Here is a 56,834-nt window from a genome sequence, read left to right on the forward strand (position 1 = left end):
CGTTGCGCGAAGCACAAATCATCATCGAAAGCTGGAGGAAACACTACAACACCAAGCGACCACACAGTGCATTGGGCTACCGCCCACCAGCGCCCGAAGCCATCATCCCGATGGACCAAAGGCCGATTATACAATAACTTTCAATATGGACCACTAAAGTGGGGCTGCTCAGCGACATCAGGCGACAATCCTTAAAAATGACGCCTGACATAACCCTGCAAATGGCGACACGACAGACACCCCCCTTTAGGCGTGTCGTCTTGTCGTCCGCTGGATGTGAGGAAAGTTTATGCTGTCTGGCTGAACGAATATTATTTGCGCATGAGGCCAGACTGTAACTCTTTAGCTTTAGGATGCGAGAAGAATTGACCGCACTACCTTCATTCAGCAAATTGAATCAGACCGTTGAAACCACGTCACCAAACCGTTGGCACACATAGTATTTCGTTGTTCTAGGGTTGATCCTTGCATGTTCATCGAGCTAGGTGCCGCACTGTAAAACAATGCAAGAACCCAATCTCCATTTATACCCATGTCGTAAGAATAAGTTCGAATTAAGTTGTAGAGATCGTCACTCAGTGGGATTGCACCTGAGCTGGTATAGATTTGATGAAAACCAAACTCTCCAAAAGGCCGCATAACACTTCTTCTAACGCCGCCCATAAAAACTAACGGGCAGGCTGATAAGCAAGCCCCAGTTAATTGAGTTTGTAATCCACGAGACCTAATTTCTAGGCCAGATAATATTGCATCTCTTACCGAACCACCTGCACTTCCAATCGCAACAGTTTGGATCTCGGGATGTGCATTTAAGGTTGAGACTAACTGTTCATAAAACCCCTCAACAACATCACCATAAACCCAAAGATATGATCTTTCGACTTCCATGGAGACAACACCACTGCCCCGCGCATCATACACTTGTAGCGGAATACCATGATTACCAATGCATTCTAGGTTCCAGATACTCGCTTGCTGAGAAATACTCATGTCTAGATGCTGCCGCGCAATGCGTAACCAAACACCCAGTTCTCGTGCGGCACCGCCCAACTCAGACAACGATGCTTCCAAGGTAACGGGCTGATTTTCTAAGTGTATCACCAAGGTATTAAAGCCGAGGATTTTGCCGATAATTGCGCACTGCATCTGGCCTGCATTACATTCTGGGCATTGATATCCGAGGTAACTCAATGGAGAAGAACCGCTGTTGGGGTATCTTGGATCTGTTTCACGGAGCAATTCATCAATACGAGCTGAATACTGTTCTAACGTATTTTCTGCATCATTAATTTCAGATCTCAAATCAAAAGCTACTTGTGCTTCGGCCAAGTTGCAGATCAACATTGCGCTTACGAATATTAAATACCTAGCTAAGCGTATCTGTTTGGAAATTAGCTTAATCACGCCAATGCTCCCACCCAAGGACAACTCTTAGCCACATCCTTGAGTTATACTCGCCCTGTTCGAGCAGAAGGTCAGCCATCTCAGTTAGTTCTTCGTCGGAACACGCATTGACGTTGGCGCAGACGCTGTATTCCTCAGCCATACTTGCGAGGATCATTGTGCCATCGTCATACAGCTTCGAGACAGTGAAGAGGCAGGCAGCGATAATGGCTATGAGGGCTAGGAGGGGCTTCATAGCGGGCGTGTGCAATGCCACAGTAGGTTTTCAAATGTCAGTTGACCGGCTGCGTCAAACTTCACTGATGCTCCTCCCATCAAGCCATTATTACGATTAAGCAATGCGATTGATTGGGTGCTTGCTCCCGAGTTAAAAGCACGCATGATTTGAAATCCAATGTAATCATCGTTCCAAATCGTAATATCTAGCCCATCACGAGTAGTGTTTTGTCCATCTACGATCAAAGTTTGATTTGTAGTGTCAATAAGCACAGATAGGTAATTTGAACCGTCTTCTGTGCTACAATTCACCGTGTAAGTTTCGCCCCTCACCGGCGAAGCAGTTGCGGTGGCTATCAGTGCGGCCGTCAGTAAGTGTTTCATACCAGTCATCCTCGCTTGTAACCTGCCGCCAAATTATAGTCAGTCTCACACGTATCGCCCGAACAGCACTCAAAGATGTTTGACTTGCATGTCACACACTGCTCATGCCCATGCACTACTACCGTATGAAGGGGTGTCTGGCATCTAGGGCATCGCTGTTTGTGCGGATTGGCTGGGTGTAGCAAGTTGTTCATCGTTTCATCGGCCCCCTATCTTGCCAATAAGTGGAGGCCAATCACACTCGTAGCCCTTAGTTCCCCCCACTTTACCGAAAAGGTCAATTAGATTGTAAACGCCTGAGTTTTTCATTTTCCAAGCTTGTACCGGTTCACTTTCTTTATCAAAAAACTGAACATCCACGAGTTCAAGCCAAGAGGGCCTGTTTTGTGTGCCTGTGAAACTGTCAAAGACCATCATATCAGACTCATCACCGATATTGGGGCCGACATATCCAAACGAAACCAGCTGTTCGATTATGTTGTCCATGTCCCCACCTGACATGGCGCCGAATGCCATTAACTCGCCGTCAAAATTACAGCCTTTATGTTCAAAGAGGTATTTCCAACCGTCAACACTAATGGGCTGGTCTACGTATGGTCGAAGTATAAGTGAGATAAAGGGTAGGCTCACTATGGCCATTACTCTTACCTTTTAAGTTTCTCTAACCAGCGCCAACGAAGCTCGTTGAGCTAGTTATTAGTGTGACGCACCATTTGGTGGGCCACAAGAGTAGTGTGGCGGTAAGCGCTATGGCTACGAGGCGCTTCATTGCGTGGCTCCTGTTTCATCGTAGCTTGGGCGCACACGGTTGCTTGATCAAGGACGCAATATAAGCGTGGTTAAGGCACAAAGGTTCACACGTGTATTCTGGACACCCAGCATCCCACCCTGCCACGGCCACACCTCCGCACACAAACGATAGCAACGCACGCGCGGGCGGGAGCAAACACGCAGCCACACGCGTAGGACGGTGGCGCGCGCTAATCGTAACATTATGTCTAAGTTCGGCGCATGATTTGCCAGATCAGTCTAATTTAAGAAATTTTTGGCCTGCACGTATCGCCATTTACTTGTGAAAGCGTCATGCACTGTGGGGACGAATATGGGGACAGAGTCCCCACATCAGCCTCTAAGCTCATGTAAAGATTGAGCATTAAGGAGAAAATTGGCGGAGAGACAGGGATTCGAACCCTGGGTGGGCTTGCACCCACAACGGTTTTCGAGACCGCCCCGTTCGACCACTCCGGCACCTCTCCGCGCTTGGTGGGTCGTCGTGGAGGCGGGACATAACGGCAGATTTCAAGCCTTGCAAGGGGGCGGATCGGGAATGGGTGAAAATTCATCTCTCACGGATTTTCGCGGCACCCGCAGCCCGCGCTTTGGGCGGGCTCCCGCTCACATCTTCATGATCATCCGCAAGGCATGGTGGATATTGCGCAAGCGCTCCCCCATATTACCCTCCAAGAGCAACCAAATCTCGAGCAGACGGAGAGATCATGCAGCGCCAAACCGTTTTTGCCACAGGGCTTATCCTTGCCATAGCCGCCACGCCCGCTTCTGCCCAAGACGCCTCGCAGCCCGCAAGCTTTGCCACCAGCGCGCCGCAAACCTATGAATTGCTGCAATCCATCGGTCTTTATGATGTGCTCGAGATCATGTCGGTTGAGGGCATCGGCAATGCCGATGACATGGAAAACGATATGTTTCCGGGGCAGGGCGGGCCCGCTTGGTCGGGGATGGTGGCCAATATCTATGCCCAAGACCGCCTGATCACCGATTTCGAGGCCGCATGGGACCCCGAGATATTTGACGCTGAAGAATTGGACAGCCTGATCGCCTATTTTACCTCTGAGACGGGTGTGAAGCTGATTGAGGGGGAATTGCTGGCCCGCCGCGCCTTTATGGAAGACGGCGTGGAAGAGGCCGCCAATGACATCTACACGCAGCGCCTCGCCGAAGAGCATCCGCGCCTCGAGCAATTGGATGCCTTTATCTCGGCCAATGGTCTGATTGATCTCAATGTGGCGGGCGCGTTGAATTCCAATTTCGCCTTTTACCGCGGGTTGACCGATGGCGGCGCCTTTGAGGTGGAGCTGCCCGAGGAATTGATGCTGGCCGAGGTCTGGGGGCAGGAGCCTGAAATCCGCGCCAATTCCACGCTCTGGCTCTATTCCTACCAATTGCTGGCCTATGACGGGGTCAGCGATGAAGACCTGCAAACCTATATCGATCTCTCGCGCACGGATGCAGGGCGCAAATTGAACCGCGCACTTTTTGCGGCCTTTGATGTGGTGTTCGAGGATGTCAGCTATGATCTGGGGCGCGCGGCCTCTGTTTTCATGACGGGTGATGACATCTAAAGGGCGGCCACAACAGCCCCGAGATCGCTTGACAGCACGCCCCTTTATAGGCATATGCAGCCTCATCGCCGTGTGAGGAGACTCGCGCGGCGTGATTTATTGACCAAATGTCCCGAGAGGGGCACGCAGTCCGAGGCGCGGGGAAACCCGCATGAACACCGGAAAAGCCGGGGCCAAAGGGCGCGGGAGAAAAAGGAAAAGGCCCATGTTTGCGGTCCTCAAGACCGGTGGCAAGCAATACAAAGTGCAGTCTGGTGACGTTCTGCGCGTTGAGAAGCTGGCAGCCGAGGCAGGTGAAACTGTCCAATTCAACGAAATTCTGATGGTCGGTGGCGACAAACCCGTTCTGGGTGCGCCTCTCGTGGCCGGTGCTGCTGTTCAGGCGACCGTGATCGAACAGATCAAAGGCGAAAAGCTTATCCACTTCGTCAAGCGTCGTCGTAAGCACTCGTCCAAGCGCAAAAAAGGCCATCGCCAGAAGCTGACGCTTCTGCGCATCACCGATATTCTGGCCTCGGGCGGCGATAAGTCCGGCGTAAAAGCTGCAATCGGCTCTGGCTCGGTCAGCGCATCGGCTGTTGAAGCCGCTGCACCTGCTGCCAAAAAGCCCGCCGCGAAAGCCGCGCCAAAAGCTGCTGCCAAGGCTGCACCGAAAGCTGCTGCAAAAGCCGAAGCTGCACCCGCAGCCGCTGCTGGCGCAGATGATCTCAAGAAATTGTCGGGCGTTGGCCCCGCACTTGAGAAGAAGCTGAACGCCGCTGGCGTCACCACCTTCGCTCAGATCGCGGCATGGGGTGAAGCTGAAATCGCCGAATTCGACGAGAAGCTGTCCTTCAAGGGCCGCATCGAGCGCGAAGGTTGGGTCGAACAAGCCAAGACTTTGGCTCAGTAAGGAGAGAGACACATGGCACATAAAAAAGCAGGTGGCTCATCACGCAACGGCCGCGACTCAGCTGGTCGCCGCCTTGGTGTTAAGAAGTTTGGCGGCGAAGCCGTAATCCCGGGCAATATCATTGCGCGCCAGCGTGGCACAAAATGGTTCCCTGGTGAGGGTGTAGGCATCGGCAAAGATCACACCATCTTTGCGACCTCCGAAGGCCACGTGAATTTCCGCAAGGGATTCAAAGGGCGCACCTTTATTTCGGTCCTGCCAAAAGCCGAAGCAGCCGAGTAACGCTGGACCAAACCAAAGTTTCAGGGGGGTCGGCGGAAACGCCGGCCCCTCTTTTTTTGTCTCGGCGCAAAAGGGCGGATGCAAAACCCCGTCGCCGCAAAGACAGAAAGTTAGGCCGTCATGTTAACGACATCGAAGCATGACAAAGCCGCGTAAGGAAAAGTACTGGTTCCAGGGAGGACCCGAGTTATGAAGCAAGAAACGATCGTTGCCCAAGCCACGATAGACACACCCCGCTTTGTGCTGCGCCCCTTGCGCGTCTCAGATGCAGGGCTGATGACGCTTTATGCCTCTGATCCCCGTGTGGCCAAGCAAACCACCAATATCCCGCATCCACTGCCACCCGGCTCGGTCGAGGCGCTGATTGCGCGCGCCATGTCCGCTGAACCCGCGGATCGCATCTGGGCCATCGACGCCACAGAGCAGGGCGGCTCGGAACTGCTTGGTGCCATCTCGCTGGTCCAGCTGGATCGCGAACAATCCGAGATCTCCTATTGGATCGCGCCCGCGATGTGGAATACGGGCCTCGCCTCCGAGGCGGTGCGCGCCTTGGTTGCGGCGAACCCGCTCTCCAACAAGACGATCTTTGCCAGCGTGTTTCAGGACAATCCCGGATCGGCGCGGGTTCTGACAAATGCAGGCTTTGAATATCTCGGCGATGCCGAGGCCTTCTCGGTCGCGCGAAATTCAAAAACTGCCACATGGACCTATTTGAAAAAGCTCAAGTAACAGGCTAAGGCGTCAGGCAGAGCGCAAGCGCGGCTCTCCCTGACCCGTGCTTACGCGACGATCAATAGGAAACTGGGCGAGCCGCAGGCGGCCTTCAAGGCGTGCTGCGCAAAGGGTGATCACATGAAATTTCTCGATCTCGCCAAGGTCTATATCCGCTCAGGCGGCGGTGGCTCGGGCTGCGTCAGCTTCCGGCGTGAAAAATACATCGAATATGGCGGCCCCGATGGCGGCGATGGCGGGCGCGGCGGCTATGTCTGGGCCGAAGCGGTGGACGGCCTGAACACGCTGATCGATTTCCGCTACCAGCAGCATTTCTTCGCCCGCAGCGGCCAACCCGGCATGGGCAGGCAGCGCACAGGCAAGGATGGCGATGATATCGTGCTGCGCGTGCCTGTGGGCACCGAAATCCTCGAGGAGGATCAGGAAACCGTCATCGCCGATATCACCGAGATCGGCCAGCGGGTCCTTCTGGCCAAGGGCGGCAATGGCGGCTTTGGCAATCTCCATTTCAAATCCTCCACCAATCAGGCTCCGCGCCGCGCCAATTCCGGCCAAGAGGGGGTAGAGCGCACGATCTGGCTGCGCCTCAAGCTGATTGCGGATGTGGGGCTTTTGGGCATGCCCAATGCGGGCAAATCCACCTTCCTTGCGGCCACCTCCAATGCGCGGCCCAAAATCGCGGATTATCCCTTCACCACCTTGCATCCCAATCTGGGCGTTGTGGGGGTGGATGGCGTGGAATTCGTGGTCGCCGATATCCCGGGCCTGATCGAGGGCGCGCATGAGGGCAGGGGGCTTGGCGACCAATTCCTCGGCCATGTGGAGCGCTGCTCGGTCTTGTTGCATCTGGTCGATGGCACCGCCGAAGATGTCGTTGCCGATTACCACACGATCATCCATGAGCTTGAGGCCTATGCAGGCGCCTTGGCCGATAAGCCACGCGTCACCGTGCTCAACAAAATCGATGCCCTTACAGATGAAGAGATCGAGGAAAAGCGCCTTGCCCTGCGCGAGGCCAGCAATGGCAGCGTTATGGTCATGTCGGGTGTCGCAAATAACGGCGTAACCGAGGTGCTCCGCATCCTGCGCTCGAAAATCGATGCAGATAAACTGCGCCAGAAAAAGGGAGATGAGGAGCAAGAGGAATGGCAGCCCTGACGCCTGATCTGCGCGCGGCAAAGCGGCTGGTCGTCAAGATCGGCTCGGCCCTGCTGGTCGATAAGGCCAGCGGCAATTTGCGCGCGGACTGGCTGCAAAGCTTGGCCGAGGATGTCGCCCGCCTCAAATCCCGCGGCACCGATCTTATCCTTGTCTCCTCAGGCTCCATCGCCTTGGGCCGCGAAGTGCTCGGCTTTGGCGCGGCCTCCCTTTCCTTGGATGAAGCACAAGCTGCCGCATCCGTGGGGCAAATCCGCCTTGCCCGCGCCTATGAAGAGGCTCTGGCCCCTCATGGCATCAAAGCCGCGCAGATCCTTTTGACCCTCGACGATTCCGAGGATCGCCGCCGCTATCTCAACACCCGCGCCACCTTTGCCACGCTGCTCTCGCTTGGTGCGGTGCCGATTGTAAATGAAAACGACACCATCGCCACCGATGAAATCCGCTATGGCGATAATGACAGGCTGGCCGCCAATGTGGCCGCAATGGCAGGCGCTGATCAATGCGTGCTGCTCTCGGATGTAGACGGGTTCTATTCCGCTAATCCCCAAACCGATCCAGATGCCAAACGCTATGACCTGATCAGCCAGATCACCCCTGAGATCGAAGCCATGGCAGGCGATGCAGGCTCGGGCCTGTCCAAAGGGGGTATGAAAACCAAATTGATGGCCGCCAAAACCGCAATGGCAGCGGGCTGTGCCATGGTGATCACCGAAGGCTCGCGCGCCCACCCCCTTAGCGCACTTGAAGACGGGGCGCCTTGCACATGGTTCACACCCACGATTGACCCCCAAGCCGCCCGCAAACGCTGGATCTCCGCGATGAAACCCAAAGGCGCTCTGCGCCTTGATGCAGGGGCCGCCGCCGCCTTGAGCAAGGGCAAATCCCTTTTACCCGCTGGCGTTCAAGAGGTCACGGGTGAGTTCGCGCGCGGCGATGCCGTGGCGCTGGAAGGCCCTGATGGCACGCGGCTTGGAACAGGGCTTGCGCGCTATACCAGCCTCGAGGCCCGCGCCATTGCAGGCCACCGCTCTGACGAGATTGAACCGATCCTCGGCTATCCGGGCCGTGCCGCCCTTGTCCACCGCGATGACATGGCCCTTTAACGCGCGTGCCTCTCTTCATCTTTCCAAAAATACGACTATCCTGCCTCCATCACCTTCGATGAGCTTTGACATGACCCAGCAAGATCAAAACATTCCTGCCATGATGCATGAGATCGGCACCCGCGCCAAAGCGGCAGCGGCCGAGCTGGCATTTGCAAGCCCGCAGGCCAAAGAAAACGCACTTGTGGAAACGGCCAATGCCGTTTGGGCCCGCCGCGCCGAGATCATCGCCGCCAATGCCAAGGATATGGAATTCGGGCGCGAAAAGGGTCTGTCAGCAGCCATGCTCGACCGTCTCATGCTGGATGAAAGCCGCATCCAAGGCATCGTCGATGCCTTGCGCGCCGTGGCCGAGCAGACCGATCCCGTGGGCCAGATCATCACGGAATGGGACAGGCCTTCGGGCCTCCATATCCAACGTGTGCGCACACCATTGGGCGTGATCGGCGTGATCTATGAAAGCCGCCCCAATGTAACCGCCGATGCAGGCGCGCTTTGCCTCAAATCCGGCAATGCCGTTATCCTGCGCGGTGGCTCGGAAAGCTTCCATTCCTCAAGCCTGCTTGTGGATTGCCTCAAACAGGGCTTGGCCGCTGCCGATCTGCCGCAAGATGCCGTGCAGCTTATCCCCACACGCGACCGTGCGGCGGTCACCGAATTGCTGCGCATGACCGAATTTGTCGATGTGATCGTGCCCCGTGGCGGCAAAGGCCTTGTGGGGCTTGTCCAACGCGAGGCGCGCGTTCCCGTTTTCGCCCATCTCGAAGGCATTTGTCATATCTATATCGACAATGCGGCCGATGCGGAAAAGGCGCTCAAAGTCACGCTGAATGCCAAAACGCGGCGCACAGGGGTTTGCGGCTCGGCGGAATGCCTGCTGATCCACCGCGATGTGGCCCAGACCATCGGGCAAGGCGTGATCCGCGCGCTGATAGATGCCGGTGTTGAAATCCGTGCTGACGCGCATTTGCAAGAGATCGACGGCACAATCGCGGCCCAAGACGAGGATTGGGGGCGCGAGTTTCTTGATATGATCATCGCAGCCCGTGTGGTCGATGATATCGATGACGCCATCACCCATATCCGGCGCTTTGGCTCCAACCATACCGATGCCATCATCACCGAGGATGACGCCAATGCCGCGCGTTTCTTCCAGCGCCTCGACAGCGCGATCTTGATGCGCAATGTCTCCACCCAATTTGCCGATGGCGGCGAGTTTGGCATGGGGGGCGAGATCGGGATTGCCACAGGCAAGATGCATGCGCGCGGGCCGGTTGGGGCCGAGCAATTGACCAGCTTCAAATATCTTGTCACAGGTGATGGCATCACACGACTCTGATCCCAATGATATCAATGCCCTAGAAACAGTTCTCAATGTAAGTGGAGAGATCCGATGTCCGAGCGCCGCAATGACCCGCCCAAAACCCTCGTGCGGCGCATGCCTTTGGTCGAGGGGGTCTCGCGCCCCGTGGTCACACCGATCCAGCCCTCGGTGGTCTATGCCTCGCCATCACCTGATGTGCTGGACCAGCAATATTCAGGCGAGACCAAGGGCTTTACCTATGCGCGCGAAGGCCATCCCAATGCCGAGCTTCTGGCCCAAAAGATCGATATGTTGGAGGGTGTTGAGGGCGGATTGATCCTTGGCTCGGGCATGGCCGCTGTCACCGCCGCTTTGATGGGTATCCTCTCGGCGGGGGATCATGTGATTGGCGGCGACCAGCTTTACGGCCGCTCGCTGCGCCTGATGAACCAAGATCTCAACCGCTTCGGCATCCAGACCTCAGTGGCCGACCCAACCGATGCCGAAGCCATCCGCGCGGCAATCAGGCCCGAGACCAAGATGATCCTCGTCGAGGTCGTCTCGAACCCGACCTTGCGGGTGGCCGATATGGTGGGCATTGCGAAAGTCGCGAAAGAGGCGGGGGTTTTGCTGGCCGTCGATAATACCTTCACCACGCCGATTGGGTTTCGTCCCTTTGAGCATGGCGCGGATATCGTGATCCATTCGGTCACCAAGCTGCTGGCGGGGCATTCGGATGTGACCCTTGGCTATGTGGTGGCCCGCGACGCAGCACTCCAGAAAATGATTTATGATTTCGCCGTGACCACAGGCATGACGCCAAGCCCCTATGAATGCTGGCTGGCCGAGCGGGGGCTCTTCACCTTTCCCTTGCGCTTTGACAGGGCCGAGGCCAATGCCGCCTTGCTGGCCGATCACCTTGCCACATTGCCCGGAATTGAAACGGTGCTTTATCCGGGTCGTGCTGATCACCCCGATCATGCCCGCGCCAAGGAGCTGCTTGGCGGGCGGTTCGGAAATATGCTGAGTTTCGTGGCCAAAGGTGACCGCGCCGAGGCCAACCGCATTGTACAAGCGGCCCCGCAACTGGCTTTTGCCCCGACCTTGGGCGATGTCGGCACCACGGTCAGCCATGCGGCCTCCTCCTCGCATCGCGGCATGACGCCTGAGGCGCGGGCCGCTCTTGGGATCACCGAAGGGTTTTTCCGCGTCTCGGTGGGGATTGAGGATATCGAATTGCTGAAATCCGATTTCAGCCAAGCACTGGCGGCTTTGTGATCCATGCCTGAGACCCAAACAATCGATTTGATGCTGCAATCCGTGCCAGAGCCGATGGTGCGGATCGATGCAAATGGGATGATTGCGGGTCTCAATCGGGCGGCGGAGGAATTGCTGGGGGATTGGGCCAGCGGGCGGGCCTATCCCACGGTCTTGCGCCAACCCAGCTTGCTCAACCGAGTGGAAACCGCACTTGTTCAGGGCACGGGCGGCGAGGCGCGCTATGTGATCTCGGACCAAGCGGGCGAGACGGTGTTTCGCGTGCTTTTAACTTCGCTCAACGATCCACGTTTCGGGATGGAAGGCGTTATCCTGCATTTCGCCGATATCAGCCATCTGAGCGAGGCTGAAGAAATGCGCCGCGATTTCGTGGCCAATGTCACCCATGAACTGCGCACACCGCTGACAGCGATCCTTGGCTTCATTGAAACCCTCAAAGGCCCCGCCGCCGAGGATCGTGGCGTGCAGGAGCGGTTCTTGACCATTATGGAAGACGAAGCGCAGCGGATGAACCGGATGATTTCCGATCTGCTCTCGCTCAGCCGCGTGGAGGCGCAAGAACGGCTGCGCCCCTCCGAGGATGTAAACATCGCCACCATCCTCAAAAGCGTTGAGGCCGCCCTTCGCCCGATGGTGGAGGAGAATAACAACCGATTGCTGCTGGATGTGCCCGAGACAGGCTGCATCTTGAAAGGCGATCGGGACCAACTGACCCAAGTCTTCATGAACCTGACCGAGAATGCCCTGAAATACGGTGGCGCGGGCAAGGATGTGCGCGTGGTTCTGACCGAAGGGCAGGGCAGTGGTAGTATGAAGGGCGAAATCGTTCAGGTAGATGTAGTAGACCAGGGCGAGGGGATCGACCCGTTGCACCTGCCGCGCCTGACCGAGCGGTTCTACCGTGTCGATACCCACCGCAACCGCGCGATGGGGGGCACGGGTTTGGGCCTCGCGATCGTCAAACATATTGTGAACAGGCACCGCGGACGGCTGCGAATCTCGTCAGAATCCGGGCAGGGCAGCGTGTTTACCGTGGTCCTATCCAAGCAATAACGCGTTATCTGCGTCGGTTCTTACGGTAATTTCTGAAGCGCTTAGGAAAATTCGGGAAAAACTTTCCTTAATTTTGCCATTTTTTCGGCCACTCCGCGCCTTGTCATAAATCCGTTACACAATCGTCACAAAAGCTTTGACAAAGCCGAATAGCCCGCTCTCCGAGAGCGCAACTTTCGCGTTCCGGTGTAATCTAACCAACGGAGTGTCTTAGACATGTCTTTCGCTAAACTTACAGTATCCACGCTCGCAATTGCTGCGATCTCGGCTACCGCTGCTGCGGCACAGAGCCGTACAAACGTATCGATCGCGGGTTCCTCGACCGTACTGCCTTACGCCAACATCGTAGCCGAAGCTTTCGGCGCCGAGTTCGACTTCGACACACCCGTTGTTGAAGGTGGCGGTTCTTCCACTGGCCGTCGCATGCTCTGCGAAGGCGTTGGTGAAGCAACCATCGACATCGCGAACTCCTCGAGCCTCATGAAGGACTCCGAGCGCGAAGTTTGCGCGGCAAACGGCGTTACCCCAATCGAAGTTCGCTTCGGTTATGACGGCATCGTATTCGCGTCCGACATCAATGGCGCATCCTTTGCCTTCACACCTTCCGACATCTATCTCGCTCTCGCAGCCGAGATCCCTGTTGACGGCGCAATGGTTGCTAACCCGAACGCCAACTGGACAGACGTAAACGCTGATCTTCCTTCGCAGGAAATCAACATGTTCGTTCCAGGCACCAACCACGGCACACGTGAAGTTTTCGACGAAAACGTTGTTCTGGCTGGCTGTGAAGAAACCGGTGCTGCCGAAGCAATGGCCGCAATGGGCATGGACGAAGACACCGTCGAAGACACCTGCATGACCCTGCGCACAGACGGTCGTTCGGTAGACATCGAAGGCGACTACACACAGACCCTCGCAAACCTCGAGAGCACCCCACTGGGCATCGGCGTTTTCGGTCTGTCCTTCTACGAGAACAACACTGACCGTCTTCAGGTTGCAACAATGTCGGGTGTTGTCCCAACTGTTGAAGCAATCGCCTCCGGCGAATACCCTGTATCGCGTCCTCTGCAGTTCTACATCAAAGCAGAGCATATCGGCGTGATCCCTGGCCTGAAAGAATATGTCGAGTTCTTCATCTCCGACGAAATCGCAGGCGATGGCGGTCCTTTGGCTGAGTACGGCCTTGTTCCTGATCCAGAGCTGGCAGCGACACAAGAAATGGTTTCCGGCCTGTAATTTCGGCCCAACCTGCTAATGGATTGGGCGGCTTTTAAGGGCCGCCCATTTCCTTCCAAGGCCTAACATGGCCCCTTGTCTCCACAGACCAATGCGGAAATGCCCATGCCCCTGACCATCAGCATATCGGTTGTCCTGACCATCATCGTAATTCTGGCGGTTGCTGGCTTTTTCCTTGGACGTGCCCGCGCGATCAGCGTGGCCCAAGGCGCTGAGGTGGGTCTGCATTCCCTTCCGAAAACACATGGCTGGCATGTTGCCCTTTGGGCCGCGATCCCTGCTTTGGTGCTGATGTCGCTTTGGGCGGTCGGATCTGGCGTTGCCTCGAATATGTATGCGCATGCAATCATCGATCCCGACGCGGCCGAGCTGCAAATCCCTGCCTCGGTAACCGAAGGTCTGCCCCAAGAAGAAATCGACGTCCGCCTGAGCGCTCAGCGCGAATTATTTGTTGCCAGCGTCAAAGGCCTTGCAGGCGCGATTGACGGCTATATCGCCAATGGCAACGCCACCGAAGACGAGATTGATAGCTGGCGGGTTGATTTCGCCCCGCTTGAGCAGCGATTACGCGAGGATGGCCAGATCATTGGCGCCACGATCTCCCAAAAAATGCTTACAACAGCGCTGCGCTTGCGCAGCTTTGACAATACGGTCGAGCTGCTGGGGCGTGTCCTGACCATCGCTTTGGCCATTGGCTGCTTTGCCATTGCCTTGCGCCTGATCTCGCGGGAGTTCAGAGCGCGGCTTTCGGTCGAGCGCTGGATCCTGACCTTCCTGATTTTCGCCTCCACCATGGCGATCCTGACCACGATCGGCATTTTGTCGGCCATCACCTTCCCGACCTTCGCCTTCTTCAAGGAATACGGCTTCTTCAACTTCCTCTTCGGGCTGGAATGGGCCCCTGCAGGCGATGTTGCAGGCGACCCTGATGGCGCGGATGGCAGCTATAACTCGGCGCTTGGCTTCCTGCCGCTGATCTGGGGCACCTTGTATATCGCGTTTGTGGCGCTGCTGGTGGCTGTGCCCTTGGGCCTGTCGGCCGCGATTTACCTCTCGGAATTTGCGCCAAGCGCGCTGCGCACGGTGATCAAACCCGCGCTCGAAATCCTCGCGGGTATCCCGACCATCGTTTATGGTATCTTTGCGCTGGTCACTGTTGGCCCCTTCCTTCAGGCGGTCGTTGGATCAACGATCATGCCCAATACCGTCTCGGTTGTGACGGCTGGTGTTGTGATGGGCATGATGCTGGTGCCTTTCGTCTCCTCGCTGTCCGATGACGTGATCAATGCGGTGCCCCAATCCATGCGCGACGGCTCGCTCGGGCTTGGCGCGACGCCTGCGGAAACCGTAACCAAGGTGATCCTGCCCGCAGCCCTTCCGGGCATTGTGGGCGCGATTGTTCTGGCCGCCTCCCGCGCGATTGGCGAGACCATGATCGTGGTTCTGGCGGCAGGTGCCTTGTCCAGCGTCACAGGGCTTGAGCCGAACCCCTTCGGCGCGGTTGTGACGGTCACCACACGGATCGTGGCGGTTCTGACGGGCGAGGGGTCGGGCTTTGACTCGATCGATGTTCTGGCGGTCTTTGCACTGGCCTTCACCTTGTTCTTCGTCACCCTCGCGCTCAACCTACTGGCGCAGCGCATCGTTGCGAAATATCGGGAGCAGTATGACTAATGACTGACATGGCCAATCCATCTGCGGCTCCCGCCCGCAAGTTCCAGTCGCTCTATGAGCGCTCGGACCAGATCGAGATGCGCCATAAAAAGGGCACGGCCCTGCGCATTCTGGGCATCTCGGCGATCACGCTGGTGCTGTTCTTCCTGTGTGTGCTGCTATGGTCGATCTTTTCGCGCGGTATTCCGGCGCTGTGGCAATATCAGGCCGAAATCTCGATCTTCTATGATCCCGCGATCCTGAACGAGGATGGTGGCGCGGTCACGCCTGGGGAAATCGGCTCGGTCAGCCTGCGTTCGGGCTTTGAGCGTGGGATTTACGCAAACTCGCTAAACCAGAGCTTGAGTGAGGCGGGGATCGACACAGCCGCCGTGGTTGCCGACCGCTATGCCGCGCGCACCGCCGAGTTGCTGGCCGCAGCCAATCTGGCCGATGGGGCAGGCAGCTATCTGGATGATTTCCGCAGCGGCTCGATTGAAGGCGGCGATATCGCACGCGTCTTCGGCCAATCGGGCAGCGCTGTTCGGGCGGCACAAACCGCCCTTGATGGCGGCGATGTGGATGCAGCGCTTGAAGCGCTTGCAGCTGTCGTCTCCGATCTGGAGGAAAAGGGTTTCCTTTCTGCCAGCGCACAGGTTGCCGCCATTGCCGAAGGGCTAAGCGCCGAGACCACCGTTCAAGCCTCAACCGCGCTTGCGGCCACGGGGCTGCAAACAGCCCTTCTGGACAGCGCCACTTTGATGCGCGAGCCCGCCGAGTTTGACGAGGTGTCCTTCGCGACGATGATCTACGCCGCCAACCGCCGCGATACCCGTGATTATCTGGTCGAAAACCCCGATCTTGTGGGCGAGACCGAAACCGTGCGGGTGCCTGTCTCGATCTCGCTGACGCGCTATCTGACGGGCGAATTGCAGGGCGCGGATAAATCCGACATGCCTCCGGGCTTTGATCTGGGCCATCTGGCCGTGGCCGATGCCATGGTCGAGGCCGATATCATCAACCGCCATTTCCACTGGAGGTTCTTCACCAATCTCTATTCGCAAAGCGGCGAAATCACGGGGATCGGGCCTGCGCTGATGGGATCGCTCTATATGATGCTGGTGGTTCTGGTCTTCTCGCTGATCTTCGGGGTCGCGGCCTCGATCTATCTTGAGGAATTCGCACCCAAGAACAAATTGACCGATTTCATCGAGATCAATATCGCCAATCTGGCCGCGGTGCCGTCGATTGTATTCGGTATCTTGGGGGCCGCCATCCTGTTTGCCCTCACTGATTTGGGGATCGGCTCTTCGATCCGAGGGACGGCGCTGATGGGCGGCATCGTGTTGTCGCTGATGACATTGCCCACAATCGTGATTGCCACGCGCTCGGCGCTGAAGGCTGTGCCACCCTCGATCCGCGAAGCGGCGCTCGGGGTAGGGGCCTCCAAAGTGCAGGCGATGTTCCACCACACCCTGCCATTGGCTGCCCCTGGCATTTTGACGGGAACGATCATCGGGATCGCGCAGGCGCTTGGTGAAACGGCCCCCTTGCTTTTGATTGGCCTCTCGGTCTCGACCGGTGCCGATATCTTGTCCTCGCCGCTTTCGGGTGGTTTGCTGGAGCAAACACAATCCCTGCCAACGGTTGTCTATCTGCTTGCGCAGAACGAAGATGCACCTGTGCGGCAGGGCTTGGCGCAATCGGCCATCATCGTGATGCTGATATTGCTTTTCTTGCTGAACTTCGTGGCCATCATGCTGCGGCGTCGCTTTGAGCGGCGTTGGTGATAGGGTAGGGGCCTGAGATTATGAACGATTTACGAATGACGGAGCGTGACGTGAGCACCACAGATATCAAAATCGAGGCGCGCGATGTCGACGTCTTCTACGCCGATACCCACGCCATCAAATCGGTGAATGTGGATGTGCAGGACAAAACCGTGACAGCCTTTATCGGCCCGTCGGGTTGCGGCAAATCCACCTTCTTGCGCTGCCTGAACCGGATGAATGACACAATTGATATCTGCCGTGTCGAGGGCTCGATCAAGCTCGATGCGGAAGACATCTATGACCGCCGCGTTGATCCCGTGCAGTTGCGCGCCAAAGTGGGCATGGTGTTCCAGAAACCAAACCCCTTCCCGAAATCGATCTATGATAACGTGGCCTATGGCCCGCGTATCCACGGCTTGGCCCGCACGAAATCGGACCTTGACGAGATCGTGGAAACCTCGCTCAAGCGCGCCGCGCTTTGGGACGAGGTCAAGGACCGCCTTGATGGGCCAGGAACAGGGCTTTCGGGTGGTCAGCAGCAGCGCCTTTGTATCGCGCGCGCCGTGGCCACAAGCCCCGAGGTTTTGCTGATGGACGAGCCTTGCTCGGCGCTTGACCCGATTGCCACCGCGCAGGTCGAGGAATTGATCGATGAATTGCGCAGCCGCTTCTCAGTGGTGATCGTGACCCACTCCATGCAACAGGCCGCACGCGTCAGCCAGAAAACGGCCTTCTTCCATTTGGGAGAATTGGTTGAATTCGGCGACACGACACAGATTTTCACCAACCCCGTGGATAGCCGCACCGAGAGCTATATCACGGGCAGGATCGGGTAAAGGTTTACGATTATGGAGAATTCACAACATATCGCGTCCGTGTTTGACCGCGATCTTGAAAGCATTCAGGCGCTGATCATGCGCATGGGGGGCTTGGTCGAGGAAAGCATCCATAGCTCGGTCCTTGCTTTGGACACGCAGGATATCGAATTGGCCAATTCCGTCCGGGCAGGGGACAAGGCGATCGATACCCTTGAGGAAAAGGTGAACGAGGAAGCCGCGCGCATCATCGCATTGCGCGCGCCCACTGCGGGCGATCTGCGCACCGTGCTCAGCGTTTTCCGTGTTTCGGCCAATCTTGAACGGATCGGCGATTATTCCAAGAACATCGCTAAGCGCAGCTCGGTCGTGTTCCAGTCGCAGCCCGTTGATGGCGCGTCCAGCTCGCTCAAGCGGATGGCCCGCACCGTTGAATTCATGCTCAAAGACGCGCTTGATGCCTATATCAAACGCGATGCCGAGCTGGCCCAAGAAGTGCGTGAACGCGATGCCGAGGTGGACCAGATCTATTCCGCATTGTTCCGCGAATATCTGACCTTCATGATGGAAGATCCCCGTAATATTACGGCCTGCATGCATCTGCATTTCATGGCCAAGAATATTGAGCGCATGGGCGATCACGTCACCTCGATTGCCGAGCAGGTGATCTATCTCGTCACAGGCGAAATGCCTGATGAGGAGCGCGAGAAAAGCGATAGCACGCCTTACGCGCAAGGGCGTGAGGGGTAATATGTCATGGTTGCTCCAGTCGTACTCGTCGTAGAAGACGAACCCGCGCAACGCGAGGTTCTGGCCTATAATATCCGTGCCGAAGGTTTTGACGTCGTCACAGCCGATGCAGGCGATGAGGCGCTGGTGCTTGCACGCGAAACACCGCCAGACCTGATCGTGCTGGATTGGATGCTGCCCAATGTCTCGGGCATCGAGATTTGCCGCCAGCTTAAGCTTGGCACAGATACCGCGCGTATCCCGATCATCATGCTCTCTGCACGCGCCGAAGAGATCGACCGCGTCCGCGGGCTTGAAACGGGCGCAGATGATTACGTGACCAAACCTTATTCTCTGGCCGAATTGCTGGCGCGCATCCGCACACAGCTGCGCCGTACGCGGCCTGCGGCTGTGGGTGAGCGTCTGGAATATGAGGATATCATCCTCGATGTTTCCGAGCATAGGGTCTACAGGGCAGGGGCACCGCTGACCCTCGGCCCGACCGAGTTCCGTTTGCTGACCTCCTTCATGGAGCGCCCCGGACGTGTCTGGAGCCGCGAGCAACTACTCGACCGTGTCTGGGGCCGCGACATCTATGTCGATAGCCGGACAGTGGATGTACATGTGGGTCGCTTGCGCAAAGCGCTGAAGGCCTTGGGCGGGCAAGACCCGATCAGAACCGTGCGCGGCTCGGGCTATGCGCTAGGATAACACCGCGCGCTGTTAATCGGTCGCGGCCGAGTTTTCGGCCATCACAGAGTGCTAAAAGGGGTTAATGCGTTCCTAACAGTCTGCCGTAGCATTAAACCTATAATCATGATTATGTTAAATATGTATTAACGCAAGAATACCTATTTAGGTTAGAAAACGCATTTAACGCCCTGATATATCAGCGCAATAAACGCTTGAGCCCATCCTGCGCTTTCAGCAAGGATGGAAGATAGGCCGAGACCAAATCCTGCGCATCCTCCTGCACCGCAGCCACGCCCGTATTCAACGCAGCCGTCACACGACCATGCATATCGACCAGCGGCACCGCGATTGAGCGTAGGCCGATCTCCACTTCCTGATCGATCACGGCATAGCCCGCCTCTCGCGTCGCATCGATCTGGGCCATGATCTCCTCAGGGTCTGTCAGGCTATGGGCTGTGCGTGGCGTCAGATCAGCGGCTTCGATCAGCGCACGTGCCTGCGCTGGCGGCAAAGCGGCCAGTAAGACGCGCCCCATCGAGGTGCAATGTGCAGGCAGCCGCGAGCCTGGCATCAAGCCAATGGACATCACACTGCTTTGCGCCGCGCGCGCGATATAGACGATCTCGCCCTCATCCAGAATGGCCACCGAACTGGATTGCCCGATCTGCCGCGACAATTGATCCAGCCAAGGCTGCACGATCTGCGCAATCGGCATGGCGGCAATCGCGCCGATCCCCAGCCGCAATACACGTGGGGTCAGAGAGAAGAATTTCCCATCATAATCCGCATATCCAAGCGTATGCAGCGTCAATAAACAGCGCCGCGCGGTGGCGCGATCAAAGCCCGTGCCTTGTGCCACATCGGTGATCGACAGCCTCGAACGCTCCGTGCTGAATTCCTCCAGCACCCGCAATCCCTTGGCAAAAGAGCCGATGATATCCGTTTTGTTCATCATGCGAACATATCAGGTCGCTCATAGAACAAATGTCAATATATGAACAAAACCCCTCGGAACTTTACGGGGCAAAGGCTAGGACTACCGCAACAGATGCGGAGGACGCAAAATTGGATAAGACATGCCCTACCCTCGCCGAGGCGGTCGCGGATATCCCCGATGGCGCAAGCCTGATGATCGGCGGATTTGGCGGCTCTGGCGCGCCGATCGAATTGATCCATGCCTTGGTGGACAGGTTTCGCGCCACAGGCAGCCCGAAAAACCTGACCGTTGTGAACAACAATGCTGGCAATGGCGGCATCGGCATCGCCGCAATGATATCGGCGGGAATGGTGGCGAAAATGATCTGCTCCTTTCCGCGCACCAGCGACCCGAAAGCATTTACAGACAAATATTTAGAGGGCGAGATTGAACTGGAATTGGTCCCACAGGGCACCCTTGCCGAGCGCATCCGCGCCGCGGGCGCAGGCATCCCTGCATTCTACACCCCCACAAGTTTCGGCACCGATCTGGCCGTGGGCAAACCCGTGGAAGAGTTCGAGGGGCGCCCTTACGTGCAGGAACGCTGGCTCAAGGCCGATTTCGCCTTTGTGAAGGCCGAACAAGCCGACCCGCATGGCAATTTGACCTACCGATTGGCGGCGCGCAATTTCAATCCGCTTATGGCGATGGCAGCCAGCCAAACCATTGTTCAGGCAAGCAAAATCATGCCCTTGGGCGGGATTGACCCTGTCGATGTCATCACGCCCGGCCTGTTCGTGCAAAAGGTGGTGGAATTGGCGACTCCCATTCAGGAAGAAGACCGCGTGCGCGCGGGCGAGGTGTATTGATGGCTTATGAGAAACTGACAAATGCGCAAATCGCGTGGCGCGCGGCCCAAGACATTGAGGATGGCGCTTATGTCAATCTTGGCATCGGCTTTCCTGAAATGGTGGCGAAATACCAACCCGAAGGGCGCGAGGCGATCTTTCACACCGAGAACGGCATTCTTGGTTTTGGCGAGGCCCCTACCCCCGGTTCTGAGGATTGGGACCTGATCAATGCAGGCAAAAAGGCCGTTACCCTGAACGCGGGCGCTGCGATTTTCCACCATGCCGATAGCTTTGCCATGGTCCGCGGCGGGCATCTCGATGTGGCGATCCTTGGGGCCTATCAGGTGGCGCAAAACGGCGATCTGGCCAATTGGCGCGTCGGCTCCAAAGGGGTGCCTGCCGTTGGCGGCGCGATGGATCTGGTCCATGGGGCCAAGCGCGTGGCCGTTCTGACCGACCATGTCACCAAGGATGGAAAGCCCAAATTGGTGGACCGCTGCAGCTTTCCGCTGACAGGTGTCGCTTGCGTGACCCGCATCTATAGCTCGCTGGCGGTCGTCGATATCGAGGGGGGTGAATTTGTGCTGCACGAGAAAATCCCCTCGATTTCACTTGATGAGCTACAATCATTGACGGGCGCGCCGCTCAAGACTGATGCGGGCGTTCAAGACCTGATCACACCGAAGGAGCTGTAAGCCATGCGTGACGTCTTTATCTGCGACTATATCCGCACCCCGATCGGGCGGTTTGGCGGCTCCCTCGCTTCGGTCCGCGCGGATGATCTGGGCGCTGTGCCGATCAAGGCGCTGATGGCCAAGCATGATCTGGATTGGGCAGCGCTGGATGAGGTGATCTATGGCTGCGCCAACCAAGCGGGCGAAGATAACCGCAATGTGGCGCGGATGTCGGCGCTTCTGGCAGGCCTGCCCGAAAGCGTGGCGGCCACCACGATGAACAGGCTCTGCGGCTCTGGGATGGATGCGGTGATCACGGCGGCCCGCGCGATCAAGGCGGGCGAGGCCGAGATGATGATTGCAGGCGGCGTGGAAAGCATGAGCCGTGCCCCCTTCGTCATGCCCAAGGCTGAAAGCGCCTATTCCCGCGCCAATGCCGTATATGACACCACCATCGGCTGGCGCTTTGTGAACCCTGTAATGGAGGCGCAATACGGCGTCGATTCCATGCCAGAGACCGCCGAGAACGTGGCCGAAGATTACGACATCTCGCGCGAGGATCAGGATGCCTTCGCGCATCGCTCGCAGGTCAAGGCGGGGGCCGCGATGGAGAGCGGGCGTTTGGCGCAAGAGATCACCCCCGTGGCGATCCCGCAGCGCAAGGGTGAGCCCAAGATCGTCGATCAGGATGAACACCCCCGCCCCGCCACAACGCTGGAAGACCTCGCAAAATTGCGCGCGCCGTTTCGTGCCGGTGGCTCGGTCACGGCGGGCAATGCCTCGGGCGTGAATGATGGCGCGGCCGCTTTGATCATCGCATCGCAGGCCGCCGTAAAGGCCCATGGCCTGACCCCGATCGCGCGTGTCTTGGGGGGGGCTACCGCAGGTGTGGCCCCTCGCATCATGGGGATCGGGCCCGCGCCTGCCTCCGAAAAACTGCTGGCACGTTTGGGCCTTACTGCCACAGATTTCGACGTGATCGAATTGAACGAGGCTTTCGCCGCACAGGGTCTAGCGACCTTGCGCAGGATTGGCATTGCCGATGATGACCCCCGCGTGAACCCCAATGGCGGGGCGATTGCATTGGGTCATCCATTGGGGATGTCGGGCGCGCGGATCACGGGCTCGGCGGCGCTGGAGCTTGGGGTGAAGGGCGGCAAACGTGCGCTTTGCACCATGTGTATCGGCGTGGGTCAGGGAATAGCCATCGCGCTCGAGGCGGTTTAACCCTGAAGCTACATCTTTTTCGCGCCCCCTTGGCGCGCAGGCAGGCCTTCTGCCCCATTGCCGCCCCAATTCCAGCACGCCCGATCAAGCTGGAATTGGGTCAAGCATCTGTTATTGAATAAAAATTTTCTAAAATTGGTAAGGATCGCGCCTCCTAGAGGTCAAGCGCGCTTGGGACATGAACTTTCCCATTTCGATCCTTAGATTTGCGCGATTGCCCTGCAAATTTACTTATGCGGCGGGAGAAGCCTGTCGCTAGGTCAAAAGGGTGAAACCAATGAACGAACCACAAAACCTGTTTGCAGATTATGTATTCGAGTCGAAAGACTTGGCGTCGATGTTCTCGACGAAAACAGCGCAGTCTTCTTTTCAGGCTGATGGGATCGCATGGATCCAAATCCCTGCCGGCGCTTTTGGCAATGGCTGCCCTTTGACAACGATCGAGGTGGTCTCGGAACATCTGATCTCGGCCTCAGGCGCATTGCTGGAGCTTTGGTTCGGCGCGCCAAACGCCATGATCAAGGCTGGCGACCTGATTGGGAATTTCGGAATTACGAAGCTTTCCGAGAATGTCGCGCCAAATTCTTCAACCACACGACATCTGCGATCTGAGACCAACGGTCAGTTCGTTCTGACCAAAGATGAAGTTGCGCTTTTGCTGGCCATGGCCGCAAATCAAGATAGCGCGCTGCTGCAATTGGGTGCCGCCTCGCTGGATGAAGAAGGTTGGGCAACTGTTCCGCGTATTGAAGCAACCGCCAATCCGGCGCCGCAAAAGGTGAAAAAAACCCGCAGATGGGTCTGAGCAGAAAGACACATATGCCCTACCCTTTCCCCTGACCTCGCCAATAGCGCGTGACTTTTTGGATCAGTTTGTTCAAAAAGCATCAGGTCACGTGATCTCAAAGGGTTAGACATGCATATTCTTGTTCTCAACGGTCCGAATTTGAACCTTCTCGGCACGCGGGAACCCGAAGTTTATGGCCATACCAGCTTGGCTGATATCGAGGCCAGCTGCCAACAAACCGCCCAAGCCTTGGGCTTTGATCTGACCTTCCAGCAGAGCAATCATGAAGGCGCATTGGTGGATGCCATCCATGCCGCGCGCGGGGTCTCGGACGGGATCGTGATCAATGCGGGCGCTTATACCCATAGCTCTGTCGCGCTGCGCGATGCGATTGCAGCGATCGGCCTGCCCGTGATCGAGCTGCATCTGTCGAACACCCATGCCCGCGAAGATTTCCGCCATCATTCCTATATGGCGGCTGTTTGTCTGGGCGTGATCCAAGGCTTTGGCGCGGCGGGCTACCCCCTCGCCTTGCAAGCCATGGTACGCCATTTAACCGCCGAGACTGCCAAATAATGAAACGCCTCAAGACCTATCTGGCCGCACGCAGCATTGAAGATGTGTGGGCTTTTCATCTTGAAGTGATGAAGGATTATGGCTTTGACCGTGTGTTCTATGCCTATAACGCCTTCGCAACGCGGCCCGGCGGCATGGTTTCACCAGAAGACGCATTGTTTCTGACCAATTACGGCCAAACCTATGTCGATGAATATGTCTATTCGGGGGTCTATCGCCATGGACCCTTGATGAAATGGGCAACTCGAAATGTAGGCGCCACCAGCTGGAAAACCGTATGGGACGAAATTCAAGCGGAGGGCCTGACGGACGGGCTGCGTCGCATAGCGGCGGTGAACAAAAAACACGAGATTGCGGTCGGATTTACGGTAAGCCTGCCCGTTGCGATGACAAACGCAAATGCAGGCTTTGGCCTATGCGCGCGCAAGGGCATGACACAGGAAGAAGCCGATAGGATTTGGACTGAGCATGGCGATGAGATTCAAACATTTTGTCACGTAGCCCATCTGTGCATCATGCAGCTTCCCGCCTCATTGAAGCAACAGAAGCTGACCGACCGTCAGGCCGAGGTGCTGGAACTGGTGGCCAATGGCAAAAGCATGCAGGATATCGCCACCATTTTGGGGCGGAAAATTCCGACTATTGAAAAACACCTGCGCGGAGCGCGCGAAAGCCTTTCAGTTTCGACCACAGCACAAGCGGTACGTAAGGCCTCGGTTTTAAACCAGATTTTCCGATCACTTCCTGAATGAGGCACCCCAATAAGCGCGGGTCGCATCCTTGATTTGCCCTGAATTAAGACCTTGGTAAGGATTTCCACACTTTCCTTACCTAGCGTTAACCCTCATCCTGAGATGGTCCGTGAGTGTGGGCAATTTTAGCCTAGGACGGGGGGTGTGTGTTTGCCCTGATTTCTGACCGTGTATTGGATGTATTTTCGCCAGTCTGCACGGTTTTTTCATTATCGGCTGTGCACCTAGTCCCACAGCGATAAAGAAAAGAAACGGCGCTGCCTTGTTCCCTAGGCAGCGCCGTTTTTTGTTTGAAGCAGGCGGGCTTGCCCCGCCCTGCCCTATGGATCAGCCTTTGGAGACCTTGGCGACCTCTGCAGCGAAATCTTCTTTTTCGACTTCGATGCCTTCGCCAACCTCAAGACGCACGAAACCGGTGATTTCAACACCTGCTTCAGCGGCAGCCGCAGCTACGGTCAGATCGGGGTTCACAACGAATTGCTGGTTCACAAGCGTGACTTCCGAGAGGAATTTCTGCATGCGGCCAACGATCATCTTCTCGATCACGGCTTCGGGCTTGCCCGATTCACGTGCGATATCCATCTGGACCTGACGCTCTTTCTCGACGATTGCAGGGTCAAGATCACCCTCGTTCAGCGAGGCAGGGTTCACAGCCGCAACATGCATGGCAACCTGACGTGCGAAGGCGGCATTGTCGCCTTTGATCGCAACCAGAACACCGATACGACCCATGCCATCGGTGGCCGCGTTATGCACATAGGTCACAACCTGATCGCCCGAGAGCTTTGCCATGCGGCGCAGACCCATATTCTCGCCGATTTTGGCGATTGCATCGGTGATCACGGTCTCGACAGGCTTGCCGTCGATCTCGGCCGCTTTGAGCGCCTCGACATCGTCAACACCCAGAGCGGCGGTTGCGATATCGGCAACCATGCCCTGAAACTCGGCGTTTTTACCAACAAAGTCGGTTTCCGAGTTCACTTCGACGGCAACGGCTGTGCCATCTTTCATGGTGACGGCGACAAGACCTTCGGCCGCCGTACGGCCCGATTTCTTGGCCGCTTTCGCCAGACCTTTGGTGCGGAGCCAGTCAATCGCGGCCTCCATGTCACCATCTGTTTCGGTGAGCGCCTTCTTGGCGTCCATCATGCCTGCGCCGCTCATTTCGCGCAGTTCCTTCACCATTGCAGCTGTAATTGCCATGGTTGAATTCTCCTGATTTTGTGGATGATTGGGCCGGCATATATCCGGCCCAAATGTCAAATACGTGACAAAGCCTGCCGATCAGCTTTCAGCTGCTGCCTCAGCGGGGGCTTCTTCGGCGGGGGCTTCTTCAACAACAGCCTCTTCAACCGCTGCATCTTCCAATGCACCGATATCAACACCAGCCGATTCAAGCTGGGTGGACATGCCGTCAAGCGCTGCACGCGCAACGAGATCGCAATAAAGCGAGATCGCACGGGCCGCGTCATCATTGCCGGGAATGATGTAATCAACGCCAGCAGGCGAGCAGTTGGTATCAACAACCGCAACCACAGGAATGCCGAGCTTTTTGGCCTCAAGAATGGCGAGGTCTTCTTTGTTGACGTCGATGACGAAGAGAAGATCAGGAACGCCGCCCATTTCGCGGATACCACCAAGCGATGCTTCCAGCTTGATCTGGTCACGCTCCATGCCGAGGCGTTCTTTCTTGGTCAGACCTTCAACGCCATTTTCCATGGCCTCATCAATCTGCTTGAGGCGGTTGATCGAGTTCGACACGGTCTGCCAATTGGTCAGCGTGCCACCCAGCCAACGGTGGTTCATGTAATATTGTGCGCAACGCTCAGCGGCATCGGCGATCGGGCGCTGTGCCTGACGCTTGGTGCCAACAAAGAGGATGCGGCCGCCCTTGGCCACGGTGTCACGAACAACCTGAAGAGCTTGATCAAGCAAATCAACGGTTTGCGTGAGGTCCATGATGTGGATGCCGTTACGCTCGCCGTAGATATACGGGGCCATACGGGGGTTCCAGCGGTGTTTCTGGTGACCAAAGTGAACGCCAGCTTCCAAAAGCTGACGCATCGAGAAATCGGGAAGCGCCATGTTCCATTCCTTTTCCGGTTTGCGCCTGAGCGGAGGATAGGGAAACATGCTGCATGCATGGACCCAACCGGTGGACCTGATCAGGGATGTCTCCCCCGAGGGCCCGCCTCCGCCTGTGAAGTGCGCGCCGTTTAGGGGATATATCTGGGCAGTGCAACCCTTATTTTGCGGGGCTTGGTGCGGTGCCTTTGCAGCGGCTGCGCCCCTGCCCCTGAAGGCGGGTCAGGATGGCTGGTTTTGGAAAGTATTTGAGAAGCAAAGATGGACCCCTCTCTGGACCCTTGGCGGGCGTGGCGCTAGAGCATTTATATGGATATCAAACCTGACATTTTATGCATCGGCTCGGTGCTGTGGGATATTATCGGGCGGACCGATCTGGGTATGGAGCTTGGCAATGACAAGCCCGGGCGGATCACGCGGTTACCCGGCGGTGTGGCGCTTAATATTGCGATGACCTTGGCGCAATTCGGGATGCGCCCTGCCCTGATCTCGGTTGTGGGTGAGGATCGTGAGGGGGCGGAATTGCTCCAGCGCTGCCGTGAAATGGGGCTCTTGGTGGATTACATGACGCTAAATCCCGATTTGCCCACGGATCAATATATGGCGATTGAGGCGCAGGGGCATTTGACGGCGGCCTTGGCGGATGCGCATTCGCTGGAGGCTGCGGGCGCGGATATTCTGGCCCCGCTGGCCGATGGCAGGCTTGGCGATGAGCGCGCGCCATGGGACGGCTTGATTGCGCTGGACGGGAATTTGACCACCGAGCTTCTGGCCGCGATTGCGCAGAGCGAGTTGTTCATGGCGGCTGATTTGCGCCTTGCCCCCGCCTCGCCCGGTAAGGCCGAGCGGTTGCGCGCTTTGCTCTCGCATGAGCGGGCCACGCTATATGTGAATTGCGAAGAAGCGGGGCTTATCACCGGATCACCTGTCAAAACGGCGGTTGAGGGGGCGCAGGCGTTGATCAAGGCGGGCGCACGGCGGGTTCTGGTCACTCATGGCGCGGAGATGGCGGTGGATGCCGATGCTGATACCTATGTCTCGCGCAGTCCGCCGCAGGTTGTGGCGAAACGGATAACGGGGGCGGGCGATACTTTTATGGCCGTCCATATTGCAGCCGAGGCCGCGGGGCTGGATCGAGGCGAAGCGCTTGCGCGGGCACTGGCTGCCGCCGCAGATTATGTAGCAGGATGAATATGGACGATCTGATCACCTACGGGGCCGAAGTGGCGGCTGCAAAAACGGCGGGCCAGCCGATTGTGGCGCTTGAGAGCACCATCATCACCCATGGCATGCCCTATCCGCAGAATGTTGAGACCGCGCGCGAGGTGGAAGAGGTGATCCGCAAAGCGGGCGCCGTGCCTGCAACGATTGCGATTATGGAGGGCCAGATCCATGTGGGCTTGGATGATGCGCGCCTTGAGGAATTGGGCCGCGCGCAATCGGTGATGAAGTTGTCACGGGCCGATCTGGCGGTGGCGCTGGCCTCAAAAGCTGTTGGGGCCACGACCGTAGCGGCCACCATGATTTGCGCGGCGCGCGCGGGCATTGAGGTCTTTGCCACGGGCGGGATTGGCGGCGTTCACAAAGGGGCGGAGACGAGTTTTGATATCTCGGCCGATTTGCAGGAATTGGCGGCCACGCCTGTGACAGTTGTCGCGGCAGGGGCCAAGGCCATTCTGGACATCCCGAAAACGCTGGAAGTGCTGGAAACGCTTGGTGTGCCTGTGATTGCACTGGGGCAGGATCAATTCCCCGCCTTCTGGTCGCGCGAAAGCGGATTGACAGCCCCATTGCGAATGGACAGCGCCGCCGAGATCGCAAAGGCGCATCGCATGCGGCACCAGCTTGGGCTTCCAGGCGGGCAATTGGTGGCCAATCCGATCCCTGAAGAAGACGAATTATCAGAGGATTACCTCGCGACATTCATCTCACAAGCGCAAGCAGAGGCCGATACGGCGGGGATCGCGGGCAAAGCCGTCACGCCTTTCCTTCTCAAACGGCTTTTCGAGCTGACAGAGGGGCGCAGCCTGAGCTCCAACATTGCCTTGGTCAAAAACAATGCCGCCCTTGCCGCCGATATCGCGATTGCCTTGCAGCAATAGTAGATGATCGCACTTGTCTGCTCAGATCGCAGGGCATAGATGTTTGGCAAATGTTAATTGATTAGGCTCGGACCGGTCCATGCAAATTCCAGAACTTCCCAAACCTCCGCGCCGCGGTTTAGTTGCTGGATTGAGGGCCAATTTCTTCACAGGTCTGGTCGTGATTGCGCCTATTGGCGTGACGATCTGGTTGATCTGGTCGCTGTTTGGCTGGATCGATTCATGGGTCCTGCCACTTATCCCCACCGCTTATAACCCCGTCATCCTGATCCGCGAATATACGGGGCTTGAGGTTGATATCCGCGGGATCGGTGTGGCGACCTTCCTGATTTTCACCATTATCATCGGCTGGATCGCAAAGGGCCTGATCGGGCGTTCTCTGATCAGATGGGCCGAAGGGGTGGTTTTGTCGATCCCCGTGATCCGCTCGCTCTATTCCGGTTTGAAACAGATCGTGGAGACGGTTCTGGCGCAGGGCGAGCAGAATTTCGACAAGGCCTGTCTGGTCGAATATCCGCGCAAAGGGGTTTGGGCGATTGCCTTTATCTCGACCACGGCCAAGGGCGAGATCGCCGAGCGCCACGGGGAAGAGGAGATCGTGTCGATCTTCCTGCCGACCACGCCCAATCCGACCTCGGGCTTTTTGCTTTTTGTGCCGAAAAAGGACGTGATTGTTCTGGATATGAGCGTTGAGGATGCGGCCAAGCTGATCATCTCGGCGGGGCTTGTCTACCCCAATGGGGAAGACCCCAGCAAACCACCCAAGACCACGGAAAAAGCTAAAACCTAACCCTCAATCGGGAGTGTGAGATGGCGGAACATGGATATGCATCGGGCCGTTTGAACCTGCCTTTTGTGGGCATTTCTACCTTTGGCAAAAAGCCCTATGTCGCGGATTGGGACGCGATTGAGGCCGATGTTGCGGTGCTTGGTGCGCCGTTTGATTTCGGGACCCAATGGCGGCCCGGCGCGCGGTTTGGCCCGCGGGCTGTGCGCGAGGCCTCGACCCTGTTCAGCTTTGGCCATGCGGGCGCTTATGACCATGAGGGTGACGCGACCTATCTGGGCGCGGATGTGCGGATCGTGGATTTGGGCGATGCCGATATCATCCATACCAAAACCGAAGAGAGCCACGCCAATATTGAATACGGGGTGCGCAAGATTTTGCAGGCAGGCGCCCTGCCCCTTGTGATCGGCGGCGATCATTCGATCAATATTCCCTGTATCGCAGGCTTTGAAGACGATTGCGCCGCCAATGGCCCGATCCATGTGGTCCAGATTGATGCGCATCTGGATTTCGTCGATGAACGCCATGGCGTGACCCAAGGCCATGGCAACCCGATGCGCCGCGCGATCGAGCGGGATTACGTCTCAGGGATGACGCAGCTTGGCATTCGCAATGTCTCCTCGACGGCCAAGGAGGGCTATGAGGATGCCCGCGCGCGCGGCTCGGATATCTTGTCAGTGCGGCAGGTGCGCAAGCTGGGGGTTGAGGGCGTTCTGGCGCGCATCCCCGAGGGTGCGCGCTATTACGTGACGATTGATATCGACGCGTTCTGCCCCTCCATCGCGCCCGGAACGGGAACGCCAAGCCATGGCGGCTTTGCCTATTACGATGTGCTGGAGATTTTGCAGGGGTTGAGCAAACGCGGGCGCGTGGCGGGCATTGATCTGGTTGAGGTGGCACCCGCCTATGATCCGACGGAAAGCACCCAAATTCTGGCCGCGCAGCTATTGCTGAATTTCATTGGGTTTATTTTCCACAATAGAGGCTGAGGGGGTGTGGGGCTCGGCAAGCTTGTGGGGTAGTCCGTCTTGCCATGTGAGAGCCATGTCGGACGAGACAGAGGCGCGGTGAAATGGGAGTGTGAGGGTCCGCTATGCGGAACAAAGCCTACATTGGAGATCCTTGTCGGAACATATATTAGATCCCATAAGCTTACCAAAACAGGGGCAGGCCGTGGCGGAGAAAACTAATCATCACTACGTTCCCCAACTCTATTTGCGGAATTTTGCCGATGGAATTGACCGCCAAGCTCGTGTCTTCACCTTTGACTCCTCCACAGGCAAGTCTTTCAAGACATCAGTCCGAAACGTGGCAAGTAAGAGGCATTTCAACCGCGTAGAGATCGATGGCGTTGATCCAAACTATTTGGAAGATGGCCTCGCTGAAATAGAAGGTGAACTTGCACCTTTCCTCTCTGAAGTTGTTGCTGAGAGGCGTTTTCGGACATCTGCTCACTTCGATTGGACCATGATTTTGGCCGCTCAACTCTCGGTGCGTAATCCGCGAATGCGTGTCAAGATGGAGAATTTCCACAAGAACATTGCGGAAGGTATCGCAAGCCTTTCCGTTTCGACCAGAGAGATTTGGGAGAGCCAGCAGAGACAGATGCAAGAAGCTGGTGAGGCTGTCAATGCGAAGGCCACGTACGAGCAAGCAAAGAAGTTTCATGAAGATAAAAACTACGAAATTCCGATTGATCAGACCCATTTGATCGGGCTCGAAATGCAGATGGTTGAAACAGTACTTACACAGCTTGGGAACCGGAACTGGTGCTTTGTTTCGCCTCCAGACGGTCATATTTTTATTACCAATGACGATCCGGCAGTGTTGTCATGGAGAGATCAGAAGGACAGAGGTTCTTACGGGCCTGGCCATGGGTTAAAGGAGACTCTCATAACCTTTCCTTTGTCCAGTGATTTACTCCTACTCGGGACCTTCGAAAATTTGCCATCTGTAATGAACTATGATGCATTTCAGGTTGCTAATGCAAATACCCACGTTGCCAGATATTCAACCAAGCAGATTTATGCTCGGAGCAGTGATTTCAATGTTCATATGCCAACGAAGTTTTTCGCTTCTGGCAGCGAGCTATCCACTCTCATGAGTTTGGCAAAAAAGGCAAGCACCACAGGATTTACCCCCGAAAACTAGATTTACGCGTTGTCGATGGCCGATACGGTAGAACTAGCCTCAAACCCCCCATTCCCCTCACCACGCCAAGCGCAGTGAGGGTTGCTCAGCTTACAGGCCCTCTCCGAAAGCCCCCCTTTACTCAGGCTCCACCCACCAGACATCTGGCTGAAAGCCGATCCAATCGCCATAGATCGGCAGGGTCTCGGGGAAGCGCAGCTCGGCGTTATGGGCGAGACGGCTGATCTGGCTATACCAGAACGGGATCACATAGCGCTCGGACATCAGCACGCGGTCCATGGCGCGCACAGCCGCCACGTAATCATCCTGACTTTCCGCGGTGAGCATACGGTCGATCATCGCCTCAATCGCGGGGTGGCAGGCCCCCATGAGATTGCGTGAGCCAAGGGTTTCGGCCATCTCGCAGCCCCAATAGAGCCGCTGCTCATTACCAGGCGAGAGCGACACACCACGGCGGAAATAGGTCATGTCGAAATCAAAGGCATCGGTGCGTTCGCGATATTGCGCGCTGTCGATGGTGGCGATTGTGGGGGTGATCCCCAGACGCTCCAGCGCCTCGACATAGATATTGACCACCGACTGGTTCTCGGTCGAGCCTTGTTGCAGCAAAATCTCGAAGGTGAACGGCGCGCCGTCAGGGCCTGTCATGACACCATCCTGCACGGAATAGCCCGCCTCCTCAAAAAGCTGCATCGCGCTGCGAATGCCTGCGCGATTGGCAGGCGCTTCCTCACCGCTTGGCAGGGCATAGCCCTCCATCGCGCCGGGCAGCAGATCAGCCTCAAACGGCGCGAGGAACTCGGCCACACGGCCTGCCGCTGGCCCCTCCTCCATCCCCAGAACGGAATTGGAGAAATAGGAGGTGATCTGAGGCTCGGTCCCGCCGTTCAGCGTGAGGTTGATATAGTCGAAATTGAAGGCTTGGATCAGCGCCTCGCGCACGCGCCAGTCATCAAATTGCGGATTGCGTGTGTTCATCACCAGCCCTGTCATGCCCGAGGGGCGTTCATGCGGGATGATGGAGCGCACGACCTCACCGCTTTGCATGCGGGGGAAATCGTAATTCTCTTCCCAATTGGCGGCATTGGTTTCGCGCATTGTGGTCACCAGCCCCGAGGTGAACCCCTCGAACATCGCATTACCATCGGCGAAAAACTCCATCCGGATTTCATCGATCACATTGGTGCCACGGCGGAAGGGAATATCCGCGCCCCAATAATCAGGATTGCGGCGCAGCGAGACAAAGCGGCCCGCCTCGAAATCATCAATCACATAGGGCGCGCTGGAAATCGGGATCTGGTCCAGCCCGCTTTGGGTGAAATCCAAACCTTCCCATTGCGCCGCCTTCAGGATCGGACGCAGCCCCATGATCAGGGCCAATTCGCGATCAGGCTCGGTAAAGGTGATCCTGACCGAGCGCTCGCCCGTGGCCTCCATCGAGGCAACGCGTGTCCAAGCATTGAGATAACGGGGATGGCCGATCGTGCCGAGGGTCTCATAGGACCAGATCACATCCTCGACCGTCACGGGGGTTCCATCCGAAAACTCGGCGGCAGGATTGAGGTGGAATTCCACCCACATCGATTCGGGATCGACCTCCACCGATTCGGCCAAAACGCCGTAAAGCGCGAAAGGTTCGTCATAGGAGCGGCCCAAAAGGGACTCGTGAACAAGGAAGCGCAACTGCCACGGCGTGGAGCCTTCGCGGATATGTGGGTTGACGTTGTCGAAGCCTCCGACCTCGCCTGTCACGATCCGTCCGCCCGTGGGCGCATCGGGGTTGGCATAGGGGAGATGCGCAAAATCTGGTGGAAGAGCAGGCTCCCCATACATAGAGATGCCATGCTGTGGCTCGGCAAATGCCACGCTTGAGAGAATCGCCGAGAGCGCAATTGCGCCTCTCAAGCCCTTGAAACAATTCAATCCCATTTTCTGAACAATCCCCTGTCGCCTTTGTTTGCTTATCTGGCAAGGGTAACGCGCCCGCCTGAGCAATACAAACTTTTCGGTTGGACTCTGAGCGGGAGAACGCTTATAAAGATGTCACTGCTCGATAGGTTTCTTGCCTGTATGAAACCTGCCTCAATAACTTAACGCCAGCTTCGTGCTGGCGTTTTTTTTGGCGTGGCGCTATCCTTTATCCCGCTTCCCCCTATTTATTTTGCACGTGCAGCATTACCTTTGCAGCCATGGCGAAATGAACAGGAGGCCCCCATGGCGATCACAACCGACCTATCTGGCAAGACAGCCGTTATCACGGGATCAAATTCGGGAATCGGGCTGGGTGTGGCGCAATTCCTCGCACAAGCTGGCGCGGATGTTGTTCTGAACAGCTTCACAGACCGCGATGAAGATCATGCTTTGGCCGAAGAGATCGCCAAAGAACACGGCGTGCAGGCGCGCTATATCAAGGCCGATATGTCCAAAGGCGATGACTGCCGCATGCTGATCGAACAGGCGGGGGTCTGCGATATCCTGATCAATAATGCAGGTATCCAGCATGTCGCCGCGATCGAGGAATTCCCCACTGAGAAATGGGATGCGATCATCGCGATCAATCTCAGCTCGGCCTTTCATACCACCGCCGCCGCCCTGCCCTTGATGCGCAGCGCAGGCTGGGGCCGTGTGGTCAATATCGCCTCCGCCCATGGTCTGACGGCCTCGCCTTATAAATCCGCCTATGTGGCGGCCAAACATGGCATTGTTGGCCTGAGCAAAACCGTCGCTTTGGAAACCGCACAAGAGCCTATCACCTGCAATGCCATTTGCCCGGGCTATGTGCTGACCCCGCTGGTCGAAGCGCAAATCCCCGATACGATGGAAAAGCACAATATGGACCGCGATACCGTCATTCGCGAAATCATGCTGGAACGCCAACCCTCCAAGGAATTCGCCACAACCGACCAGCTTGGCGGCACGGTGGCCTTCCTCTGCTCGCCCGCCGCAGACCAGATCACAGGGACCACGATCAGCGTCGATGGCGGCTGGACGGCCCTTTAACCGGATGGCACAGCCCAAACGCATCAATCTGGCCCTACAGGGTGGCGGCGCACATGGCGCCTTTACTTGGGGGGCGCTGGACCGCCTGCTTCAGGAGGATCTGATCGAGATCGCCGCCATCTCGGGCACCTCGGCGGGGGCGCTGAACGGCGCGGCCCTCAAGGCGGGTCTGGTCCAAGGCTCGCGCAGCCTTGCGCGCGAAAACCTCGAATGGCTCTGGACGCAGGTGGGGGCCATCACGGATGAACGGCTTTCTCCTTGGCTGGATGCCATCGCGCCTGCGGCCGTGTCGCGCTTCATGGAAAACTCGCTGCCCTTTGCGATGGCCGATAGCCTGACGCGCAGCTTCAGCCCCTATTCCACGGGGCCCCTTTACGGCAATCCGCTCAGACGGATCGTCGAGAAATTCGCCTATGACAAAGTCTGCGCCGAAACAGGGCCCGAGCTGCATATCTGCGCCACCAATGTCAGATCAGGCAAGATCAAGATTTTCAAAGGCAATGCCATATCAGCAGATGCCATCCTTGCCTCGGCCTGCCTGCCAACCCTGTTTCGCGCCGTTGAAATCAAGGATGAGACAAGCGGCAAGCTGGAGGCCTATTGGGATGGCGGCTATACGGGCAACCCTGCCCTCTTCCCCCTTTACCAGCCGCATCTGCCCGCCGATGTCGTGGTGGTGAATATCAACCCGCTTTACCGCGAAGAGGTGCCAACCAGTGCGCGTGAAATCCAGAACAGGATCAATGAGATCAGTTTCAATTCATCGCTCTTGCGGGAATTGCGCGCGATCGATTTTGTCCAGCGCCTTTTGCAAACGGGCAAGCTGGAGCAAGACAGTATGAAAAGCGTCCTCGTGCATATGGTATCGGATGACGCCTTGATGGCGCAGCTTTCGGTGGCGACCAAAACCATCGCGAACCCCCATGTCCTGTTCCAACTTCGCAATGCAGGCTATGCCGCCTGCGACGCCTTTCTGGAGGCCCATTTCGATCAGATCGGCAAGACAGGCAGCGTTGATCTGCGCGAGATGTTCAGCTGAAGCCGCGCCAAAGCGATTGCAATAATTCCCTTTTTCACGCATTTAAGAAATATGGATCATGCCTTCGCCATTCGGATATTCTCGGCCCTCGCCCATGATGGCCGCCTGAGCGTTTTTCGCACGCTGGTCTCGGTCTTCCCCGAGGCGCTTCGCGTGGCCGAGATCACCGATGCTACAGGCATCAAGGGCAGCACCCTCTCGGCGCATCTCTCCGCGCTCAGCGATGCAGGGCTCTTGCAGGCCCGCCGCGATGGCACCTCGATCTTCTATTCCCTGTCCCAAACAGGCGTCTCGGGCTTTGTGGATTTCCTGCTGGCCGATTGCTGTCAGGGCCGCCCCGAGCTGTGCGCCCCAAAAGACACCCCTCCATCTAGTGCCAAGGCGGATCTCAATGCTTCGTAAATTGCTGGCCGAGGCCATTGGAACGGCGTTTCTGCTGATCAGCGTTGTGGGCTCGGGCATCATGGCCGAGACGCTCTCGCCCGATAATATCGGCGTGGCGCTTCTGGCCAATGCAATCGCCACGGGCTGCATCCTCTATGTCATCATCACGATCTTCGGGCCTGTCTCAGGCGCGCATTTCAACCCTGCCGTCACCTTCATCTTCTGGCTCAAAACCGAGATCACAACCCGCGCAGCCCTCGCCTATGTCGCCGTGCAAATCCTTGCCGCCATTCTAGGGGTCTGGATGGCCCATGCCATGTTCGAGCAGGACATCGTGCAATTCTCACATAAAATCCGCTCAGGCCCGAGCCAATGGCTTTCCGAGGGGATCGCAACTTTCGGCCTTGTCCTGCTGATCCTTGGCGGGCTGAAACACGCGCCCGAGTGTATCCCGGCCCTCGTCGCGGCCTATATCACAGGGGCTTATTGGTTCACCTCATCCACCAGCTTCGCCAATCCCGCCGTCACCATCGCACGCAGCCTGACCGATACATTTGCAGGCATCCAAGCCGCCAATATGCCGCTTTTCATCGTGATGCAGCTGCTCGGCGCGGGGGCGGCACTATTGCTCGCGCGCCTCGTCTTTTCAGCCGCCCGCGACTGATCCCCATCTTTGCTTTGAAAAATACTTCGGGGTGAGGTGGCACAGCCACCGAGGGGCAGCGCCCCTGCCCCCCTCATTCCAATGTGGTGACCCAAAGGATCGTCGCATCATCATCAGAGATCGACACCACATTATGCCCCATCGCGGCATCATAATAAGCGCTATCGCCGCGCCGCATATCCACGGGCTCATAAAATTCCGTGAAGAGCCGCACCGCCCCTGTCAGCACATAGAGAAATTCCTCGCCCTCATGGCGCACCCAGCCATCGAATTCCTCGAATTTCCGCGCCCGAATGCGCGCACGATAGGGCATCATCTTCTTGCGCCGCAAACTCGCGGCCAGCAATTCATGCTCATAGGTGGTGGTCAGATGCGCCTCACCCGCGCCCGATATCGTGACCGACATCCGCCCCGCCCCTTGCGGCGTCTCGGAGGGCGTGAACAATTGCGGCACCGAAATATCCAGCCCCACAGCCAGCTTTTTCAGCGCATCATAGGTGGGCGACATCTGCCCGTTCTCGATCTTGGACAGGGTCGAGCGCGCAAGCCCGGCATGATTGGCCGCCTGCTCCAAGGTCCAGTTCCTGTCCTTGCGCAATTGGCGCACCCTTGCGCCCAGATCAATGGGCTGGGGCGTGGCGCTCTCGCCGTTTTCACGGGCCAGACGGATTAAGGACGGTTCATTGGCTTTGCTCATAGCGGGCGATGTAGCGTGAGGGGCGCAATCTGGCAACTGCGGCACAGGCTCTGCGGCCTATACAGGCCCGCGCCAACGCGTTAGGACTGCAAAGAAAGCCAGCAAGGGCCAAGCGCCTCCGCCAGCATATCCACGACCCAAACGCGGTCGGAATGCTGTCGTAATCCCGTTTGAAAGAATACTGATGATCAAGCTTGATATCCTCTCCGATCCGATCTGCCCGTGGTGCTATATCGGCTGGAGCAATCTGGCCCGCGCGATGGAGAAAAAGCCGGACCATCCCTTTGCGATTGAATGGCATCCCTATCAGCTCAATCCCGATATGCCGCCCGAGGGCATGGATCGGCATGATTATCTCGAGACCAAATTCGGAGGGCGCGACGGCGCGGTGACGGCCTATGCCCCCGTGCTGGAGCATGCCGAGGCCGCGGGGCTAGCGCTGAAGCTTGACGCCATCACCCGCACCCCCAGCACGATCAATGCGCATCGTCTGATCCATTGGGCGGGCTTGGAAGAACGCCAGACGCCGATGGTTGTGGCGCTGTTCAAAGCCTATTTCATCGAAGGGCGCGATATTGGTGATGCAGAGGTCTTGCAGGATTTGGCCCGCTCGGTCGGGCTGGACGGCGCCATGACCCAGACCCTGTTGCAGGGCGAGGCCGATCTCAAGGAAATCGCCGAGCGCGACCGCCATGCCCGCGCGCGTGGCGTCACGGGTGTGCCCTGCTTTATCATCGACAACCAGCATGTGGTGACAGGCGCGCAGCCCGCGTCCTTTTGGGAAGAGGTGATCACGGATATCACCCAACAACTCGGGTCCCAAGCATGAGCGCCGCTCAGCCACAGACCCGCACCACCTCGAAATTCGAATTTGTCTGCATGATGGGGCTGATGTTTGCCACCATCGCCTTTTCGATCGACGCGATGCTGCCCGCCCTGCCCGATATCGTGGACAGCCTCACCCCCGATGATCCCAACCGCGCGCAGCTGATCATAACCAGCTTTCTGCTTGGCATGGGGATTGGCACCATGTTGGCAGGCCCCCTCTCGGATGCTTTGGGACGAAAGACGGTGATCGTGATCGGCGCAGGGCTTTATATGGCGGGCGCGCTGATGGCCTATTTCGCGCAAAGCCTTGAATGGATTTTGCTGGCCCGCGTGCTGCAAGGGCTGGGGGCTGCGGGGCCGAGGGTGGTCTCGCTGGCCATGGCGCGAGACCTCTTTGTGGGCCGCGCGATGGCGCAGATCGTCTCCTATGCGATGCTGGTCTTTACCATCGTGCCCGCGATTGCGCCGCTGCTTGGCGCATGGATCATCATGGGCTTTGGCTGGCGCGCGATCTTTCTGGCCTTCCTTGCCTTCTCGGTGATCTCGGTCGGTTGGCTCTCGCTGCGCCAACCCGAAACATTGGCCCCCGAGGATCGCCGCCCGCTGCAAATCGCCCCGCTTTGGGCAGGCCTGCGCGAGACTTTGGCACATCGCCAGATGCAATTCTCGATCATCGCGCAAACCTGTATTTTCGGCGGGTTATTCGGCTCGCTCTCCTCGATCCACCAGATTTTCGACTATACCTATGGCCTGCGCGAGAGCTTCCCGCTCTGGTTCAGCCTGATCGCCCTCCTTTCGGCACCCACAGGGCCGATCAATGGCAAGATGGTGATCCATACAGGCATGCGCCCACTGATCCGCGTGACGATGCTGGCCCAAGCGGGGTTGAGCCTGACCCTTGCACTGGCCTTCCTAAGCGGCGCGCTCGGCGGGGCGGAGTTCGGGGTCTATGTGTTCTGGAATGTGACGCTTTTTGCCACGGCGGGCTTTACCATCGGCAATCTGAACGCCTTGGCGCTGGAGCCTTTGGGCCATATCGCAGGGATGGCCTCATCCGTGATGGGCGCGATCTCGACCATCGGAGGCGCGCTGGCAGGCGCCGTGATCGGCCAGATGTTCAACGGCACGCCCGTGCCCCTGTTTTTCGGCATATCCCTGCTGATGCTGATCGGAGGCCTTCTGATGTTCCGCATGCCGAGGGAAGCGGTGGATGCGGGGTGAGGTTGGGGGGGGCGGGAAGCAGACATTCGCTGCGAATGCAAAGATGAAATTGGAAATGGTCAAACCGGACTTTCGTCGGTTGTTACAGTCCATCTGTTATTTGTTAAGCCTTTGAGCTCATGCTTGATTGAACGCGGCTTCTAATCCTGCAGAGTTGGCAAGAAGAAAATCTTGTCAATTCTTGCGGCGGCTTTGAAGATTGCACCCTTTAAGCTAGAGTTTTCTGCTCTCACAAACATCCTCTGGAGTAAATCCAAGACATCTTGCATGTGTTCGAAATTGGCGGGGAGACCTGCAATCGCCCGAGCAATAGCAGGGTCTTCGTGTGTGTCTTCGAGTTGGTCGAAATTTCCTTGTTGGATTTCAAGCAAAATAGGTTCTGCTTGGCCGGACGCTTGTTTGAATGCACTAAGTTCGCCGCGAAGTCGCTTAAGTGCCTTCGCTTTTGAGTTGGCGTATACTGCGTCTGTCTGTGACAGCGCCTCAATTGCATCGTCGACCGGAACTTTAGCTTCGTCGATAAAATAGAACATGGGAAGCCACTGGCGTTGTACCAGAGCTGACTCGCGAACAAATTCTATTGGTGAACGTACATTTTCTTGTGCAAGGAATGCTTGCAGAACCGTATCCGCAGTAAGAACGCGATTTTCGATCCGTTCTCTAATCTGTCCGTCGGGTTCGATTGCTCTGACATCTCCTATTAGGCGTAAAGCAGGCGCTCCTTCGACTTCCTCAAACTCACCTTCGCGGATGAACTCCAACTGATCTGCTAGGTTTCGATCAATCATCACTTTTGTATCGTCGGCCTCTATGGTGCCTTCTCGGGTATCGACTATCAGTGAATTTTGAAGTCCTATGTCTGCGACACGCTGTGCCGTTCGTAGTAGTTTTGACTGACTAGCTTGGTCACGTTCACGCAGCAATACGAGTAGATCACCGGCGCCGATTTTCGCTGATTGACCTGGTGAGCGAAATAGGATTGTGCCGCCTTCGAGTCCGTCACCGTCTCGACTGACGATTATTGGGGGTACGGCATATTTTTCGACATAAATTACTCCAACATTCAAACCGTCAATTTCAACCGTGAGCTTGATGAAGTCCGGTGTCGGGGTTAGAAAGGTCTTCACTTTTTGGCTTATCTGCACGATGTCAGTGTTTTGAAAAGTGTCGTCCGCCAAACCTACAACTTTACAGTCCGTATCTTCAACGCCGATGAAGACATAGCCCCCTTTGTTATTTGCCAAAGCGGCAATTGCCTTGATGATGGGCGTCATTTTCTTTGGGTTGAACGTTTCTTTACACTCCTGCTGGGTCGTTTCACCGTCACGAAGCCTCCAACTTCCGTCAGCATGTTGTTCAAATAGCGCAACGGCAGTTTCAGCGATTGTGGGTGGTTTCGCGTCTTGTTCGTTGATGGCAACTCCGACTGCGCCAGCTTTGAAGTCGTTCAGAAATGCATCAAGCTCTTGATCCGTTGCTGATGGAATTTGGGGACCGTAGGTCCCGTTTCGGATTTGGCTGATTCTACCCGAGTTAACTGGGCGGTCTTGGCGATTGAAATAGAATTGAATGTCCACGTTCCGTTCACCGCGCGCCAACAAGGCTTTGATTAAGCCAATTTCTTCGTCCGTTATGCTTCGAGCCATTTGGAGCCTCAAATTTTTTCAACCAATGATTGCAGCCACTTTGAGGCTGTCGGCGCAGGGTGCAAGCCCTTGCACCTGATAGACGAAAAGAAAGCCCGGAATGTAGGTTGCAACTGCGGCACCTAGGCAACGAGGTAGATGTCGGTTAAGGGCCGCCCCTGCCCCCCCCAAACAAAAACAAACCCCGCAAAGCGGGGCCCGTTTTCATCTCTCATCTGCGCTCAGGCCAGCCCGTCTCAATGCGGCTGGACGCCTGGTAAAAAGACCTTCTCGTCGCGGAAGAGCAGGGAAATCCCGTCCTTGAACACATGCACCTTGTCGGGCGTGGCCGAGAGTTTCACCTCATTGCCGCGCAGACCTGCATGGATGCCTGCCAGCTTGCCGATCACGGGGGTCTCCTGCCCCTCGGCTTGCTCGAAATACAAAAGCGTGACCTCACCCAAGGCCTCGGTGATCTTCACATTCCCCTTGAAGGCGAAGTCCTTTTCCTCGGTGGCGTGCATATCCTCAGGGCGGATGCCGATTTGCACGCGCGCGCCTTTATCCTCGGGCTTGGACGGGTAATTCGAGGTGATCGTGCCGCCCCCCTGATCGAGCTTGAGCTTGGTCACTTTACCCGTGCCCGTGATCTCGCCCGCCATCAGGTTCATCGCAGGCGAGCCGATGAATTGCGCCACGAAGGTGGAATTGGGGCGTTCATACAGCTCCAGCGGCGCGCCGACCTGCGCAATGCCGCCGCCTGCCAGAACCACGATGCGGCTGGCCAATGTCATCGCCTCCACCTGATCATGGGTCACATAGACCATGGTCGTCTCGGGCATTTGTTCCTTGAGCTGCGCGATCTCGATCCGAGTGGCCACGCGCAAGGCGGCATCAAGGTTCGAAAGCGGCTCGTCAAAGAGATAGACCTTGGGGTCGCGCACAATGGAACGGCCAATGGCCACCCGCTGTCGCTGCCCGCCTGACAGCGCTTTGGGCAGGCGATCAAGGAAATTGGTCAATTGCAGTTTATCGGCCGCTGCACGCACTTTTTCGTCGATCTCGGCCTTATTGAAACCCGCGATCTTCAGCGCGAAGGCCATATTGTCATAGACCGTCATATGCGGATAGAGCGCATAGGATTGGAAGACCATGGCAATGCCGCGCTCGGATGGGGGCACATCATTGACAATGGTGCCATCGATCTCCAACTCGCCGCCCGTTATCTTTTCCAGCCCCGCAATCATCCGCAAAAGGGTGGATTTGCCACAGCCCGAGGGGCCGACAAAGACGATCAGCTCGCCCGTTTGAATGTCGAGATTGATGTCACTCAAGACCCGCACATTGCCATAGGATTTCTCGACATCCGTCAGCTTCAGATCAGCCATATTGTCTTCCTCTCCTCTATACCCCTGCCCTGCCCGTCAGCCGTCAGCCATGACGCCGAAATAGGCCTGATAGGGGGGTAAGGTCACATCCTTATCCGTCACAATTGCGGTGAAGGGCGCCCCTTTATCCTGCTGCCACTCGCCTTCGGGAAGGGTGACGGGCAGCGCCATATTGCTCAGGTTGAAGGCGCAGAACAGCCTCTGCCCCTGATGCGCGCGGATGAAGGAGACGATGCCACCTTCATGGCTCACAAACTCGAAGCTGCCCTTGGCCAAGGCGGGGAAGCTTTGGCGGAAACGGATCATGTTGCGGTAGAAAGCCAGCGTCGAGGCGCTGTCCCCCTCCTGTGCGCCGACCGCGCGTTGCAGATGCTCCACCGCGACGGGCAGCCATGGTTTGCTATCCGAGAAGCCGCCATTTTGATTATCCGAGACCCAAGGCATCGGCGTGCGGCAGCCATCACGGCCCTTGAATTTCGGCCAGAAGCGGATGCCATAAGGGTCCTGCAAATCATCAAAGGCAACATAGGCCTCGGTCAGGCCAAGCTCCTCGCCCTGATAGATACAGACCGAGCCGCGCAGACACATCAACAACCCCGCATAGAGGCGGCGGGCCTCCTCGCCCATATTCCAGCGCGAGGGGTGGCGCACGACATCATGGTTGGAGAACGCCCAACAGGCCCATCCATCCCCGATCCGGTCTTCATAGGTGGTGATCACCTCGCCGATCCGCTCAGGCGTCGGCTCGGTGGCCGAGAGGAAGTCAAAGCTGTAGCACATATGCATTTTATCGCCGCCGCTGGTATATTCGGCTTGGATATCAAGGCCATATTGCGCATCCCCCACTTCGCCAACGGCGGTGGTGGCGGGGTATTGTTCCATCAAGGCGCGCAGATCACGCAGGAATTGAAGGTTCTCGGGCTGGTTCTTGTCATAGAGGTGGTCTTGCCAGTTATAGGGGTTCACCTCGGGCGCGATGCTGGAATTTCGGCGCTCGGGCTCAAGGGCAGGATTGTCGCGCAACTGCTTGTCATGAAAGTAGAAATTGATCGTATCAAGGCGGAACCCATCCACCCCGCGATCAAGCCAGAATTTCGCGATATCCAGCATTTCCTGACGGACGTCCTGATTATGGAAATTCAGGTCAGGCTGTTCTTTTAGGAAGTTATGCAGGTAGTATTGCATACGTTCCGCATTCCATTCCCAAGCCGAGCCGCCGAAGATCGACAGCCAGTTATTGGGCGGGCTGCCATCGGGTTTTGCATCGGCCCAGACATACCAATCGGCCTTGGCATTATCGCGGCTCGACTGGCTCTCGACAAACCAGCCATGCTGGTTCGAGCTATGCGACAACACCAGATCGATCAGCACCTTGAGGCCCAGATCATGGGCGCGCTGGATCAGCGCGTCGAAATCGCCAAGGCTGCCGAACATCGGATCGACATCGCGGTAATCCGAGACGTCATAGCCGAAATCAAGCATCGGCGAGCGGAAGAAGGGCGAAATCCAGATCGCATCCACCCCGAGGCTGGCCACATGGTCCAGCCGATGGATAATCCCTGCCAGATCCCCGATCCCGTCATGGTTCGAGTCCTGATAGCTGCGGGGGTAAATCTGATAAATGACCGCGCCGCGCCACCAATCCTTGTCGGGGGCTACAATCTGTTCGCGGGCCATATCCTGCATCAAGTTCATTCGGTATTCGCTCTTATTTTACGGAGCCAGCCAAAAGGCCGCGCACCAGATATCGTTGCATTGTGAAGAAGACAGCGAGGGGCACGGCGATCGACACAAAGGCCGATGTCGCAAGGATTTCCCAATCCCCGCCCCGTGTGCCCAGTAGCTCGACAATCTGGCGCGTCATGACCGTGGTCTCGCCAGAGCTGTCAATCAGGAAAACCATAGCCACCAGCAAATCATTCCATGTCCAAAGGAATTGGAAGATTGCGAAACTGGCCAAGGCTGGGAAGCTGAGCGGCAGGATGATCCGTGTGAAAATCTGGAAATCACTCGCGCCATCGACGCGGGCATTCTCGATGATCTCGCGGGGCAGCCCCACCATATAGTTACGTAACAAATAGATCGCCAAAGGCAGGCCAAAGCCCGTATGGGCAAGCCAGACACCCAAATACCCTTTCCCGATCCCGATCTCGTTGTGGAATTTCAAAAGCGGGATCAGCGCAAGCTGCAAGGGCACAACCAGAAGGCCCACAATCACCGCGATCAAAAGCGCGCGTCCCGGAAACTCCATCCATGCCAAGGCATAGGCCGCAAAAGCTGCCACAAGGATGGGGATGATCGTGGCCGGAATGGTCACGGTCAGTGTGTTGAAAAAGGCCCGCGCCATGCCCTCGCGATTTCCGGGGTCAAACAGGACCGAGCGGTAATTGTTCAACGTGAAATCAGGCGGGCTTTCGGCCGTTACAAAGACGCGTTGTCCGCGCCCTGAAATCTGCTCGTCATTGCCCGTCCAGACATAGTCGCCATTGGATTGCACACTCATGGTTTCGCCATCCCCGAGATCGGCGGTCTCGCCTGGCGTATAGGCGTCAATTGCGCGCGAGGATGTGCCCCAGACGCTGACCTCGGCCACGACATCCTCGGGCGTTTCGGCCTTGCCATCGACGACATAGAGATTGCCCTCGACCACAAAGATGCCGTCGCGCTCAAAGCGCTCCTCATCGGGGTCGGCGGTGCGGAAGGTCTCGTTCAACTCGGCGGGGAAAAGGGCGGCCCACCATCCCGAACTGCGGATTTGATCCGTGGTCCGGAATGAGGAAACGAGCAGACCTACAGTGGGAAAAATCCAAAGCAAAACAAGCGCTAAGACCGAGAGGTTCACGGCCCATGTCAGGCGGGATTTGGTGCCGGCAATATTATCCATCACCGCATCTCCTTGCGCGCATTATAGACGTTCCACACAAGGATCGGCGTCACCATCAGCATGATGATCATCGCACTGGCCGATCCCACACCCCAATCATTGGCGCGGAACAGCTTGTCATACATATAATTGGCCAGAACCTGTGTTTCCCATTGCCCGTTGGTCATGGCAAAGACGATATCGAATACCTTAAGCACCACGATGGTGATCGTCGTCCAGACCACCACAATCGTGCCCGTGATTTGCGGCACCTTGATCTTGAAGAAAATCTGGAACGGGTTGGCGCCATCCACGATTGCCGCTTCGATGGTTTCCTCGGGGATGCCGCGCAGGGCCGCCGATAGGATCACCATCGCAAACCCCGTTTGAATCCAGATCAGCACGATCATCAGGAAGAAATTGTTCCAGAAGGGCACGGTCAGCCATGTGATTGGCTCCTCTCCGCCCAATTGCAAATAGACCGCATTGAGAATGCCGATCTGCGCGGTATCGATGGGGCGCGCGTCATAGATCAGCTTGAAGATCACAGCCGCCCCCACAAAGGAGATCGCCATGGGCATGAAAATCAGCGATTTCGCGATATTGCCCCAGCGGATACGATCGGTCAGCTGTGCCGATAGCAACCCGAAGGCCGTCGCGGCGGCAGGCACAACCAAAAGCCACAGGACATTATTGCGCACGGCTTCCCAGAATTTGGGGTCATTGAACATTTGCGCATAATTATCGCCCCCCACGAAAGCTCCGCCCGCGTCACGATCCGTTAGGGACAGGCGCAGGGTCTCGAAGACGGGATAGGCAAGGTAAAGACCAAGGGCGAGCAAGGCAGGGGCGAGAAACAGCCAAGGGCGAATGGCATTGGCGCGGTTGATATTGCGCCCCGCATTCGGCCCGCGCGGCGGGAACAGCACCTTGTCGAGAAACTGGTTGGAAAAGAAGAAATAGGCGATGCAGCCACCTACGCCGACGAAAATGGTCAGCAATCCTTGCAATGCCGGAGACATGACAGCCCTCCCCTCGGTGCCAATATGTGCCTGAAAAGGCAGGGACATGGCCACTCAGGCAGCCATGTCCCAAAGCATCAGCGCTGCTTAGTTGAGCGCGTCCCAGCTGTCCTGGATCGCGGTTGCAACCGCTTCGGCATCTGCGCCGCCAGCATAGTCAACCATGCCGGTCCAGAAGGAGCCCGCACCAATCGCGCCTGGCATCAGGTCGGATGCGTCGAAGCGGAAGGTGGTCGCGCCAAGGAGGATCTCGCCCTGACCGCGCAGCGATGCGTTCTCGTAAGTGTCGAGGTTTACGCCCGAATGCGGGGTAAGGAAGCCGCCCTGCGCCATCATGATTTCATGCGCGACAGGTGTCTGCAGGAATTCCATGAAGGCCATGGTTGCGTCAGATGGATCGGTCACAGCCATCAATGTGCCGCCACCCAGAACTGGGTTGCCAAGGTCTTCGCCATCGAAGGACGGGAAGTAGAAGAAATCGGCATCTTCACCAACAACCGTGCCATCTGGGAAGAAGGCAGGGATGAAGGAGGCCTGACGGTGCATGTAGCAACCGGGAGGCGAGGCAAAAAGGCCCGCAGGGCTGTCACGGAAATCGGTTGTCGCAACCGCGCCCGCGCCGCCCATGACCCAATCGTCATTGCGTGCGAAGGTGCCGAAGGTTTCAATGGCGTTTACAACACGTGGGTCGTTGAAGGGGATCTCGTTGGACACCCAACCATCATAAACATCAGGGGTCTGCGTGCGCAGCATGATGTCTTCAACCCAGTCAGTTGCAGGCCAGCCTGTTGCCGCGCCCGAACCCAGACCGATACACCAAGGTGTGCCGCCATCTGCTACGATCTGCTCGGACAGGGCCAGCAGGTCTTCCATGGAGGCAGGCACGTCATAGCCTGCATCCTCAAAGTTCTCTGGCGAATACCATACCAGCGACTTAACATTCACGTTGAAGAAGAAGCCGTAGAACTGATCGGCGCCCGCGTCATCGGCATAGGTGCCAAGATCAACCCAAGACTGGCCCGCTGCGAAGTTTTCGGTGACCCAAGAGGCCATGCCATCGCCCAATGGGGTCAGAAGGCCATTGCCAGCCATATTCGCGGCCAAACCAGGCTGGGGGAATACGGCGATATTGGGCGCGGAGCCCGCTTCGGCGTCGATCACGATCTGCTGCTCGAAGCTGTCGGAGCCCGTGTAAGTGGCCTCCGCGCCTGTGGCGGCTTCGAAATAGGCCAAGAGCGCGTCAAAGCGGTCCGCCTCAGGCGAAAGCCAAGGACCCGCGATGGTGACGGTCTCGCCCGAGAAATCATTTGCCGAGGCAAATGCTTCATAGCTGTCCCAGTTGAAATCGCCCTCGCCAATCGGGAAAACCATCCCGTGACCATCCGCCATTGCCATGCCTGCCGTCAGTGCCAGAGCAGCTGCGCCAGTATAAAGAGTTTTTTTCATCAGTAACCTCCCAGTGAAACGCCTGTCCGTCAGGCGCGAGTTCTGTCTGTCGCGCTTAAAAATTTTCCCAAAGCGCTTTGGACTGACGGCACAGTCCTTCACAGGGCAAGCAGAGTCAATCCATCTTATGATTATTCGTTGATAAATAAGGTTCATTTTGCAGTTGCAGCATTTATTTTATTGCCAGACTCTTTGACATTCTCGACGGCGCAAGCTTAGTGTCAGTCGAAAATTTGAAAGCGCTTTGGCAAAAATGGCGATGAATCTCAAAGAACTGGCTGAGTCGCTCGGATTATCCCCGACAACCGTGAGTCGGGCGCTCAACGGCTATCCTGAAGTGGGCGAGAAAACCCGCGCGCGGGTCAATGCCGCAGCGAAAGCCGCGCATTACCAGCCCAATTCGCGCGCACAGCGATTGGCCACGGGTCGCGCCATGACTATCGGACATGTGATCAACCTCTCGGGTGAGGCGGAAATGGTGAACCCGATTTTCGCTGATTTTCTGGCTGGCGCAGGTGAGGTCTATGCCCGCGAGGGATATGACCTGCTGCTCTCGATTGTGGCCGATCACGAGGTAGAGCGCGCCTATCGCCAGATGGCGGCCAAAGGCTCGGTCGATGGTGTGATGGTGCAAGGCCCCCGCATCGAGGACCCGCGCATCCCGCTTCTTGATCAATTGGGCCTGCCCTTTCTGGTGCATGGCCGCACAGGCCAATATGAGGCCTATAGCTGGCTGGATGTGGCCAATATCCGTGCCTTCAAAAAGGCCACGGATTTCTTGTTAGACCTCGGCCATCGACGGATTGCGCTGATCAACGGGCTTGAGCAGATGGATTTCGCCGCCCGCCGCCGGAAAGGCTATGAAGAAGCCCTGCAAGCCCGCGGCCTTACCCCTGATCCAAGCCTGATGCGCGCCGATGTGATGACCGAAGGCTATGGCTATGATGCCGCCTCCGAGATGCTGGACCGCGCAACGGACGCGCCCACGGCCTTCCTTGTCTCCTCGGTGATCTCGGCCATTGGCGTGCGCCGCGCGGCGGGCGAACGGGGATTGCGCCTTGGCAAGGATGTGTCGCTCATCACCCATGATGACGTGCTGTCCTATATGAATAATGACCGCGAAGGCCCCGCCTTCACCGCGACCCGCTCCTCGATCAGACAGGCAGGCGCGCGCTGTGCCGAAATCCTGATCGAGATGATCAACAACCCCGGCCAGCCCCCGACCCATGAATTATGGGAAGCGGAACTGACCGTGGGCCGCTCAACGGGCCCTGCCCCAACGCTGTGACAGCCCTCCCTGAAAGGACGACCTCCATGCGCCTTACTCGCGCCGATTTCCCTGAAGATTTCCTCTTCGGGGTCGCAACCTCCGCCTATCAGATCGAAGGCCATGCCAATGGGGGCGCAGGCCCGACCCATTGGGATAGTTTCGCAGCCACGCCTGGAAATGTGGTGCGCGCCGAGAATGGTGATCTGGCTTGTGACCATCTCAATCGCTGGCAGGAGGACCTCGATCTGGTGCGCGATCTGGGGGCCGATGTCTATCGGTTCTCGACCTCATGGGCGCGCGTGATGCCCGAAGGCCGTGGTAAGGTCAACGCGCAAGGCCTTGATTTTTATGATAGGCTTGTGGATGGCATGCTGGAGCGCGGGATCAAACCAGCGGCCACCCTTTATCATTGGGAATTGCCCTCGGCGCTGGCCGATCAGGGCGGGTGGCGCAACCGTGATATCGGCGATTGGTTTGCCGATTACACCGAAGTGGTGATGACACGGCTTGGCGATCGCATCTGGTCTGCCGCGCCGATCAACGAGCCTTGGTGCGTTGGATGGCTCAGCCATTTCGAGGGGGCCCATGCCCCGGGCCTGCGCGATATCCGTGCGGCCGCGCGCGCCATGCATCACGTGCTTCTGGCCCATGGGCGCGCCACGCAAGTTATGCGCGGCTTGGGGATGAAAAACCTCGGGGCTGTGTGCAATTTTGAATGGTCCGAGCCCGCTGATAACAGCCCTGAAACCATCGCCGCCGCCGCCCGCAATGATGCGATCTATAACCGCTTCTTCCTTGGTGGATTGTTCAAGGGCGAATACCCCGAAGAGGTGATGGAAGGCTTCGCGCCGCATCTGCCACAGGGCTGGCAGGATGATTTCGCCACCATCCGCGAACCGCTCGATTGGTTGGGTCTGAATTATTACACCCGCAAAATAGTCACCCATCAGGAGGGCGCTTGGCCCAATTACGGCGATACAGAAGGCCCGCTGCCTAAGACCCAAATGGGCTGGGAGATTTACCCCGACGGCCTGCGCGATTTCCTGATCCGCACCGCGCGCGACTATACAGGCACCCTGCCCCTTTATGTCACCGAAAACGGCATGGCCAACCCCGATGAGCCGGGACAACCAGATCACGCGCGGATCGATTACCTAACGGCACATTTGAACGCGGCGCGCGAGGCGATTGCCCAAGGCGTGCCGCTTGAGGGCTATTTCTGTTGGTCCTTGATGGATAATTACGAATGGTCGCTTGGCTATGAGAAACGCTTTGGACTGGTCCATGTGGATTTCGACAGCTTGAAGCGCACCCCGAAAGCATCCTATGACGCGCTTGCAGGATGGTGGCGCAGGTAATGCGCTCCTCCTCCAGACCAAGAAGGACTTCAAAATGAGTGCTGGCTTTTCACTGGTTGCCGATACGGGCGGCACAAATACACGCGTGGCCTTGGCCAATGACGGGGTGGTGGATCAAGACAGCATCCGCCGTTACCGCAACGCGCAAGCCAGTGGCATGGATGATATCCTGCGGCAATATCTGGGCGATATCGGTGTGACGAGCACGCAAATCTCGGGCGCTTGCGTGGCGATTGCGGGCCCTGTGCGGGACGGCGTGGCCGAGATGACCAATCTCGACTGGCGGATTGATCGCGATATGTTGGCAGATGTGCTGACGGCCAAAAAGCTGGCGGTCTTGAATGATTTGCAGGCCCAAGGTCATGCGATCGGGCATCTCGAGCCGCGCTATGTCACCCAGATCCTGCCGCAGCCCGAGGCCTCACTGCATGCGGCCAAACTGGTGATCGGGCTTGGCACGGGCTTTAATGCGGCCCCCGTTTTTGACACTGCCGCAGGCCGTTTCGTGCCGCCCTCGGAATCGGGCCATATCAGCCTGCCTTGGTCGGGCAATGATGGCGATGCCATCGCGCTGGCCTTGCGCAGCGAGCGCGGCTTTGCCTCGGTCGAGGATATCCTGTCAGGCCGCGGGATCGAGCGGTTGCACCGCTTTTTGCATGATTCCAAAGTCTCGGCCGCCGATATCATGGCCAGCCTTGAAACGGGCGACGCGCAGGCCGAGGCCACCGCGCGGCTTTTCGTGAAAATCCTTGGCACCGTGGTGGGTGATCTAGCACTGATCAACCTGCCCTTTGGCGGCATCTATCTGATCGGTGGCGTGTCGCGCGCGATTGCCCCTTATCTGGAACGCTTCGGCTTTGCCCAAAGCCTACAGGCCAAAGGGCGGTTCGAAGGCTTCATGGAGCAATTTGGGGTCTTTGTCGTCTCGGATGACTATGCCGCCCTGACAGGCTGCGCGGCACATCTTTCGCATTTGTAAAAATCAGGCCTGCCTTAGAAAGCCTCATCCTTGACCGATTGCATCGACACATGGGTCGAGGTTGAGGCGACATAGGGCAAGGCCGAAATCACCTCCCCCAATACACGGCGATAGCTGCGCATATCGCTGGTGCGCACCTTGAGCTGGTAATCAAACGCCCCCGCAATCATATGGCATTGCTCGATCTCGACCACTTTGCGCACCTGCTCATTGAAAGCGTTAAGCGCTTTTTCCGTGGTATCGGTCAGCTTCACCTCGACGAAAGCCACATGGTCGCGGTTCAATTTGCTCGGATCAAGCACCGCGCGATAGCCCAGAATATAGCCCTGCGCCTCCAGCCGCCGCAAACGCACCTGAGTTGGGCTTTTTGACAGGCCAACACGGTTCGCAAGCTCGGTTACAGCTATGCGACCGTTTACAGTGATTTCTTTCAGGATTTTGTGGTCAAAGGCATCAAGTTGCCCGCTATATTTACTATCGACCATGCAAACGCCCTCCAACTTGGAATTTCTTAGCAACTTTTTCCTTTTGGGAAGAAGAGTCAAGGCGCCCTTCCTGAAAGCTTTGCCTTACAGATAGATAATTCACTATGGAAAGGTGCCAAAATGACCAAACTTGCCGATATCCGCGCCAGCATTCGTGCCGATCATCTGGAAGATGAAAATGTCATTTTGGACCGATTGATCACAGGCAACGGCCCTACCCCTGCGACACGCAAAGCCGCGTCTGAGCGTGGCACAAAGATGGTCGAAGCCATGCGCGCCGATACCCGCCCCGGTTTGATGGAGGTCTTTCTGGCGGAATATGGCCTCTCGACGCAGGAAGGCGTGGCCTTGATGTGTCTGGCCGAGGCGCTTTTGCGCGTGCCTGATGCCGAAACAATGGATGCCTTGATCGAAGACAAGATCGCGCCCTCAGAATGGGGCTCGCATTTGGGCAAATCCTCCTCCTCGCTGGTCAATGCCTCCACTTGGGCGCTGATGCTGACGGGCAAGGTGCTGCAAGATGGGGAAGGCATGGCCTCGGTTCTGCGCAGCGCTGTGCGGCGCGTGGGCGAGCCTGTGATCCGCGCCGCCGTTGGCCGCGCCATGCGCGAGATGGGAAGCCAATTCGTGCTTGGCCAAACCATGGAAGAGGCGCAAAAGCGCGCCGCCAAGATGGAAACCAAAGGCTATAGCTATTCCTATGACATGCTGGGTGAGGCCGCGATGACCATGGCTGATGCGGATGCGTTTTTCGCTAGCTATAGCAATGCCATTGCCGAGATCGCCCCGCGCTGCACCAGCGATGATATCCGCAATAATCCCGGCATCTCGATCAAGCTGTCAGCCCTGCATCCCCGCTATGAGGTGGGCCAGCGCGACCGCGTGATGAGCGAGTTGGTTGACCGCGCAATGGCGTTGTGCCTCCTGGCCAAAGAGGCGGGCATGGGCCTGAATATCGATGCCGAGGAAGCCGATCGTCTGGATTTGTCCCTTGATGTGATCGAGGCGCTTTTGTCAGACCCGCGGCTGGCGGGCTGGGACGGGTTTGGCGTGGTGGTGCAGGCTTACGGTCTGCGCGCGCCCGCCGTGATCGACTGGCTCCATGCTTTGGCCGAAACCCATGACCGCAAAATCATGCTGCGATTGGTCAAAGGCGCCTATTGGGATACCGAGATCAAGCGCGCGCAGGTCGAAGGCCTTGCGGGCTTTCCCGTCTATACCCGCAAGACCGCCACGGATGTCGCCTATATCTGTTGCGCGGGCAAATTGCTGGGGCTGACTGACCGCATTTACCCGCAATTCGCCACCCATAACGCCCATACAGTCGCCGCCATCATCGAAATGGCCGATGACCCGCAAGCCTTTGAATTCCAACGCCTTCATGGCATGGGCGAGGCCTTGCATGACATCGTTCTCAAAAACAACGCCACCCGCTGCCGCATCTATGCCCCCGTGGGCGCGCATCGTGACCTCTTGGCCTATCTGGTGCGGCGCTTGCTGGAAAATGGCGCAAACTCTTCCTTCGTCAATCAGGTGCTGGACAATGATGTGCCCGCCCATGTGGTGGCCTCCGACCCTTTCGCCGATTTGCAAAATTCAGGCGAGAACATCGCCGTGATCAAACCCGACCAGCTTTTCGGCGCGCGCGTGAATTCGCGTGGCTTTGATCTGCATGACGAAACCGATTTGGCCGAGATCGAAGCCGCCCGCGCGCCCTTCATGAGCGCTACATGGCAGGCCGCCCCTATGCTCGCGACAGCCCATAAAGGCGCTGAGCGCGTGGCCATCACCTCGCCCGCTGCCCCCACCCAGATGGTGGGCGAGGTGATCGAGGCCGCCCCTGAGGATATCGAGGCCGCCATCGCAGTCGCCACCCCATGGGAGGCCCCCGCCGTTGCGCGTGCAGCCGCCCTCAAACGCGCGGCCGATCTTTATGAGGACCATTTCGGCGAGCTCTTTGCCCTTCTGGCGCGCGAGGCAGGCAAAACCCCATCTGATGCCATCGCCGAGCTGCGCGAAGCCGTTGATTTTCTGCGCTATTACGCCGATGAGGCGCAAAACCTCACCACGCCTGCGCGCGGCATTTTCACCTGTATCAGCCCGTGGAACTTCCCCTTAGCGATTTTCACAGGCCAGATCGCCGCTGCTTTGGCCGCTGGCAACGCCGTCTTGGCCAAACCCGCCGAGACCACGAGCCTGACGGGCGCTTGGGCCGTCAAACTGCTGCATGAGGCGGGCGTGCCCGTCAGCGCATTGCAATATCTGCCCGGCAAAGGTTCCGTAGTGGGTGCGGCCCTGACCTCGGATGCGCGGATCAATGGCGTCTGCTTCACAGGTTCCACCCCGACCGCACAGCGCATCAACCGCGCGATGACACAAGCCATGGACCCCTCGGCCCCGCTGATTGCCGAGACAGGCGGCCTGAATGCAATGATCGTCGATTCCACCGCCCTGCCCGAACAGGCCGTGCGCGATATCGTGACCTCCGCCTTCCAATCGGCAGGCCAGCGCTGCTCGGCACTGCGGATGCTCTATGTGCAAGAGGACATCGCGGAGCCTTTCCTCGAAATGCTCAAAGGCGCGATGGATGAATTGGTGGTGGGCGATCCATGGTCGCTGAAAACCGATATCGCGCCTGTGATCTCAGATTTGGCCCGCGCCGATATCCAAGCCCATATTGAGACGGCCCGCAGTCAAACCCGTTTGATCAAACAGCTTGAAACCCCGGAAGCAGGCCATTTCGTAGGTCCTGCCCTGATTTCCCTGCAAGACGGGATCGCGGGCCTCGAGCGCGAGGTGTTCGGCCCTGTGCTGCATGTTGCGACCTATCGGGCCGAGGATATGCTAAAAGTGGTGGATGCGATCAATGCGCGCGGCTTTGGCCTGACCTTTGGCATGCATAGCCGCATTGATGACCGCGTGCAGGAGGTCTCGGCACGGCTCAAGACAGGCAATATCTATGTGAACCGCAACCAGATCGGGGCGATTGTCGGCAGCCAACCCTTTGGCGGCGAGGGGCTTTCGGGCACAGGCCCGAAAGCGGGTGGCCCCAGCTATCTGCCGCGTTTCACGCAGCAAAGGCTTCAAAGCGCGCCTGCCGCAAAGGGCGAGACAGCCGATGTCGCAGCCGTCCAATCCGCACTCGACAGGCTCGACCCACCTTTGCAAACCGCGCTGTCCACCCAACCCCTTCCAGGGCCCACGGGGGAATCAAACCGCCTCTCCACCTATGCGCGCGGCCGCGTGCTCTGCCTTGGCCCCGATGCTGCTCTTGCCGAGGCCCAAGCCCGCATGGCCCAAGCCGTTGGCTGCACCACGCTGGTCATCGCGACAGGGACCGGACCCAGAGGGATCGAAGGCCAACTCGCCCCCGAAGCTCTGACCCAACTCACAGGCTTTGATGCGGTGATTTATTGGGGGGACGCAGAAACAGTACGGGCCTATGCAACGGCGCTCGCCGCCCGCGAGGGCGCGCTGATCCCACTGATCCTTGAGGCTGATCCGACCCCTCGCCTCACGCTGGAGCGTCATATCTGCATCGACACAACCGCCGCCGGCGGCAATGCAACCCTTCTGGCGGCTGCGGCCTGATCCATCTTTGCTTGCCAAATACTTCGGGGAAAAGGCTGTAGCCCTCAGGGCAACAGCCTTTGGGGCAGCGCCCCTAGATCGTTCCGATGTCAGCGGCGCTATTGTGAAATCGAAACGCCCCTAAAGCGACATCCCCACCAAAGCACCGATGCCAGCGGTGGCCGCCATCGCCGTTGCGCCCCAGAACACAACGCGCAAGGCCGCTTTCGGCTTGGGCGCGCCGCCTGCATGGGCTCCCAAAGCCCCAAGGGCGGCCAATGCCAGCAAGGTCGCGCCACCAACGCTCCATTTGATCGTCTGAAGCGGGGCAAAACTTCCCACCAAAAGCGGCACCATGGCCCCTGTTGCAAAGGTCAAAGCCGATACAAGTGCCGCCTGTATCGGTTGTGGCGGCGAGAGATCCGTTAACCCGATCTCGTCGCGCACATGGGCGCCGAGCGCGTCTTTCGCGGTCAGCTCGGCTGCCACCTGTTCGGCCAATTCACGGCTGAGGCCACGCTCTTCATAGATCGCGACCAACTCCGCCAATTCCCCTTCAGGGTTTTCCTCCAACTCTTTAATTTCTTTCAAAATATCGGCACGCTCGACATCTTCTTGCGACGAGACCGAGACATATTCCCCTGCCGCCATCGACATCGCGCCCGCGACCATGCCCGCGACACCTGCCAGCACAATCTGCGCCTGCGTGCCGCCGCCAGCTGCCACCCCGACAATCAACGAGGCCGTTGATAAAATACCGTCATTCGCGCCCATCACAGCCGCCCTCAGCCAGCCCGTTCGCTTGGACAGATGCGGCTCCAGATGCGCCGAGGGCACGCCGAAATTCGCGGGGCGGTGATCAGCCAAAAGGAAGCCTCATCTTGCCGGGGTTGAAGATATTCTGCGGATCGACCGAATGTTTGATCGCCTCCATCATCGCCATGGCAGGCGCGCCCAATTCACGCTCAAGATAGTCGGCCTTGCCCTGCCCGATCCCATGCTCGCCCGTGCAGGTGCCATC

54 protein-coding genes and 1 tRNA gene (1 of these 55 running past the window's edge) are annotated in these 56,834 nt (G+C 57.5%); 37 read left to right on the plus strand and 18 right to left on the minus strand.

Translation table 11 applies throughout. The features are described 5' to 3' along the window. The coding region (locus tag ACTYEO_RS10265) for an integrase core domain-containing protein (RefSeq protein ID WP_449323831.1) at positions 1-137 on the plus strand (137 nt) is incomplete at its 5' end. 247 nt (positions 138-384) lie between these two features. Here the strand turns inward: ACTYEO_RS10265 and ACTYEO_RS10270 are convergent. The 4 genes from ACTYEO_RS10270 to ACTYEO_RS10285 form a co-directional block, all read right to left on the minus strand. Further along, positions 385-1,329 (minus strand): hypothetical protein, encoded by a 945-nt coding sequence (locus ACTYEO_RS10270; protein ID WP_449323653.1) that lies wholly within the window; start codon positions 1,327-1,329, stop codon positions 385-387. Between the two features lie 306 nt (positions 1,330-1,635). After that, a complete protein-coding gene (locus ACTYEO_RS10275) occupies positions 1,636-2,004 on the minus strand; it encodes a hypothetical protein (RefSeq protein ID WP_449323654.1) in 369 nt (122 codons plus the stop codon). A 198-nt stretch (positions 2,005-2,202) separates the two neighbouring features. Next, on the minus strand, positions 2,203-2,643 hold the full coding sequence (locus tag ACTYEO_RS10280) for a hypothetical protein (RefSeq protein ID WP_449323655.1): 441 nt from the start codon (positions 2,641-2,643) through the stop codon (positions 2,203-2,205). Positions 2,644-3,170: 527 nt separating this feature from the next. Further along, positions 3,171-3,260: transfer RNA gene (locus ACTYEO_RS10285), tRNA-Ser, on the minus strand. Positions 3,261-3,500: 240 nt separating this feature from the next. Between ACTYEO_RS10285 and ACTYEO_RS10290 the strand changes: the two genes are divergently transcribed. From ACTYEO_RS10290 to phoB, 15 genes are all read left to right on the plus strand, one after another. Then, complete coding sequence (locus ACTYEO_RS10290) at positions 3,501-4,364, plus strand: DUF2059 domain-containing protein (protein ID WP_449323656.1); 864 nt, start codon at positions 3,501-3,503, stop codon at positions 4,362-4,364. Between the two features lie 205 nt (positions 4,365-4,569). Continuing rightward, entirely contained in the window at positions 4,570-5,256 is a 687-nt protein-coding gene (locus tag ACTYEO_RS10295) for a 50S ribosomal protein L21 (protein ID WP_449323657.1), read from the plus strand. A 12-nt stretch (positions 5,257-5,268) separates the two neighbouring features. Beyond that, positions 5,269-5,538 (plus strand): 50S ribosomal protein L27, encoded by a 270-nt coding sequence (rpmA, locus tag ACTYEO_RS10300; protein WP_449323658.1) that lies wholly within the window; start codon positions 5,269-5,271, stop codon positions 5,536-5,538. A gap of 189 nt (positions 5,539-5,727) precedes the next feature. Then, on the plus strand, positions 5,728-6,267 hold the full coding sequence (locus ACTYEO_RS10305; protein ID WP_449323659.1) for a GNAT family N-acetyltransferase: 540 nt from the start codon (positions 5,728-5,730) through the stop codon (positions 6,265-6,267). Between the two features lie 123 nt (positions 6,268-6,390). Then, positions 6,391-7,428: a GTPase ObgE gene (gene obgE / locus ACTYEO_RS10310; RefSeq protein WP_449323660.1), complete on the plus strand. Its 1,038-nt coding sequence runs from the start codon at positions 6,391-6,393 to the stop codon at positions 7,426-7,428. Continuing rightward, positions 7,416-8,534 (plus strand): glutamate 5-kinase, encoded by a 1,119-nt coding sequence (gene proB / locus ACTYEO_RS10315; protein ID WP_449323661.1) that lies wholly within the window; start codon positions 7,416-7,418, stop codon positions 8,532-8,534. The genes obgE and proB overlap by 13 nt, the downstream gene beginning before the upstream one ends. A 58-nt stretch (positions 8,535-8,592) precedes the next feature. Next, entirely contained in the window at positions 8,593-9,873 is a 1,281-nt protein-coding gene (locus ACTYEO_RS10320) for a glutamate-5-semialdehyde dehydrogenase (RefSeq protein ID WP_449323662.1), read from the plus strand. Positions 9,874-9,927: 54 nt separating this feature from the next. Then, positions 9,928-11,115, plus strand: coding sequence for a trans-sulfuration enzyme family protein (locus ACTYEO_RS10325; protein WP_449323663.1), 1,188 nt, complete (start codon positions 9,928-9,930; stop codon positions 11,113-11,115). Between the two features lie 3 nt (positions 11,116-11,118). Continuing rightward, positions 11,119-12,168, plus strand: coding sequence for an ATP-binding protein (locus ACTYEO_RS10330; RefSeq protein WP_449323664.1), 1,050 nt, complete (start codon positions 11,119-11,121; stop codon positions 12,166-12,168). 216 nt (positions 12,169-12,384) lie between these two features. After that, positions 12,385-13,404, plus strand: a complete 1,020-nt coding sequence (locus ACTYEO_RS10335) for a PstS family phosphate ABC transporter substrate-binding protein (protein ID WP_449323665.1) — start codon at positions 12,385-12,387, stop codon at positions 13,402-13,404. Between the two features lie 105 nt (positions 13,405-13,509). Continuing rightward, on the plus strand, positions 13,510-15,078 hold the full coding sequence (gene pstC / locus ACTYEO_RS10340) for a phosphate ABC transporter permease subunit PstC (RefSeq protein WP_449323666.1): 1,569 nt from the start codon (positions 13,510-13,512) through the stop codon (positions 15,076-15,078). Between the two features lie 8 nt (positions 15,079-15,086). Continuing rightward, positions 15,087-16,847: a phosphate ABC transporter permease PstA gene (gene pstA / locus ACTYEO_RS10345; RefSeq protein WP_449323667.1), complete on the plus strand. Its 1,761-nt coding sequence runs from the start codon at positions 15,087-15,089 to the stop codon at positions 16,845-16,847. 20 nt (positions 16,848-16,867) lie between these two features. Further along, on the plus strand, positions 16,868-17,665 hold the full coding sequence (gene pstB / locus ACTYEO_RS10350) for a phosphate ABC transporter ATP-binding protein PstB (RefSeq protein ID WP_449323668.1): 798 nt from the start codon (positions 16,868-16,870) through the stop codon (positions 17,663-17,665). 12 nt (positions 17,666-17,677) lie between these two features. Next, positions 17,678-18,394, plus strand: a complete 717-nt coding sequence (gene phoU / locus ACTYEO_RS10355) for a phosphate signaling complex protein PhoU (RefSeq protein WP_449323669.1) — start codon at positions 17,678-17,680, stop codon at positions 18,392-18,394. A 6-nt stretch (positions 18,395-18,400) separates the two neighbouring features. Further along, positions 18,401-19,084: a phosphate regulon transcriptional regulator PhoB gene (phoB, locus tag ACTYEO_RS10360; protein WP_449323670.1), complete on the plus strand. Its 684-nt coding sequence runs from the start codon at positions 18,401-18,403 to the stop codon at positions 19,082-19,084. Between the two features lie 178 nt (positions 19,085-19,262). Here the strand turns inward: phoB and ACTYEO_RS10365 are convergent, their stop codons facing one another. Continuing rightward, positions 19,263-20,021 (minus strand): IclR family transcriptional regulator domain-containing protein, encoded by a 759-nt coding sequence (locus ACTYEO_RS10365; RefSeq protein WP_449323671.1) that lies wholly within the window; start codon positions 20,019-20,021, stop codon positions 19,263-19,265. Between the two features lie 110 nt (positions 20,022-20,131). Here ACTYEO_RS10365 and ACTYEO_RS10370 point away from each other — a divergent pair, with 110 nt between their 5' ends. From ACTYEO_RS10370 to ACTYEO_RS10395, 6 genes are all read left to right on the plus strand, one after another. Next, a complete protein-coding gene (locus ACTYEO_RS10370) occupies positions 20,132-20,851 on the plus strand; it encodes a 3-oxoacid CoA-transferase subunit A (RefSeq protein WP_449323672.1) in 720 nt (239 codons plus the stop codon). Continuing rightward, positions 20,851-21,528, plus strand: a complete 678-nt coding sequence (locus ACTYEO_RS10375; protein WP_449323673.1) for a 3-oxoacid CoA-transferase subunit B — start codon at positions 20,851-20,853, stop codon at positions 21,526-21,528. The genes ACTYEO_RS10370 and ACTYEO_RS10375 overlap by 1 nt, the downstream gene beginning before the upstream one ends. Before the next feature lie 3 nt (positions 21,529-21,531). Then, a complete protein-coding gene (pcaF, locus tag ACTYEO_RS10380; RefSeq protein ID WP_449323674.1) occupies positions 21,532-22,734 on the plus strand; it encodes a 3-oxoadipyl-CoA thiolase in 1,203 nt (400 codons plus the stop codon). Positions 22,735-23,011: 277 nt separating this feature from the next. After that, positions 23,012-23,539, plus strand: coding sequence for a hypothetical protein (locus tag ACTYEO_RS10385; protein ID WP_449323675.1), 528 nt, complete (start codon positions 23,012-23,014; stop codon positions 23,537-23,539). A 111-nt stretch (positions 23,540-23,650) separates the two neighbouring features. Beyond that, positions 23,651-24,097, plus strand: a complete 447-nt coding sequence (aroQ, locus tag ACTYEO_RS10390) for a type II 3-dehydroquinate dehydratase (protein ID WP_449323676.1) — start codon at positions 23,651-23,653, stop codon at positions 24,095-24,097. Further along, positions 24,097-24,849 carry a LuxR family transcriptional regulator gene (locus tag ACTYEO_RS10395; RefSeq protein ID WP_449323677.1) on the plus strand — a complete coding sequence of 251 codons (753 nt, stop codon included), beginning with the start codon at positions 24,097-24,099 and terminating at the stop codon, positions 24,847-24,849. The genes aroQ and ACTYEO_RS10395 overlap by 1 nt, the downstream gene beginning before the upstream one ends. Before the next feature lie 327 nt (positions 24,850-25,176). On the opposite strand, the gene tsf is transcribed toward ACTYEO_RS10395, so the two are convergent. After that, positions 25,177-26,052, minus strand: a complete 876-nt coding sequence (tsf, locus tag ACTYEO_RS10400) for a translation elongation factor Ts (RefSeq protein ID WP_449323678.1) — start codon at positions 26,050-26,052, stop codon at positions 25,177-25,179. A gap of 81 nt (positions 26,053-26,133) precedes the next feature. Beyond that, the gene (gene rpsB, locus ACTYEO_RS10405) at positions 26,134-26,934 is read right to left on the minus strand and encodes a 30S ribosomal protein S2 (RefSeq protein WP_449323679.1); all 801 of its coding nucleotides are present in this window, start codon (positions 26,932-26,934) and stop codon (positions 26,134-26,136) included. Between the two features lie 309 nt (positions 26,935-27,243). Between rpsB and ACTYEO_RS10410 the strand changes: the two genes are divergently transcribed. The 5 genes from ACTYEO_RS10410 (at position 27,244) to ACTYEO_RS10430 (ending at position 31,974) form a co-directional block, all read left to right on the plus strand. Next, positions 27,244-28,125: a PfkB family carbohydrate kinase gene (locus ACTYEO_RS10410; protein WP_449323680.1), complete on the plus strand. Its 882-nt coding sequence runs from the start codon at positions 27,244-27,246 to the stop codon at positions 28,123-28,125. A gap of 2 nt (positions 28,126-28,127) precedes the next feature. Continuing rightward, positions 28,128-29,036, plus strand: coding sequence for a pseudouridine-5'-phosphate glycosidase (locus ACTYEO_RS10415; RefSeq protein ID WP_449323681.1), 909 nt, complete (start codon positions 28,128-28,130; stop codon positions 29,034-29,036). Positions 29,037-29,115: 79 nt separating this feature from the next. Then, positions 29,116-29,826, plus strand: a complete 711-nt coding sequence (locus tag ACTYEO_RS10420; protein WP_449323682.1) for a DUF502 domain-containing protein — start codon at positions 29,116-29,118, stop codon at positions 29,824-29,826. A 20-nt stretch (positions 29,827-29,846) separates the two neighbouring features. Further along, complete coding sequence (gene speB / locus ACTYEO_RS10425) at positions 29,847-30,812, plus strand: agmatinase (protein ID WP_449323683.1); 966 nt, start codon at positions 29,847-29,849, stop codon at positions 30,810-30,812. Positions 30,813-30,996: 184 nt separating this feature from the next. Further along, on the plus strand, positions 30,997-31,974 hold the full coding sequence (locus tag ACTYEO_RS10430; RefSeq protein WP_449323684.1) for a DUF4238 domain-containing protein: 978 nt from the start codon (positions 30,997-30,999) through the stop codon (positions 31,972-31,974). Positions 31,975-32,091: 117 nt separating this feature from the next. Here ACTYEO_RS10430 and ACTYEO_RS10435 read toward each other — a convergent pair whose 3' ends face one another. Then, a complete protein-coding gene (locus ACTYEO_RS10435) occupies positions 32,092-33,903 on the minus strand; it encodes an extracellular solute-binding protein (protein WP_449323685.1) in 1,812 nt (603 codons plus the stop codon). Between the two features lie 285 nt (positions 33,904-34,188). Between ACTYEO_RS10435 and ACTYEO_RS10440 the strand changes: the two genes are divergently transcribed. Genes ACTYEO_RS10440 through ACTYEO_RS10455 form a run of 4 tightly spaced genes read left to right on the plus strand, consistent with a single transcriptional unit; the run spans position 34,189 to position 37,061 of the window. Continuing rightward, positions 34,189-34,974, plus strand: coding sequence for a 3-hydroxybutyrate dehydrogenase (locus ACTYEO_RS10440; RefSeq protein WP_449323686.1), 786 nt, complete (start codon positions 34,189-34,191; stop codon positions 34,972-34,974). A 4-nt stretch (positions 34,975-34,978) separates the two neighbouring features. After that, on the plus strand, positions 34,979-36,013 hold the full coding sequence (locus tag ACTYEO_RS10445) for a patatin-like phospholipase family protein (protein WP_449323687.1): 1,035 nt from the start codon (positions 34,979-34,981) through the stop codon (positions 36,011-36,013). 51 nt (positions 36,014-36,064) lie between these two features. After that, positions 36,065-36,415, plus strand: coding sequence for an ArsR/SmtB family transcription factor (locus ACTYEO_RS10450; RefSeq protein ID WP_449323688.1), 351 nt, complete (start codon positions 36,065-36,067; stop codon positions 36,413-36,415). Beyond that, positions 36,405-37,061 carry an aquaporin gene (locus ACTYEO_RS10455; RefSeq protein WP_449323689.1) on the plus strand — a complete coding sequence of 219 codons (657 nt, stop codon included), beginning with the start codon at positions 36,405-36,407 and terminating at the stop codon, positions 37,059-37,061. The genes ACTYEO_RS10450 and ACTYEO_RS10455 overlap by 11 nt, the downstream gene beginning before the upstream one ends. Before the next feature lie 73 nt (positions 37,062-37,134). Here the strand turns inward: ACTYEO_RS10455 and ACTYEO_RS10460 are convergent, their stop codons facing one another. Next, a complete protein-coding gene (locus ACTYEO_RS10460) occupies positions 37,135-37,758 on the minus strand; it encodes a helix-turn-helix domain-containing protein (RefSeq protein WP_449323690.1) in 624 nt (207 codons plus the stop codon). 184 nt (positions 37,759-37,942) lie between these two features. On the opposite strand from ACTYEO_RS10460, the gene ACTYEO_RS10465 reads away from it, so the two are divergent. After that, positions 37,943-38,587, plus strand: a complete 645-nt coding sequence (locus ACTYEO_RS10465) for a DsbA family oxidoreductase (protein WP_449323691.1) — start codon at positions 37,943-37,945, stop codon at positions 38,585-38,587. After that, positions 38,584-39,807, plus strand: a complete 1,224-nt coding sequence (locus ACTYEO_RS10470; RefSeq protein WP_449323692.1) for a multidrug effflux MFS transporter — start codon at positions 38,584-38,586, stop codon at positions 39,805-39,807. Before ACTYEO_RS10465 ends, ACTYEO_RS10470 begins: the two co-directional genes overlap by 4 nt. A 140-nt stretch (positions 39,808-39,947) precedes the next feature. On the opposite strand, the gene ACTYEO_RS10475 is transcribed toward ACTYEO_RS10470, so the two are convergent. The 6 genes from ACTYEO_RS10475 to ACTYEO_RS10500 all read right to left on the minus strand — a co-directional run bounded on the left by ACTYEO_RS10475 (position 39,948) and on the right by ACTYEO_RS10500 (position 48,151). Further along, positions 39,948-41,453, minus strand: coding sequence for an AlbA family DNA-binding domain-containing protein (locus ACTYEO_RS10475; protein ID WP_449323693.1), 1,506 nt, complete (start codon positions 41,451-41,453; stop codon positions 39,948-39,950). A gap of 236 nt (positions 41,454-41,689) precedes the next feature. Then, the gene (locus ACTYEO_RS10480) at positions 41,690-42,820 is read right to left on the minus strand and encodes an ABC transporter ATP-binding protein (protein ID WP_449323694.1); all 1,131 of its coding nucleotides are present in this window, start codon (positions 42,818-42,820) and stop codon (positions 41,690-41,692) included. Between the two features lie 36 nt (positions 42,821-42,856). Then, on the minus strand, positions 42,857-44,515 hold the full coding sequence (locus ACTYEO_RS10485) for an alpha-glucosidase family protein (RefSeq protein WP_449323695.1): 1,659 nt from the start codon (positions 44,513-44,515) through the stop codon (positions 42,857-42,859). Positions 44,516-44,528: 13 nt separating this feature from the next. Then, positions 44,529-45,704: a carbohydrate ABC transporter permease gene (locus tag ACTYEO_RS10490; RefSeq protein WP_449323696.1), complete on the minus strand. Its 1,176-nt coding sequence runs from the start codon at positions 45,702-45,704 to the stop codon at positions 44,529-44,531. Next, positions 45,704-46,705 (minus strand): carbohydrate ABC transporter permease, encoded by a 1,002-nt coding sequence (locus tag ACTYEO_RS10495; protein WP_449323697.1) that lies wholly within the window; start codon positions 46,703-46,705, stop codon positions 45,704-45,706. Before ACTYEO_RS10495 ends, ACTYEO_RS10490 begins: the two co-directional genes overlap by 1 nt. 87 nt (positions 46,706-46,792) lie before the next feature. Next, positions 46,793-48,151: an ABC transporter substrate-binding protein gene (locus tag ACTYEO_RS10500; protein WP_449323698.1), complete on the minus strand. Its 1,359-nt coding sequence runs from the start codon at positions 48,149-48,151 to the stop codon at positions 46,793-46,795. Between the two features lie 259 nt (positions 48,152-48,410). Here ACTYEO_RS10500 and ACTYEO_RS10505 point away from each other — a divergent pair, with 259 nt between their 5' ends. The 3 genes from ACTYEO_RS10505 to ACTYEO_RS10515 are packed head-to-tail and all read left to right on the plus strand — an operon-like array spanning position 48,411 to position 51,758. Beyond that, positions 48,411-49,439, plus strand: coding sequence for a substrate-binding domain-containing protein (locus tag ACTYEO_RS10505; RefSeq protein ID WP_449323832.1), 1,029 nt, complete (start codon positions 48,411-48,413; stop codon positions 49,437-49,439). 26 nt (positions 49,440-49,465) lie between these two features. Beyond that, complete coding sequence (locus ACTYEO_RS10510; RefSeq protein WP_449323699.1) at positions 49,466-50,779, plus strand: GH1 family beta-glucosidase; 1,314 nt, start codon at positions 49,466-49,468, stop codon at positions 50,777-50,779. 34 nt (positions 50,780-50,813) lie between these two features. Then, a complete protein-coding gene (locus tag ACTYEO_RS10515) occupies positions 50,814-51,758 on the plus strand; it encodes a glucokinase (protein ID WP_449323700.1) in 945 nt (314 codons plus the stop codon). Between the two features lie 14 nt (positions 51,759-51,772). Here ACTYEO_RS10515 and ACTYEO_RS10520 read toward each other — a convergent pair whose 3' ends face one another. Beyond that, complete coding sequence (locus tag ACTYEO_RS10520) at positions 51,773-52,243, minus strand: Lrp/AsnC ligand binding domain-containing protein (protein WP_449323701.1); 471 nt, start codon at positions 52,241-52,243, stop codon at positions 51,773-51,775. A 120-nt stretch (positions 52,244-52,363) separates the two neighbouring features. On the opposite strand from ACTYEO_RS10520, the gene putA reads away from it, so the two are divergent. After that, a complete protein-coding gene (gene putA, locus ACTYEO_RS10525) occupies positions 52,364-55,834 on the plus strand; it encodes a bifunctional proline dehydrogenase/L-glutamate gamma-semialdehyde dehydrogenase PutA (protein ID WP_449323702.1) in 3,471 nt (1,156 codons plus the stop codon). Positions 55,835-55,954: 120 nt separating this feature from the next. On the opposite strand, the gene ACTYEO_RS10530 is transcribed toward putA, so the two are convergent. After that, positions 55,955-56,680 (minus strand): VIT1/CCC1 transporter family protein, encoded by a 726-nt coding sequence (locus tag ACTYEO_RS10530; RefSeq protein WP_449323703.1) that lies wholly within the window; start codon positions 56,678-56,680, stop codon positions 55,955-55,957. Next, a protein-coding gene (locus ACTYEO_RS10535) for an FAD-binding oxidoreductase (RefSeq protein WP_449323704.1) crosses the window boundary here: on the minus strand, positions 56,673-56,834 show its 3' end. Its footprint extends 1,251 nt past the window's final position; only the last 162 of its 1,413 coding nucleotides appear in the window; the start codon falls outside the window, past its right edge; it ends in the stop codon at positions 56,673-56,675. The genes ACTYEO_RS10530 and ACTYEO_RS10535 overlap by 8 nt, the downstream gene beginning before the upstream one ends.

The organism is Rhodophyticola sp. SM2404 (assembly GCF_053570515.1).

What these genes read in the sequence shown, in the direction of transcription:
- ACTYEO_RS10275 (WP_449323654.1), bottom strand. Translation starts at nt 2,004, where the DNA reads ATGAAACACTTACTGACGGCCGCACTGATAGCCACCGCAACTGCTTCG.
- ACTYEO_RS10280 (WP_449323655.1), bottom strand. Translation starts at nt 2,643, where the DNA reads ATGGCCATAGTGAGCCTACCCTTTATCTCACTTATACTTCGACCATAC.
- ACTYEO_RS10290 (WP_449323656.1), top strand. Translation starts at nt 3,501, where the DNA reads ATGCAGCGCCAAACCGTTTTTGCCACAGGGCTTATCCTTGCCATAGCC.
- ACTYEO_RS10295 (WP_449323657.1), top strand. Translation starts at nt 4,570, where the DNA reads ATGTTTGCGGTCCTCAAGACCGGTGGCAAGCAATACAAAGTGCAGTCT.
- rpmA (WP_449323658.1), top strand. Translation starts at nt 5,269, where the DNA reads ATGGCACATAAAAAAGCAGGTGGCTCATCACGCAACGGCCGCGACTCA.
- ACTYEO_RS10305 (WP_449323659.1), top strand. Translation starts at nt 5,728, where the DNA reads ATGAAGCAAGAAACGATCGTTGCCCAAGCCACGATAGACACACCCCGC.
- obgE (WP_449323660.1), top strand. Translation starts at nt 6,391, where the DNA reads ATGAAATTTCTCGATCTCGCCAAGGTCTATATCCGCTCAGGCGGCGGT.
- proB (WP_449323661.1), top strand. Translation starts at nt 7,416, where the DNA reads ATGGCAGCCCTGACGCCTGATCTGCGCGCGGCAAAGCGGCTGGTCGTC.
- ACTYEO_RS10320 (WP_449323662.1), top strand. Translation starts at nt 8,593, where the DNA reads ATGAGCTTTGACATGACCCAGCAAGATCAAAACATTCCTGCCATGATG.
- ACTYEO_RS10325 (WP_449323663.1), top strand. Translation starts at nt 9,928, where the DNA reads ATGTCCGAGCGCCGCAATGACCCGCCCAAAACCCTCGTGCGGCGCATG.
- ACTYEO_RS10330 (WP_449323664.1), top strand. Translation starts at nt 11,119, where the DNA reads ATGCCTGAGACCCAAACAATCGATTTGATGCTGCAATCCGTGCCAGAG.
- ACTYEO_RS10335 (WP_449323665.1), top strand. Translation starts at nt 12,385, where the DNA reads ATGTCTTTCGCTAAACTTACAGTATCCACGCTCGCAATTGCTGCGATC.
- pstC (WP_449323666.1), top strand. Translation starts at nt 13,510, where the DNA reads ATGCCCCTGACCATCAGCATATCGGTTGTCCTGACCATCATCGTAATT.
- pstA (WP_449323667.1), top strand. Translation starts at nt 15,087, where the DNA reads ATGGCCAATCCATCTGCGGCTCCCGCCCGCAAGTTCCAGTCGCTCTAT.
- pstB (WP_449323668.1), top strand. Translation starts at nt 16,868, where the DNA reads ATGAACGATTTACGAATGACGGAGCGTGACGTGAGCACCACAGATATC.
- phoU (WP_449323669.1), top strand. Translation starts at nt 17,678, where the DNA reads ATGGAGAATTCACAACATATCGCGTCCGTGTTTGACCGCGATCTTGAA.
- phoB (WP_449323670.1), top strand. Translation starts at nt 18,401, where the DNA reads ATGGTTGCTCCAGTCGTACTCGTCGTAGAAGACGAACCCGCGCAACGC.
- ACTYEO_RS10365 (WP_449323671.1), bottom strand. Translation starts at nt 20,021, where the DNA reads ATGATGAACAAAACGGATATCATCGGCTCTTTTGCCAAGGGATTGCGG.
- ACTYEO_RS10375 (WP_449323673.1), top strand. Translation starts at nt 20,851, where the DNA reads ATGGCTTATGAGAAACTGACAAATGCGCAAATCGCGTGGCGCGCGGCC.
- pcaF (WP_449323674.1), top strand. Translation starts at nt 21,532, where the DNA reads ATGCGTGACGTCTTTATCTGCGACTATATCCGCACCCCGATCGGGCGG.
- ACTYEO_RS10385 (WP_449323675.1), top strand. Translation starts at nt 23,012, where the DNA reads ATGAACGAACCACAAAACCTGTTTGCAGATTATGTATTCGAGTCGAAA.
- aroQ (WP_449323676.1), top strand. Translation starts at nt 23,651, where the DNA reads ATGCATATTCTTGTTCTCAACGGTCCGAATTTGAACCTTCTCGGCACG.
- ACTYEO_RS10395 (WP_449323677.1), top strand. Translation starts at nt 24,097, where the DNA reads ATGAAACGCCTCAAGACCTATCTGGCCGCACGCAGCATTGAAGATGTG.
- tsf (WP_449323678.1), bottom strand. Translation starts at nt 26,052, where the DNA reads ATGGCAATTACAGCTGCAATGGTGAAGGAACTGCGCGAAATGAGCGGC.
- rpsB (WP_449323679.1), bottom strand. Translation starts at nt 26,934, where the DNA reads ATGGCGCTTCCCGATTTCTCGATGCGTCAGCTTTTGGAAGCTGGCGTT.
- ACTYEO_RS10410 (WP_449323680.1), top strand. Translation starts at nt 27,244, where the DNA reads ATGGATATCAAACCTGACATTTTATGCATCGGCTCGGTGCTGTGGGAT.
- ACTYEO_RS10415 (WP_449323681.1), top strand. Translation starts at nt 28,128, where the DNA reads ATGGACGATCTGATCACCTACGGGGCCGAAGTGGCGGCTGCAAAAACG.
- ACTYEO_RS10420 (WP_449323682.1), top strand. Translation starts at nt 29,116, where the DNA reads ATGCAAATTCCAGAACTTCCCAAACCTCCGCGCCGCGGTTTAGTTGCT.
- speB (WP_449323683.1), top strand. Translation starts at nt 29,847, where the DNA reads ATGGCGGAACATGGATATGCATCGGGCCGTTTGAACCTGCCTTTTGTG.
- ACTYEO_RS10435 (WP_449323685.1), bottom strand. Translation starts at nt 33,903, where the DNA reads ATGGGATTGAATTGTTTCAAGGGCTTGAGAGGCGCAATTGCGCTCTCG.
- ACTYEO_RS10440 (WP_449323686.1), top strand. Translation starts at nt 34,189, where the DNA reads ATGGCGATCACAACCGACCTATCTGGCAAGACAGCCGTTATCACGGGA.
- ACTYEO_RS10445 (WP_449323687.1), top strand. Translation starts at nt 34,979, where the DNA reads ATGGCACAGCCCAAACGCATCAATCTGGCCCTACAGGGTGGCGGCGCA.
- ACTYEO_RS10450 (WP_449323688.1), top strand. Translation starts at nt 36,065, where the DNA reads ATGGATCATGCCTTCGCCATTCGGATATTCTCGGCCCTCGCCCATGAT.
- ACTYEO_RS10455 (WP_449323689.1), top strand. Translation starts at nt 36,405, where the DNA reads ATGCTTCGTAAATTGCTGGCCGAGGCCATTGGAACGGCGTTTCTGCTG.
- ACTYEO_RS10460 (WP_449323690.1), bottom strand. Translation starts at nt 37,758, where the DNA reads ATGAGCAAAGCCAATGAACCGTCCTTAATCCGTCTGGCCCGTGAAAAC.
- ACTYEO_RS10465 (WP_449323691.1), top strand. Translation starts at nt 37,943, where the DNA reads ATGATCAAGCTTGATATCCTCTCCGATCCGATCTGCCCGTGGTGCTAT.
- ACTYEO_RS10470 (WP_449323692.1), top strand. Translation starts at nt 38,584, where the DNA reads ATGAGCGCCGCTCAGCCACAGACCCGCACCACCTCGAAATTCGAATTT.
- ACTYEO_RS10475 (WP_449323693.1), bottom strand. Translation starts at nt 41,453, where the DNA reads ATGGCTCGAAGCATAACGGACGAAGAAATTGGCTTAATCAAAGCCTTG.
- ACTYEO_RS10480 (WP_449323694.1), bottom strand. Translation starts at nt 42,820, where the DNA reads ATGGCTGATCTGAAGCTGACGGATGTCGAGAAATCCTATGGCAATGTG.
- ACTYEO_RS10485 (WP_449323695.1), bottom strand. Translation starts at nt 44,515, where the DNA reads ATGAACTTGATGCAGGATATGGCCCGCGAACAGATTGTAGCCCCCGAC.
- ACTYEO_RS10490 (WP_449323696.1), bottom strand. Translation starts at nt 45,704, where the DNA reads ATGGATAATATTGCCGGCACCAAATCCCGCCTGACATGGGCCGTGAAC.
- ACTYEO_RS10495 (WP_449323697.1), bottom strand. Translation starts at nt 46,705, where the DNA reads ATGTCTCCGGCATTGCAAGGATTGCTGACCATTTTCGTCGGCGTAGGT.
- ACTYEO_RS10500 (WP_449323698.1), bottom strand. Translation starts at nt 48,151, where the DNA reads ATGAAAAAAACTCTTTATACTGGCGCAGCTGCTCTGGCACTGACGGCA.
- ACTYEO_RS10505 (WP_449323832.1), top strand. Translation starts at nt 48,411, where the DNA reads ATGAATCTCAAAGAACTGGCTGAGTCGCTCGGATTATCCCCGACAACC.
- ACTYEO_RS10510 (WP_449323699.1), top strand. Translation starts at nt 49,466, where the DNA reads ATGCGCCTTACTCGCGCCGATTTCCCTGAAGATTTCCTCTTCGGGGTC.
- ACTYEO_RS10515 (WP_449323700.1), top strand. Translation starts at nt 50,814, where the DNA reads ATGAGTGCTGGCTTTTCACTGGTTGCCGATACGGGCGGCACAAATACA.
- ACTYEO_RS10520 (WP_449323701.1), bottom strand. Translation starts at nt 52,243, where the DNA reads ATGGTCGATAGTAAATATAGCGGGCAACTTGATGCCTTTGACCACAAA.
- putA (WP_449323702.1), top strand. Translation starts at nt 52,364, where the DNA reads ATGACCAAACTTGCCGATATCCGCGCCAGCATTCGTGCCGATCATCTG.